General features: G+C 68.7%; 52 protein-coding genes and 2 pseudogenes (1 of these 54 running past the window's edge). 21 read left to right on the forward strand and 33 right to left on the reverse strand.

Annotation, left to right across the window (positions count from 1 at the left end; translation table 11 throughout):
• The 6 genes from JF781_RS18785 to JF781_RS18810 form a co-directional block, all read right to left on the reverse strand.
• On the reverse strand, positions 1-229 hold a 229-nt coding region (locus JF781_RS18785), incomplete at its 3' end, for a PPE domain-containing protein (RefSeq protein ID WP_225341291.1).
• A 601-nt stretch (positions 230-830) separates the two neighbouring features.
• Positions 831-1,835: an ABC transporter substrate-binding protein gene (locus JF781_RS18790; protein WP_225329806.1), complete on the reverse strand. Its 1,005-nt coding sequence runs from the start codon at positions 1,833-1,835 to the stop codon at positions 831-833.
• 200 nt (positions 1,836-2,035) lie between these two features.
• A complete protein-coding gene (locus tag JF781_RS18795) occupies positions 2,036-3,487 on the reverse strand; it encodes a lipase maturation factor family protein (protein ID WP_225329805.1) in 1,452 nt (483 codons plus the stop codon).
• A gap of 98 nt (positions 3,488-3,585) precedes the next feature.
• The gene (locus JF781_RS18800; protein ID WP_225341294.1) at positions 3,586-7,794 is read right to left on the reverse strand and encodes an alpha-(1->3)-arabinofuranosyltransferase; all 4,209 of its coding nucleotides are present in this window, start codon (positions 7,792-7,794) and stop codon (positions 3,586-3,588) included.
• Between the two features lie 52 nt (positions 7,795-7,846).
• Entirely contained in the window at positions 7,847-8,020 is a 174-nt protein-coding gene (locus tag JF781_RS18805) for a DUF2613 domain-containing protein (protein WP_007769006.1), read from the reverse strand.
• Positions 8,021-8,109: 89 nt separating this feature from the next.
• The gene (locus JF781_RS18810) at positions 8,110-8,304 is read right to left on the reverse strand and encodes a DUF2613 domain-containing protein (protein WP_225329345.1); all 195 of its coding nucleotides are present in this window, start codon (positions 8,302-8,304) and stop codon (positions 8,110-8,112) included.
• Positions 8,305-8,417: 113 nt separating this feature from the next.
• Here JF781_RS18810 and JF781_RS18815 point away from each other — a divergent pair, with 113 nt between their 5' ends.
• From JF781_RS18815 to JF781_RS18825, 3 genes and pseudogenes are all read left to right on the forward strand, one after another.
• On the forward strand, positions 8,418-9,572 hold the full coding sequence (locus tag JF781_RS18815; protein WP_225329346.1) for a glycoside hydrolase family 3 N-terminal domain-containing protein: 1,155 nt from the start codon (positions 8,418-8,420) through the stop codon (positions 9,570-9,572).
• A gap of 86 nt (positions 9,573-9,658) precedes the next feature.
• Complete coding sequence (locus tag JF781_RS18820; protein ID WP_225329347.1) at positions 9,659-10,294, forward strand: TetR/AcrR family transcriptional regulator; 636 nt, start codon at positions 9,659-9,661, stop codon at positions 10,292-10,294.
• A gap of 26 nt (positions 10,295-10,320) precedes the next feature.
• Positions 10,321-11,574 (forward strand): annotated as a pseudogene (locus tag JF781_RS18825) (chloride channel protein).
• An 11-nt stretch (positions 11,575-11,585) separates the two neighbouring features.
• Here the strand turns inward: JF781_RS18825 and JF781_RS18830 are convergent.
• Entirely contained in the window at positions 11,586-12,428 is an 843-nt protein-coding gene (locus JF781_RS18830) for a MaoC/PaaZ C-terminal domain-containing protein (RefSeq protein WP_225329348.1), read from the reverse strand.
• Between the two features lie 16 nt (positions 12,429-12,444).
• Positions 12,445-13,809 (reverse strand): 3-oxoacyl-ACP reductase, encoded by a 1,365-nt coding sequence (locus JF781_RS18835; RefSeq protein ID WP_225329349.1) that lies wholly within the window; start codon positions 13,807-13,809, stop codon positions 12,445-12,447.
• Positions 13,810-13,960: 151 nt separating this feature from the next.
• Between JF781_RS18835 and JF781_RS18840 the strand changes: the two genes are divergently transcribed.
• Complete coding sequence (locus JF781_RS18840) at positions 13,961-15,307, forward strand: acetyl-CoA C-acetyltransferase (RefSeq protein WP_225329350.1); 1,347 nt, start codon at positions 13,961-13,963, stop codon at positions 15,305-15,307.
• 286 nt (positions 15,308-15,593) lie between these two features.
• Here JF781_RS18840 and JF781_RS18845 read toward each other — a convergent pair whose 3' ends face one another.
• Positions 15,594-15,962 carry a VOC family protein gene (locus JF781_RS18845; protein ID WP_225329351.1) on the reverse strand — a complete coding sequence of 123 codons (369 nt, stop codon included), beginning with the start codon at positions 15,960-15,962 and terminating at the stop codon, positions 15,594-15,596.
• A gap of 61 nt (positions 15,963-16,023) precedes the next feature.
• Between JF781_RS18845 and JF781_RS18850 the strand changes: the two genes are divergently transcribed.
• Positions 16,024-16,494, forward strand: a complete 471-nt coding sequence (locus JF781_RS18850; protein WP_225329352.1) for a MarR family winged helix-turn-helix transcriptional regulator — start codon at positions 16,024-16,026, stop codon at positions 16,492-16,494.
• A 71-nt stretch (positions 16,495-16,565) separates the two neighbouring features.
• On the opposite strand, the gene JF781_RS18855 is transcribed toward JF781_RS18850, so the two are convergent.
• The gene (locus JF781_RS18855; RefSeq protein WP_225329353.1) at positions 16,566-18,401 is read right to left on the reverse strand and encodes an acyl-CoA dehydrogenase; all 1,836 of its coding nucleotides are present in this window, start codon (positions 18,399-18,401) and stop codon (positions 16,566-16,568) included.
• A gap of 160 nt (positions 18,402-18,561) precedes the next feature.
• On the opposite strand from JF781_RS18855, the gene JF781_RS18860 reads away from it, so the two are divergent.
• Positions 18,562-19,623: an isopenicillin N synthase family oxygenase gene (locus JF781_RS18860; protein WP_225329354.1), complete on the forward strand. Its 1,062-nt coding sequence runs from the start codon at positions 18,562-18,564 to the stop codon at positions 19,621-19,623.
• Positions 19,624-19,704: 81 nt separating this feature from the next.
• Complete coding sequence (locus tag JF781_RS18865) at positions 19,705-20,193, forward strand: flavin reductase family protein (protein ID WP_225329355.1); 489 nt, start codon at positions 19,705-19,707, stop codon at positions 20,191-20,193.
• Between the two features lie 19 nt (positions 20,194-20,212).
• Here the strand turns inward: JF781_RS18865 and JF781_RS18870 are convergent, their stop codons facing one another.
• The 5 genes from JF781_RS18870 to JF781_RS18890 form a co-directional block, all read right to left on the reverse strand.
• Positions 20,213-20,377, reverse strand: coding sequence for a hypothetical protein (locus JF781_RS18870; protein WP_008261761.1), 165 nt, complete (start codon positions 20,375-20,377; stop codon positions 20,213-20,215).
• 123 nt (positions 20,378-20,500) lie between these two features.
• Entirely contained in the window at positions 20,501-21,247 is a 747-nt protein-coding gene (locus JF781_RS18875) for a succinate dehydrogenase/fumarate reductase iron-sulfur subunit (protein ID WP_225329356.1), read from the reverse strand.
• Complete coding sequence (locus tag JF781_RS18880) at positions 21,248-23,191, reverse strand: fumarate reductase/succinate dehydrogenase flavoprotein subunit (RefSeq protein WP_225329357.1); 1,944 nt, start codon at positions 23,189-23,191, stop codon at positions 21,248-21,250.
• Between the two features lie 47 nt (positions 23,192-23,238).
• Positions 23,239-24,066: a hypothetical protein gene (locus tag JF781_RS18885; RefSeq protein WP_225329358.1), complete on the reverse strand. Its 828-nt coding sequence runs from the start codon at positions 24,064-24,066 to the stop codon at positions 23,239-23,241.
• Positions 24,067-24,160: 94 nt separating this feature from the next.
• Positions 24,161-24,475, reverse strand: a complete 315-nt coding sequence (locus JF781_RS18890) for a hypothetical protein (RefSeq protein WP_225329359.1) — start codon at positions 24,473-24,475, stop codon at positions 24,161-24,163.
• Between the two features lie 105 nt (positions 24,476-24,580).
• Here JF781_RS18890 and JF781_RS18895 point away from each other — a divergent pair, with 105 nt between their 5' ends.
• Positions 24,581-25,342, forward strand: a complete 762-nt coding sequence (locus JF781_RS18895; RefSeq protein ID WP_225329360.1) for an isocitrate lyase/phosphoenolpyruvate mutase family protein — start codon at positions 24,581-24,583, stop codon at positions 25,340-25,342.
• A gap of 66 nt (positions 25,343-25,408) precedes the next feature.
• Here the strand turns inward: JF781_RS18895 and JF781_RS18900 are convergent, their stop codons facing one another.
• Positions 25,409-25,849 (reverse strand): Hsp20/alpha crystallin family protein, encoded by a 441-nt coding sequence (locus JF781_RS18900; RefSeq protein WP_225329361.1) that lies wholly within the window; start codon positions 25,847-25,849, stop codon positions 25,409-25,411.
• 227 nt (positions 25,850-26,076) lie between these two features.
• Between JF781_RS18900 and nirB the strand changes: the two genes are divergently transcribed.
• Together nirB and nirD are read left to right on the forward strand one after the other, a co-directional pair.
• The gene (gene nirB / locus JF781_RS18905) at positions 26,077-28,671 is read left to right on the forward strand and encodes a nitrite reductase large subunit NirB (RefSeq protein WP_225329362.1); all 2,595 of its coding nucleotides are present in this window, start codon (positions 26,077-26,079) and stop codon (positions 28,669-28,671) included.
• A complete protein-coding gene (gene nirD, locus JF781_RS18910; RefSeq protein ID WP_201407423.1) occupies positions 28,668-29,036 on the forward strand; it encodes a nitrite reductase small subunit NirD in 369 nt (122 codons plus the stop codon). Before nirB ends, nirD begins: the two co-directional genes overlap by 4 nt.
• A 12-nt stretch (positions 29,037-29,048) precedes the next feature.
• Here the strand turns inward: nirD and JF781_RS18915 are convergent, their stop codons facing one another.
• From JF781_RS18915 to JF781_RS18945, 7 genes are all read right to left on the reverse strand, one after another.
• The gene (locus JF781_RS18915; RefSeq protein ID WP_225329363.1) at positions 29,049-29,501 is read right to left on the reverse strand and encodes a hypothetical protein; all 453 of its coding nucleotides are present in this window, start codon (positions 29,499-29,501) and stop codon (positions 29,049-29,051) included.
• 31 nt (positions 29,502-29,532) lie between these two features.
• Entirely contained in the window at positions 29,533-30,306 is a 774-nt protein-coding gene (locus JF781_RS18920; RefSeq protein WP_225329364.1) for a sirohydrochlorin chelatase, read from the reverse strand.
• Positions 30,297-31,448, reverse strand: a complete 1,152-nt coding sequence (locus tag JF781_RS18925) for a uroporphyrinogen-III synthase (protein ID WP_225329384.1) — start codon at positions 31,446-31,448, stop codon at positions 30,297-30,299. The genes JF781_RS18920 and JF781_RS18925 overlap by 10 nt, the downstream gene beginning before the upstream one ends.
• Before the next feature lie 89 nt (positions 31,449-31,537).
• Positions 31,538-32,983: a NarK/NasA family nitrate transporter gene (locus JF781_RS18930; RefSeq protein ID WP_225329365.1), complete on the reverse strand. Its 1,446-nt coding sequence runs from the start codon at positions 32,981-32,983 to the stop codon at positions 31,538-31,540.
• Positions 32,984-33,293: 310 nt separating this feature from the next.
• The gene (locus JF781_RS18935; RefSeq protein ID WP_225329366.1) at positions 33,294-34,211 is read right to left on the reverse strand and encodes a 5-oxoprolinase/urea amidolyase family protein; all 918 of its coding nucleotides are present in this window, start codon (positions 34,209-34,211) and stop codon (positions 33,294-33,296) included.
• Positions 34,212-34,251: 40 nt separating this feature from the next.
• Positions 34,252-34,926 carry an allophanate hydrolase subunit 1 gene (locus JF781_RS18940; protein WP_225329367.1) on the reverse strand — a complete coding sequence of 225 codons (675 nt, stop codon included), beginning with the start codon at positions 34,924-34,926 and terminating at the stop codon, positions 34,252-34,254.
• 105 nt (positions 34,927-35,031) lie between these two features.
• On the reverse strand, positions 35,032-36,039 hold the full coding sequence (locus JF781_RS18945) for an ABC transporter substrate-binding protein (protein ID WP_225329368.1): 1,008 nt from the start codon (positions 36,037-36,039) through the stop codon (positions 35,032-35,034).
• A gap of 227 nt (positions 36,040-36,266) precedes the next feature.
• On the opposite strand from JF781_RS18945, the gene JF781_RS18950 reads away from it, so the two are divergent.
• Positions 36,267-37,658: an MFS transporter gene (locus JF781_RS18950; RefSeq protein WP_225329369.1), complete on the forward strand. Its 1,392-nt coding sequence runs from the start codon at positions 36,267-36,269 to the stop codon at positions 37,656-37,658.
• A 2-nt stretch (positions 37,659-37,660) separates the two neighbouring features.
• Here the strand turns inward: JF781_RS18950 and JF781_RS18955 are convergent, their stop codons facing one another.
• Positions 37,661-38,929 (reverse strand): DNA polymerase domain-containing protein, encoded by a 1,269-nt coding sequence (locus tag JF781_RS18955; protein WP_225329370.1) that lies wholly within the window; start codon positions 38,927-38,929, stop codon positions 37,661-37,663.
• Between the two features lie 58 nt (positions 38,930-38,987).
• On the opposite strand from JF781_RS18955, the gene fadD2 reads away from it, so the two are divergent.
• Positions 38,988-40,676, forward strand: a complete 1,689-nt coding sequence (gene fadD2 / locus JF781_RS18960) for a long-chain-fatty-acid--CoA ligase FadD2 (protein ID WP_225329371.1) — start codon at positions 38,988-38,990, stop codon at positions 40,674-40,676.
• A gap of 3 nt (positions 40,677-40,679) precedes the next feature.
• Here the strand turns inward: fadD2 and JF781_RS18965 are convergent, their stop codons facing one another.
• Entirely contained in the window at positions 40,680-41,042 is a 363-nt protein-coding gene (locus tag JF781_RS18965; protein WP_225329372.1) for an ATPase, read from the reverse strand.
• Between the two features lie 557 nt (positions 41,043-41,599).
• Between JF781_RS18965 and JF781_RS18970 the strand changes: the two genes are divergently transcribed.
• Positions 41,600-41,908, forward strand: coding sequence for a hypothetical protein (locus tag JF781_RS18970; protein ID WP_225329373.1), 309 nt, complete (start codon positions 41,600-41,602; stop codon positions 41,906-41,908).
• 125 nt (positions 41,909-42,033) lie between these two features.
• Here the strand turns inward: JF781_RS18970 and JF781_RS18975 are convergent, their stop codons facing one another.
• The 3 genes from JF781_RS18975 to JF781_RS18985 all read right to left on the reverse strand — a co-directional run bounded on the left by JF781_RS18975 (position 42,034) and on the right by JF781_RS18985 (position 46,119).
• Positions 42,034-44,244 carry an acyl-CoA dehydrogenase gene (locus JF781_RS18975; RefSeq protein ID WP_225329374.1) on the reverse strand — a complete coding sequence of 737 codons (2,211 nt, stop codon included), beginning with the start codon at positions 44,242-44,244 and terminating at the stop codon, positions 42,034-42,036.
• 92 nt (positions 44,245-44,336) lie between these two features.
• Positions 44,337-45,467 (reverse strand): alpha/beta hydrolase, encoded by a 1,131-nt coding sequence (locus JF781_RS18980; RefSeq protein WP_225329375.1) that lies wholly within the window; start codon positions 45,465-45,467, stop codon positions 44,337-44,339.
• Position 45,468: 1 nt separating this feature from the next.
• Positions 45,469-46,119 (reverse strand): TetR/AcrR family transcriptional regulator, encoded by a 651-nt coding sequence (locus JF781_RS18985; RefSeq protein WP_225329376.1) that lies wholly within the window; start codon positions 46,117-46,119, stop codon positions 45,469-45,471.
• A 96-nt stretch (positions 46,120-46,215) separates the two neighbouring features.
• Between JF781_RS18985 and JF781_RS18990 the strand changes: the two genes are divergently transcribed.
• The 4 genes from JF781_RS18990 to JF781_RS19005 all read left to right on the forward strand — a co-directional run bounded on the left by JF781_RS18990 (position 46,216) and on the right by JF781_RS19005 (position 50,606).
• Positions 46,216-46,797: a VOC family protein gene (locus JF781_RS18990; RefSeq protein WP_225329385.1), complete on the forward strand. Its 582-nt coding sequence runs from the start codon at positions 46,216-46,218 to the stop codon at positions 46,795-46,797.
• Positions 46,798-46,832: 35 nt separating this feature from the next.
• Complete coding sequence (locus tag JF781_RS18995; protein ID WP_225329377.1) at positions 46,833-47,381, forward strand: hypothetical protein; 549 nt, start codon at positions 46,833-46,835, stop codon at positions 47,379-47,381.
• Between the two features lie 391 nt (positions 47,382-47,772).
• Positions 47,773-49,248 (forward strand): condensation domain-containing protein, encoded by a 1,476-nt coding sequence (locus JF781_RS19000; protein WP_225329378.1) that lies wholly within the window; start codon positions 47,773-47,775, stop codon positions 49,246-49,248.
• 2 nt (positions 49,249-49,250) lie between these two features.
• On the forward strand, positions 49,251-50,606 hold the full coding sequence (locus JF781_RS19005) for a hypothetical protein (protein WP_225329379.1): 1,356 nt from the start codon (positions 49,251-49,253) through the stop codon (positions 50,604-50,606).
• 4 nt (positions 50,607-50,610) lie between these two features.
• Here the strand turns inward: JF781_RS19005 and JF781_RS19010 are convergent, their stop codons facing one another.
• A complete protein-coding gene (locus JF781_RS19010; protein WP_225329380.1) occupies positions 50,611-51,273 on the reverse strand; it encodes a TetR/AcrR family transcriptional regulator in 663 nt (220 codons plus the stop codon).
• An 83-nt stretch (positions 51,274-51,356) separates the two neighbouring features.
• On the opposite strand from JF781_RS19010, the gene JF781_RS19015 reads away from it, so the two are divergent.
• Positions 51,357-52,265 (forward strand): oxygenase MpaB family protein, encoded by a 909-nt coding sequence (locus JF781_RS19015; protein ID WP_225329381.1) that lies wholly within the window; start codon positions 51,357-51,359, stop codon positions 52,263-52,265.
• 95 nt (positions 52,266-52,360) lie between these two features.
• On the forward strand, positions 52,361-53,953 hold the full coding sequence (locus JF781_RS19020) for a PPE family protein (protein ID WP_225341292.1): 1,593 nt from the start codon (positions 52,361-52,363) through the stop codon (positions 53,951-53,953).
• A 23-nt stretch (positions 53,954-53,976) separates the two neighbouring features.
• On the opposite strand, the gene JF781_RS19025 is transcribed toward JF781_RS19020, so the two are convergent.
• The 4 genes from JF781_RS19025 to rpmB form a co-directional block, all read right to left on the reverse strand.
• On the reverse strand, positions 53,977-54,171 hold the full coding sequence (locus JF781_RS19025) for a hypothetical protein (RefSeq protein WP_225330445.1): 195 nt from the start codon (positions 54,169-54,171) through the stop codon (positions 53,977-53,979).
• Positions 54,172-54,362: 191 nt separating this feature from the next.
• Positions 54,363-54,620, reverse strand: a complete 258-nt coding sequence (rpsR, locus tag JF781_RS19030) for a 30S ribosomal protein S18 (protein WP_225330446.1) — start codon at positions 54,618-54,620, stop codon at positions 54,363-54,365.
• Positions 54,621-54,622: 2 nt separating this feature from the next.
• Positions 54,623-54,787 carry a 50S ribosomal protein L33 gene (gene rpmG / locus JF781_RS19035; RefSeq protein ID WP_225330447.1) on the reverse strand — a complete coding sequence of 55 codons (165 nt, stop codon included), beginning with the start codon at positions 54,785-54,787 and terminating at the stop codon, positions 54,623-54,625.
• Positions 54,787-55,023: a 50S ribosomal protein L28 gene (rpmB, locus tag JF781_RS19040; RefSeq protein ID WP_225330448.1), complete on the reverse strand. Its 237-nt coding sequence runs from the start codon at positions 55,021-55,023 to the stop codon at positions 54,787-54,789. Before rpmB ends, rpmG begins: the two co-directional genes overlap by 1 nt.
• A 105-nt stretch (positions 55,024-55,128) precedes the next feature.
• On the opposite strand from rpmB, the pseudogene mrf reads away from it, so the two are divergent.
• Together mrf and JF781_RS19050 are read left to right on the forward strand one after the other, a co-directional pair.
• Positions 55,129-56,329, forward strand: a pseudogene (mrf, locus tag JF781_RS19045) (ribosome hibernation factor-recruiting GTPase MRF).
• Positions 56,330-56,538: 209 nt separating this feature from the next.
• Positions 56,539-56,891, forward strand: the 5' end (the start) of a protein-coding gene (locus JF781_RS19050) for a class I SAM-dependent methyltransferase (protein WP_225330449.1). It continues 553 nt past the right edge of the window; the window shows 353 of its 906 coding nt (coding positions 1-353); it begins with the start codon at positions 56,539-56,541; its stop codon lies beyond the right edge, outside the window.

The raw sequence follows: 56,891 nt of genomic DNA on the forward strand, positions 1-56,891 counted from the left end.
TGCTCAGCCACGCAATGTACGGTGCGGCCGCGGCCGCCATCGACGCCGACGAGGGCCCATTCCATGCGGTTCTCAGCTCCGCGACGACAGATCCGTAAGACGCTGCCGTGGCGCGCAATTCGGCCGCTAATCCGTCCCAGCCGGCCGCAGCGGCCAACAACGGTGCCGGCCCGGGACCTGAGTAGATCCTGCCGGAGTTGATCTCCGGAGGTAACGCTCCGAATTCCATCTGGTTCCTCCGCCTTCGGCTGCGATCACCGCAGGCTCCGCGTTTGTCCTTGCCGATAAGGTTGATCTTCAACAACATTGAGCAACTTCGGCCAACATCCACCAGGGGATGCCAGATGCTTGAGTGCTCGGGTGTTCAGAAGACTAGCCAGCAAAATCCGACGAGACTTGTGGCAACGTCGGCTGACGCCGCGCCATTACCGCGTTCGAATGGGCAAGGCCGGCAACGCCGCAGTTCGGCGAGCAAGACCTCGATAGCCCCGTCTACCTCGGACGAATTCGTACACGTCCCGGAGTGAAAACGCAATCAACACGAAGCAAACATGCGCCGGCAACGCGGTTTCCCCAATAAAAATCTCGCCACCCAAAATTCGCGGCCCCGCGCCGAGCCCAGTCATCCGTGCACGCTTGACCAAGACCATTGGCAACACGGCGTCGCGCGCTCACGCATCGGCGCGGCGATGACCGCGAACGTTGTTTCGCCCCAAGTCCTCCGGTGCCGAAGCCGTCCGCGTCGGCGTCCAACCGTCCGACCACCAATGCGTCGGCCCTACCGCGCGGAGCGGTCTGACTTCGTGGTCAGAGGTCCTATCTCACGGGAGTCAGTGAGTTTCTGCGGCGGTGGCGGTGAAGCGATGATCCACCCAGTTGCCGAATCGCGGTGCGGACTGAATCTGGCCCGCCGCCGCCAACAGATCGGTGAGGCGCTGCTCGGCGTCAATCACGGTGTCGTCGAGCGGGATCGGCTGTCGTAGGGTGCGTCCCTGCGCGACGGCGGCGACGGCGGGGTCGATGCCGGCCGACTCGGCATACTGAGCGGCCCACTCCGGCGGGTGCTCGCGCGCCCAGACCGCGGCTCTGGCGTATCGCGCCAGCAGATCGGCCAGCGCGGTGTTCCGTTTGGCGTCGGCCAGCGTTTGGTCGGAGGCGATCCCGAACGAGTACTTGTGCTTGCGTGCGACCAGGCCCCGCACCGGGAGTTGCTGTTCGGCCTGCGCGGTGTAGGGATCCCACACGGCCCAGGCGTCGACCTGGCCGTTGCGAAATCCCGACAGGGCGTCGGCTGGTTGCAGGAACACCAGGTGGACATCGGTGGGTTTGAGGCCGGTCTTGTCCAGCTGATCAAGCACATTGGCGTGCGCCGAACTGCCCTTGGCCAGGGCGATGGTTTTGCCGCGCAGGTCGGTGACGGAGCTAATAGGCGAATCGGCGTGAACCAGAATCTGATCGCCGGGCCCCCCGCCGTCGAATGCGGACACCACCTTGATGCGGGCGTTGGCGACGGCGCCGAAAATTGGCGGGGTGTCACCGGTGATTGCGAAATCGATCTTGCCGGCGGTGGCGGCCTCGATCATCGGCGGTCCGGATGAGAAGGTGGAGAAGTCAATCCGATAAGGAAGGTCCCGGAGCTCGCCGGCGGCCCGCAGCATGGCTTCGGTGCCGACGCTCTTTTGGTCGCCGACCTTGAGCGTCAGGTCGGCCAGCTGTGACAGCGGAACCCGGTCCGGCTCCGCGCTGGGGCCGGCGGCCTGTTGGCGGGTAACGCACGCCGGCAGCAGCAGAGCGATGGCAGCCAGCAGTAGCGCGGTACGGCGTCGTGTCGACATTGAGCTCCTCAGATTCGGACACCGAGCTGGCTTCGCAGTTCGGTGCGGCACCGGGGGTCGGCCCGGCGGCGCCGCAGCGCTGTGGAAGGCGAGGCTATGGCAGATCGGTTGGGCTAACAAGGGTTTGAATTGCGGTGAACGGAACCACGCCTAGACGACGGTTTTACGTAGTGATGCGTTGCGTCCTGGCCGACTGGCCCTCAATTGGTGGTGGTCGGTGTCGACAGCGCCATGGGCGGCACATAGCCACCCACCAGCGCGCGATGCCACCACGCCCGGTCGCGGCGCAGCTCGGCTCCGGTGGTGAAGCGGTACTGGTAGAGCTGGGCGCGCACGTACCGGGGCGGCGCATCGGGGAAGGGGTTGTGGCGCAACAGACGTAGGGTCGGCCGGTCGTTGCGCAGCAGCCGCTGCAGGAACGGCCGCAGCCAGGGCTGCGCGTAGCCCGGCGAGATCGCGGCGAACCACATCAGCCAGTCCAGCCGCAGGTGATAGGGGGCCCACTGGCGCGGCAGCCGGCGCAGCCCGCCCGGCTTGCCCTTGAATTCGTATTCGCGCCAGACGGTCTGGTCGGTCAGGTGGGCGTCCTCGGTGCCCTCGATCACCACCTCCCGGCGGATGCGCCCGATGCTGCCGAACGCCCCGTAGGTGTTCACCAAGTGAAATGAATTGAAGGACATGTTCATTCGCTGACGCGACGACAACATGTTCGCCACCGGCCAGTAGCTCATGAACAACACCGCGGCCGAGACGGCCACGACCAGCCCGATGAACCACGGTGGCGTCGGCGCCCAACCCGGGTGTGCCGGGACCAGCTCCCCGGGCAGCAGCCGCACGACCGACGCGTCGTCGATCGCGCTGCACGCCAACAGTATCGTCACCCAGTTGAGCCAGGCGAAATTGCCCGACGCCACCAACCACAACTGGGTGATGACGATGATCGTCGCGGCCACGCCGGCCACCGGCTGCGGCGCGAATAATCCGAACGGCACGATCAGCTGGGCGAAATGGTTGCCCGCCACCTCGATCCGGTGCAGCGGCTTGGGCAGATGGTGGAAAAACCAGCTGAGCGGCCCGGGCATGGGCTGCGTCTCATGGTGGTAGTACAGACACGTCAGATCGCGCCAGCACGGATCGCCGCGCATCTTGATCAGGCCCGCACCGAATTCGACTCGGAACAACAGCAATCGGACCATCCACAGCGTCAGCACCGGGGGCGCCACGTCGTGGTTGCCGAGAAAGATCATCAGGAACCCGGTCTCGAGAAGCAGCGACTCCCAACCGAACGAGTACCACGTCTGCCCGACATTGACGATCGAGAGGTAGAGCACCCACAGCGTCAGCCACATCGCCATCGCGGCCCACAGCGGCACCGCATCGGCCGCCCCGACTACGACGGCAGCCGACAGCGCCGCGCCGAACCAGGCGACCGTCGCGAACAGCCGATCGGAATAACGCAGGTGAAAGATGCTCGGCGTGCGCCAAAACGACTGCGCCGCCACAAACCGCGGAATGGGCAGCATCCCGTGTTCGCCGATGAGCGCACGGAATTGCGCGGCGGCGGCGACGAACGCCAACAGATAGATCGCCGCGGCGCCGCGCTCGAGCACCAGTCTGCCCACCCAATATTCGGGTGCGGAAAACCAGCTCATGGCGCTCGCTCCTCGATCGGTGGCCGCTACACCGACCCGCATATCCAGTCAATCAGCCGATAAACGGGATAGCCACTACCCGCCAAAACTATTCGGCACTATTCGTCGGCCGGTCCACGCGCCCTGTCGGGCAACGCGATCACCGAGGCGGTGAGCACCGCAAGCGAAACCAAGGCCAGCAGTTGGATATTCGCCGAATGGCCCGCATAACCGTCCACCGAGCGCCAGGGCTGCCGCGACAATGCCGCCCCGGCTCCGATCAACCCGCCGGCGCTGCCCACCAGCGCGAGACGCTCCCAGCGCCGGCCGCGCACCGCGTACCGCAGACCCAGGGCGGCGGCCATCACCGCGCCACCGCCGGCGCCGGCGATCACCGCCGCGGCCGCCACCGCCGCGACCGCCGCCCAGGCCCCGGGCCGCCACGGTTGCGCGGCCGCGTCGGCGTCGGTTCTTCTGGTGCGCCAGAACGCCAGCAGCGCCAGCAGCGGCAACAAGGCCAGCCCCACGGCGAGGCCCGCGCGGTAGAGCGGGTTGGCGGCGAACGTCAGCGTGATGGTGCCCGGGTCGCCCGCGGGAACCACCCAGCCCTGCTGCCAACCGTTGACGGCGATCGGCGTCAGCCGGGCCCCGGTGCCGGTGCGCGCCACCCAGCCGGGGTTGATGCTTTCCGGGATGACCAGGACCCGGGCGGTGGCCGACGGGGGCGCCTGGACCTCGCGCCGGTCCGGTCCCCACGCCCGCCAGGACGAAAGACGTTCGGTCCGTGCGCTTTCGGTGGCCGCCGGGGTCGACAGTTCGGCCCCATCGACGACGAACTGGGCACCCGGGCTGATCAACAGCTCCTGCTGGCCGGCGGGCAGCGCGATCGGGTCGCGGTCGCAAGGCACCGCCGCCAGGGGCTGATCATCGAGGATCGCCCCGACGGTGGTGTGGATCGCGGTGTGCACGAACCGGCCCGCGACCGCGATGACCGGGCCGCGATCGCATCCGACGGTGACCTCCCGGCCGCGGTTGCGGGCGGGATCGGCCGGCGCGATCGGGGTGCCGTCGGCCCCGAGCGCGGCCACCTCGGCCAGCCCGGGCGGCTTGAGCTGGTCGAAGCCCAACGCGTTGCGGTCGATGACGTCGTCCCAGTCCAGCAGGCTGATGGTCACGGTGTCGGTCACCCGGGGCTTCAGCGCGAGCGTCTGCGCCGCGTCCGAATCAGCCTTGACCACCGCGACTTGTGGGCCGTCACCCAGGTTGACGGCCACCATCGTCGGGTGCACGGGCAGGGCCGCCCGACTGGGAACCAGCCGCAACCCGGTGACCTCGGTGGGCCGAGGCAGGGTCAGCGTCAAGGTCGGTGGCGTCTTGTGCTGCACCACCCGCTGCGGCGCCGTCCAGGCGGTGGCCGGGTCGCCGTCGGTGGCCGCGTAGGCCGAGCCCAGCACGTCCACCGCATCCGAATCACCGTGGGCGACAGTGGTATTGGGTTCGGCGATCAGCGCGGCCAGCTTTGGGCCCTGCCGGGGCCGCACCCACACCGTCGGGGTCACCGTCAGCGGCGCCGGCACGGTCAGCGTCCGGCTGAAGTTGACCGGCTCCTCCGGGGTCAGCGCCATCGACGGCGCGCAACGCACGCTGTCGGGCGCCGGGGCGCAGCCCGGCCTGCCGAGCAGTTCCGATCCCAGGTCCCACCCCGTGATCGGCGCGCCGGGCGGCGGTCCCGGCACCCGCACCGTGTGCCGCAGGTCGACCTGGTGGGCGAACCCGGACGCGTCGTACTGGGTGATCGTCAGGTCGGTGATGCCGAATTGCACTCCGGCGGACCCGTCGTCGGTGCCCGCGGCGGTGATCCGCACCCACGGCGTTTCGCCGTAGGGGAGCGCCGCGGCGAGCGGCTTGCCCGGCTCGTCGAACCGCAGCGTGGTGCTGCCGGTGGCGGTTTCGATCAGGATGCGGCGGACCTGGGCGCCGACGGCGGTTGCGCTGGGCGTCAACGTGATTGCCGCGTTGGTCACCGGGTGGTCGAAATCGATCTGCATCCACTGGCCGACGGCGGCCTGCAGCGAGTTGGACACCCAGGCGGTCGCGGAGTCCCCGTCGATCGCGGCGGCCGGGGAGGTCGCCGGCGCGACGTCGGGCATCGCGGTGGAATCCGACGACGAGCTCGACACCGTGATCCGCCCGCCCGCCCAGGCGCCGGCCACCGGCTCGGCGCCGGGCACGGGATAGTCCGGCACCCGGTTGTAGGTGTGCCGCGCGTCCCCGGGGGCGCGGATCGCCGACGAATGTTGGTCTACCCGACCGTAATCCGTCTCCCGGGCTACCGGGGTGTCGGTGACGGTCACGCCGGCTGCCGGCGGCAACGGCAGCCCGGCGGCGCGCGCGTCGGCGGTCATCAGCGCCGGGCCCAGCGGCGGCTGACCCAGCAGCCGCCGCCGTTCGTCAAGGCGCAGCAGCACTTCCGGTCCGCCGTCGACCCGGGCCAGCCGGTCGGCGTCGACGAGATAGGGCGTGGCGGGGTCGTTGAAATCGCCGTCGCCGCCAACGCGGTAGATCTCGACCGCCGGATAGCGCGGCCGCAACCCGCTGTCCGCGACGAAGCCGGCCAGCGTGCCGGGCCCCACCGGGGCGCCGAACTGCGCCACCTTCCGCAGCCCCGGCGATCCGTCCACGGCGCGGTGCACCAGGATGGGGCGCGCCGAGCGCGACGTGTCGGGATCCAGGTCATTGCGCACCACCAGATAGGAAATGCCTTGGCGCGCAAGGGTATCGGCCAGACCCGCCGAGGGCCGGCCGGCGGCGAACAGGCGCTGCACCGAATCCAGCGCCCGGATGGTCTGCGGCGGGGTCAGCGGGATCGAATCCCGCACCCCCCACGGGCTGCTGCCCAGCACCTGCAGCGGCTCGTCGTGGCTGGTGCCCCACACCTGAGTGGCGAACGGCGCACCCGGGACGACGAGCACCCGCCCGGGTGTGGGCGCGCCCGTGTTGTGCTCGGTGAGCCAGTCGGCGGCGTCGTGCCAATACGGCGGGATGGCGGTGAACGTGCCCGGTGGCGCCAGCCGACCGGTCCACGCCAGCGAAGTGCTGACCATCAACGCCGTCAGGACCACCATCGCGGTCGCCACGCGTTTGTCCCGCTCCGGGTGGGCGAACGCGCGCAGCCACACCGGCGCCGGGGCGCTGCCCGGTAGCGGTATCCGGCCCAGCAGCGCGGCGATGCCCAGCGCCACCGGGATCCCGACCACCGACCCCAGCTTGTGCACGTTGCGCAGCGGGGCGCCGCCGGCGTCCAGGAAGGCCTGCACCGCGTGCGCCACCGGCGAGCCCAGCCCGCCGCTGTAGCCGACGGCCATCAAGACCACCCCGACCAACAGCATCGTGACCAGGCGGCCGCGCGCCGGCATGGCGGCGGAGGCCAGCCCCGCCAGCCCGGCTGCCGCGACCAGGCAGGTGCCCAGGATGGCCGCCGACCCGGTCACCAGCGGAGCGCCCGCGGTGGCGTTCGGCGCCACGTACGGCGTCCAGCTGTCGGTCCCGCGCAGCATCTCGGTCAGCGACGACCATTGCGTTGTCACGCCGGAGGATTCGATGAAGTCCAGGAACGGCGGGCTGATGGCGCGCAGCATCACCAGCGCCACCACCCACCACAGCGTGGCCAGCAGCAGCGACAGCAGCCACCACCCGGTGTACCGCCACCACCGCCGGTTCGGTCGGTGGCATGCCCACCAGATCACCGCGGGCAGACAGCCGGCCAGGGTCGCGATGGCGTTGACCGCGCCCATCAGCGCGACGGCCAGGCCCGCCCGCGCCGCCAGTGCTCGCACGGACCGATCCGTCGACGCCCGCAACGCGAGGATCGTGGGCAGCAACACCCAGGGCGCCAGCATCATCGGCAACGTTTCCGACGAGATCGATCCGAGGGTGGTCAGCACCCGCGGCGACAGCGCGAACGCCGTCGCGGCGATCACCCGTGACCCCGGGCTGCCAATTCCCAGCGCCTCGGCGACGCGCATCAGCCCCCAGAAGCCGACCGTGAGCAGCAGCGCCCACCACAGCCGCTGGGTGATCCAGCCGGGCACGCTCAGCGCGTGACCGATCAGGAAAAAGGTGCCGTGCGGAAACAGGTAGCCGTAGGCCTGATTCTGCGCCTGCCCGAACGGCAGCTCGCTGTTCCACAGGTTGGTCGCGCGCGCCAAAAAGCGCAGGGGGTTGGCGGTCAGGTCGAGTTTCGTGTCGGGGGAGATCCGCCCCGGCGATTGCGCGAACGACAGCGCCAGCGCGATCGCGGCGACCAGCCACAGCCAGCGGCGCGACAGGGGTCCGGCCGTCGAGCACGAGACCGGCGCTGCGGTCCCCGTCGTCGACCGGTTAGCTACGGTTGCCGTACTCGACCCGGTTGAGCACTGACGACTGCGGATCGCCCCCGGGGAGTGGCGGCTTCGTGTCTTGCTGGACCATCAACGTGATCCCGAAGATCGCGGCCGCGCCGAGCAACAGGCCCACCACAACGCTCGCTGCGGCGGGCGCAACGATCCGGTTCATCGACGGCTCCTGGGTTCTTGCGGGGCTTGCGGTCGTGACTTCAACCTAGCGCCAACCTAGCAGAAGCGGTCGGTCACTCGGACCGCTCGTCACCAGTGCAGGCAGTGTCCGTGGATACAGCGGTCGCCGTATTGCACCTGATAGGGCAGGGCCGGGCGCGGCGGCGCCTGCACTCCGACGGCGGTGTCGTCGGCCACCGCCAGCGTGATGCCGACCGTCGTGGCGACCCCGATGGACAAACCCACCGCGATGCTGGCCGCGGCCGCCACCGTGAAACCGCTCATCGCCGCTCCTCCCTGCCCGGCAACATGCGCCTGGTGACCTCCCCCTTGATCAGCAACGTACCGCTGCTGCCCCCTGGGGCCGGGGACGCAACGCCCCGTGAAAACATGGCCCGATGGCATTTTCGCGCACCTTCGCTGTGCTCGCGGCCGCGTCGGCGCTGGTGGCCGGCTGCGCCCACCACCCCGCGCACCCATCCGCTCACCCGTCGACGTCGAGCAAGCCGGCGGCCGCGCCGGCCCCGCCGGTGTGCGCCGACCCGTCGGCGGTGCCGGCCACGCTGGGCCTCCGCGACAAGCTGGCCCAACTGCTGATGGTCGGGGTGAAGAACGCCGACGACGCCCGGGCCGTCGTCAACGGCTACCACGTCGGCGGGATCTTCATCGGCAGCTGGACGGACTTGGCGATCTTCCAGGGGCCGTTGGCGGACATCAGCGCCAAGGCGGGACCGCTGCCGCTGGCCGTCAGCGTCGACGAAGAGGGTGGCCGGGTGTCGCGGCTGAAGACCCTGATCGGGACCTCCCCGTCGGCGCGGGAGCTGGCGCAGACGCAGACCGTCCAGCAGGTCCACGACCTGGCGGCCGACCGCGGCCGCAAGATGCACGACCTGGGCATCACCGTCGACTTCGCTCCGGTGGTCGACGTGAGCGACGAGGACGACGACGCCGTCATCGGCAACCGTTCGTTCAGCGCGGACCCGCAGAAGGTGACGGACTACGCCGGGGCCTACGCGCAGGGTCTTCGCGACGCCGGGCTGCTGCCGGTGCTCAAGCATTTCCCCGGCCACGGGCACGGCTCGGGTGATTCGCACACCGGCGGTGTGGTCACGCCGCCGCTGAGCGCCCTGCAAACCAGCGACCTGGTGCCCTACCGGTCGCTGGTGGCGGCGTCGCCGGTCGCGGTGATGGTGGGCCACCTGCAGGTTCCGGAACTCACCGGCGACGTCCCGGCCAGCCTGAGCCCCGAGGCGGTGCAGTTGCTGCGCAACGGCGTCGGCTACAAGGGCCCGCCGTTCACCGGCCCGGTGTTCAGCGACGACCTGTCCAGCATGGCCGCCATCTCCGAACGGTACGGGGTCTCGGAGGCGGTGCTGCGCACCCTGTTGGCCGGCGTCGACATCGCGCTGTGGGTCACCACCGACGAGGTGCCGGCGGTCCTGGACCGGCTGCAAAAGGCCGTCGCCTCAGGCGAATTGCCGGCACAACGGGTGGACGAGGCGCTGGTGCGGGTGGCGACGATGAAGGGCCCGAGCCCGACCTGCGGGCACTAGCGGGCGCCGCCGTTGGCATTAACGGCTGTGCGGCCCGCCCGCATTGCTTACTCTTGAGTCAGATAGACGGGCTAGAGAGGCGAGCGATGGCGGGTGGTACCAAGCGGTTACCGCGCGCCGTCCGTGAGCAGCAGATGCTCGACGCCGCGGTGCAGATGTTCTCGGTCAACGGCTACCACGAGACCTCGATGGACGCCATCGCCGCCCAGGCGCAGATCTCCAAGCCCATGCTGTACCTGTATTACGGCTCCAAGGAGGACCTGTTCGGCGCCTGCCTGAACCGGGAGATGAGCCGGTTCATCGACGTGGTGCGCGCCGACATGGACTTCGGGCAGAGCCCGAATGACATGCTGCGCAACACCATCGTGTCGTTCATGCGCTACATCGACGCCAACCGGGCGTCCTGGATCGTGATGTACACCCAGGCCACCAGCTCGCAGGCATTCGCCCACATGGTGCGTGAAGGGCGCGAGCAGATCATCGACCTGGTGGCGGGGCTGGTGCAGGCCGGCAGCCGCACCCCGCGGCCGGACCGCGAGCACGAGATGATGGCCGTGGCGCTGGTGGGCGCGGGCGAGGCGGTGGCCAATCGGCTGTCCACCGGCGACATCGACGTCGACGAGGCGGCCGAGCTGATGATCGACCTGTTCTGGTACGGCCTCAAGGGCTCCCCCGAGGAGCGGGACGCGGCCCGGTCCCAGCCGGACTCCGCCGGCGACTAGACCTCCTTCGTCGTCAGGTGGCCCGAATGCCCGTCCCCCGCACGGAGCGCGGCAACCTCGACTTCTTTTGCGCGGTGATCATCGTCGGCTTGCTGGCCGGCGTTGCCGGATTGGCGACGACGTTCGTGCTGCGGGCCGCTCAGCACGCCACCTATCACTACAGCTTCGGCGCGCTGCTGGCCGGGGTCGCCGCCAGCAGCCCGGTACGCCGCGTGGTCGGCCCGATGATCGGCGCCGGGTTGGCCGGGCTCGGGTGGTGGCTGCTGCGGCGCCGGACGGACGTGCCGCCGCTGGCGGAAACCATCGCCCGCCACGAACGCGTGCCGCGGCTGTCCTGGAGCGTCGACGCCCTGCTGCAGGTGCTGCTCGTCGGATCGGGCGCATCGCTCGGGCGGGAAGGGGCGCCACGCCAATTCGCCGCGGCCCTAGGCGATTTGGGAACCGGATGGCTCAAGCGCCTCTCCCCGCGCGACCACGAGGTCCTGCTGGCCTGCGCGGCGGGGGCGGGGCTGGGCGCGGTGTATGCGGTTCCGTTGGCCGGGGCGCTGTTCTCGGTCCGGATCTTGCTCGGCACCTGGGAGCCGCGCGCGGTGGGCGCGGCGTTCCTGTCCTCCGGCTTGGCGGTCGCCGTCGGCTCGGCCGTCACGCGTGATCAACCCAACCTGCAGTGGCCGATGGAAGAGTCGACCTACCTGTTGACCGCGCACGGATTGTTGTTGGCGCCGGTGACTTTCGCGGTGGGTTGGGGCTTCAACCGGTTGATGGCCGCGGCGCGGCCGGCGCGCCCGTTGCGGAGTTGGGTGCTGATCCCGGCGCTGGCGGGGGCCGGCCTGGTGATGGGAGTCTGCTCGCATTGGTGGCCGGAGCTACCCGGCAACGGCCGCAGCATCCTGACGGTCAGCCTGGCCAGCGGCATGACCTTGGCGTCGGCGCTGGCGATCCTGGCGCTGAAACCCCTTCTGACAGCGCTGTTCCTGCGCGCCGGGGGTGCGGGCGGACTGCTGACGCCGTCGCTGGCGACCGGCGCGGCCGCAGGGGCGGCGCTGGTGCTGGCGATCAACTGGGCGAGCGGGACGCACTTGCACGTGCCCGCGGTGTCGCTGGCCGGGGCCGCAGGCGTGCTCGCGGTGACCCAGGGCTCACCGATCTGGGCGGCGATCTTCGTCTGGTAACTCGCCCGGCCGCCGCTGTGGCTGTTCGCGCTGTTCCTGCTGACCGCGACCGCCGCCCATGCGCTGAAAGTGCTTGCCTGCGGGCGCGGTTCAACGCACGCGGGCTAGTGGCGATCGCGCTACAGCGGCCGGACCGTGCCGGTCAGGTGGGGGTAACCCTTGGCGACGTTGCGCAGCGAAAGGTCCCAGCCGCCGTCGTGTTCGTCGATGTAGAGACCGGCCGTCGCGGGCAGCACCATTGGCTTGCCGAAGCGCACCGAGTACCGCACCGCGTCGGGAATCGCGGCTTCGACGTTGGCCAATACGGCCGCGGCGCTGAACATTCCGTGCGCGATCACGGTGGGAAATCCGAACAGCTTGGCCGCGATCGGGTTGGTGTGGATCGGGTTGTGATCGCCCCCGACGACGGCGTAGCGACGGATGAGGCCCGGGCTGATGCGCAGCACGGTGGGCGGTGGCGCCAGCTTGGGCTGCTTCTGTGGGGGCGGTTTGGGTTCGTCGGACAGGCTGGTGCGTTGCTGGTGCAGGAACGTCGTCACCTGATGCCACGCGGTGTCGTTGCCGACGCTGACATCGGTCACCAAGTCGACCAGCAGGCCCTTGCGGTGCTCGCGCAGGTTCTCGGCGTGCACGTGCACGCCGACGGTGTCGGTGACCGCGATCGGGCGGTACTGGGTGATGTGGTTTTCGGTGTGCACCGATCCCATTGCGGCAAACGGAAAGTCGAACCCGGTCACCAGCGACATCAGCGCCGGAAAGGCCAACGCGAAGGGGTAGGTCAGCGGCACGCAGTTGCCGTAGCGCAGGCCGGTGACCGCCGCGTACTCGGCCACGTTCGTGCGGTCGATGGGCAGTTCCTCGATGGTGACGGTGCGGGTGGGCACCCCGCTGCCGCGGGACACCACCGGCAGGGCCCCGGCGGCCGCGCGCAGCATGTTCTTCAGGCCGCTTGGCTGGTTCATCACTTTCTCCTGACGTTCAGGCGCCCAGCATGGCCTGGCCGCAGACGCGAATGACGTTGCCGGTCACCGCGTTCGAGGCCGGGCTGGCGAAGTAGGCGATGGCCTCCGCGACATCCACCGGCTGGCCGCCCTGCAGCAGCGAGTTCATCCGGCGGCCGACCTCGCGGGTGGCCAGCGGGATGGCGGCCGTCATCTGGGTTTCGATGAATCCCGGTGCGACGGCGTTGATGGTGATGCCCTTGTCGTAGAGCTCCGGCGCCAACGCCTGGGTCAGTCCGATCATCCCCGCCTTGGTGGTGGCGTAGTTGGTCTGGCCGCGGTTGCCCGCGATGCCCGCCATCGACGACAGGCCGACCACCCGGCCGCCCTCGCCGATGCTGCCGTTGCCCACCAGCCCCTCGGTAAGGCGCAGCGGGGCAAGCAGATTGACGGCCAGGACGGCATCCCAGCGCGCGTCGTCCATGTTGGCCAGCAGCTTGTCGCGGGTGATCCCGGCGTTGTTGACCAAGACGTCCGCGCGGCCGCCGTGATGCTCGCGCAGGTGCTCGGTGATCTTGTCGACGGCATCGGGGGCGGTGACGTCGAGCCACAGCGCGGTGCCCCCGACCCGGCTGGCCGTTTCGGCCAGCGCCTCGGCGGCCGATTCGACGTCGATCGCGACGACGCGCGCGCCGTCGCGGGCGAACACCTCGGCGATCGTCGCACCGATGCCGCGGGCCGCGCCCGTCACGATCGCGACCTTGCCGTCCAGCGGCCGCTCCCAGTCGCCCGGCGGGGTGGAGTCCGCCTCCCCGACGTAGAAGACCTGGCCGTCGACGTACGCCGACTTGGCCGACAGGATGAACCGCATCGTCGACTCCAGGCCCGTCGCAGCGGGTTTGGCGTCCGGCGACAGATACACCAGCGCCACCGTGGTGCCGTTGCGCAGCTCCTTGCCCAGCGAGCGGGTGAAGCCCTCCAGCGCGCGCTGCGCGATCCGCTCGTGCGGGCTGGCGGCGCCGTCGGGCGTGGTGCCGACCACCGCCACGCGCGCGGAATGGCCCAGGTTGCGCAGCAGCGGGGTGAAGAACTCGTACAACCCCTTGAGCCCTTCGGGCGTGGTGATGCCGGTGGCGTCGAAGACCAGCCCGCCGAACTTGTCGGCCCAGCGCCCGCCCAGGTTGTTGCCCACCAGGTCGTAATCGGCGTCCAGTGCCGCGCGCAACGGCTCGACGACTCTGCCCTCCCCGCCGATCAGCAGCGCCCCGGACAGCGGCGGATCACCGACGCGGTAGCGGCGCAGCGTCTCGGGTTGGGGAACACCGAGCTGCTTGGCGAGAAACGAACCAGGACCGGAGTTGACGATCTGAGAGAACAGATCGGACGAGACCTTGGGAGCCACCGGAGCTACCTTCCATGTTCTTGCGAAGTCGGGGTATGCCTACAGCACAACCGTATCGAGGACGAACTTACTGCAGAGTAAGAACAGTGGGTAGTATGGCCCCAGACGGGCGAATCCCAAACCGATAGACCGCACGAGCACGGAGAAGACAGTGGCCCCTGCAAGTTCTGAGGTAAGTACACCGGCTGCTCAGCGCAGCTCCGAGCGGCGACGCGTCGCCATCCTGGGCGGCAACCGCATTCCGTTCGCCCGATCCGACGGCGCCTACGCCGAGGCTTCCAACCAGGACATGTTCACCGCCGCGCTGGGCGGGCTCGTCGATCGCTTCGGGTTGGCCGGCGAGCGGCTCGGGGTGGTGGTCGGTGGCGCCGTGCTCAAGCACAGCCGGGACTTCAACCTGACGCGCGAGTGCGTGCTCGGCTCGCAGCTGGCGTCGTACACGCCGGCGTTCGACTTGCAGCAGGCCTGCGGCACCGGGCTGCAGGCGGCGATCGCCGCCGCCGACGGCATCGCGGCCGGCCGCTACGAGGTGGCCGCCGCCGGCGGGGTGGACACCACCTCCGACGCGCCGATCGGCCTCGGCGACAACCTGCGCCGCACCCTGCTCAAGTTGCGCCGCGCCAAGTCCAACGTGCAACGGCTGAAGCTGGTGGGCACGCTGCCCGCGACCCTGGGCGTCGAGATCCCGGTCAACAGCGAACCGCGCACCGGGCTGTCCATGGGGGAGCACCAGGCGATCACCGCCAAGCAGATGGGCATCGCGCGCGTCGCCCAGGACGAGCTGGCCGCGGCCAGCCACCGCAACATGGCGGCCGCCTACGACCGCGGCTTCTTCGACGACCTCGTCACGCCGTTTTTGGGGCTGTACCGCGACGACAACCTGCGGCCGGACTCGTCGGCGGAGAAGCTGGCCAAGCTGCGGCCGGTGTTCGGCGTGAAGGCCGGCGACGCGACGATGACGGCCGGGAACTCGACCCCGCTGACCGACGGCGCGTCGGTCGCGCTGCTGGGCACCGACGAGTGGGCGGAGGCCCACTCGCTGACGCCGCTGGCCTACCTGGTGGACTCGGAGACGGCGGCGGTCGACTACGTCAACGGGCGCGACGGCCTGCTCATGGCCCCGACGTACGCGGTGCCGCGGCTGCTCGCCCGCAACGGCCTGGCCCTGCAGGACTTCGACTTCTACGAGATCCACGAGGCGTTCGCGTCGGTGGTGCTGTGCCACCTGCAGGCCTGGGAATCCGAGGAGTACTGCAAGGGGCGGCTGGGGCTGGACGCCGCGCTGGGCTCGATCGACCGGACCAAGCTCAACGTCAACGGTTCCTCGCTGGCCGCCGGCCACCCGTTCGCCGCCACCGGCGGGCGGATCCTGGCCCAGGCCGCCAAGCAGCTCGCGCAACGCAAGGCCGAGCAGAAGGGCGCGGGCAAGCCCGTGCGCGCGCTGGTCTCGATCTGCGCGGCGGGCGGCCAGGGCGTGGCCGCGATCCTGGAAGCCTGACCTTCGGGCCCATGAGATGGGTCACATCGGGTTAGCGATCAGAGGCGACGGGTATCCGTGACCCCGGATAGCCCCGTGTTGTGGTCTGACCCCCCGACCCCGACGGCAATACGGGGCATCCCCCGGAACGACCGCCTGTCAGTCATTACCGACGGGCGTCCGAAAAGGGCCGCCGCTGGAGTGAGGGGATCCAGCGGCGGCCTTTTTGGTTGCTTCGACGGACCGACTCCTCCGATGTAACCGCGGTATTGGGCATTGCGGTGATCGCCCGGTCGCGTTCGGCCGATCAGGTGCGGTCGTGGAGGGTGACGTGGTAGCCGTCGGGGTCGGCGAAGGTGAATGTCCGGCCGAAGGGGCCGTCGATCGGTGCGGAGACGATGGTGTGGCCGTCGGCGACGAGAGCATCGTGGATGTTCTGGACGTCGGTGGCGTGCACCCAGATCGCGGCACCGATGCCGGGCTGAGCCATGGATGCGAGGTCGGTGCCCGGAGCGACCTCGCGGAGTGCGAACGCGATTGGCTTCGTTTCGAATACAACGGCGTGCGGAGGTCCGGCCGGCGAGCGGACGAGGCCGAGGTACTGCTCGTAGAACGCCTGCGATGCGTCGAGGTCGCGCGCTTGCAGGGAGATGAAGTCGGGGCCGGTGGCGGGCATGACGCTGCTCCTTCGATTCGTGTCAGTATTCTGACATAGCAACGTATGTCAGAATACTGACATGAGTCAAGAGGGTGTCGGCGTAGACCTGGATACGTCCCTGGGCTACGCGCTGAAAGAGGCGTCGAGTGCGCTGCGCGCGGCCATGGAGGAGGTGCTGCGCCCGCTCGGGATGAGCGTGACGCACTACTCCTGCCTCGAGTTGCTCGCGCAACGGCCGGGTTTGTCGAACTCCGAGCTGGCGCGGGGCGCGTTCGTGACACGGCAGTCGATGAACGTGCTCCTTCAGGCCCTGGAGCGAGACGGCCACGTGGCCCGGCCCGCGGAGGCACCCGTCGGGAAGGTTCTTCCCACGCGCCTCACGCCGCGTGGCCGACAGAGCCTGGAGAAAGCCAGCAAGGCGGTCCGGTCCGTCGAGGTCAGAATGCTGGCCGGCCTGACCGAGGCCGAGCGGTCAGACGCTTTCCGGATCCTGCACAGCATGACCCGTTCCCTGCGCGATGGCCCGGGTAGGAGTGCACCCGAACGATAAAACCCCTCGCCGGCGCACAAAAATCCCCCGCTTCGCACGCGAAGCGGGGGATTTGTGCGTCCTTCGAAGGCCTAGAAGGCGGCCTCGTCGAGCTCCATGATGTCGTTGTCCAGCGTCTCGATGACCTCGCGGGTGCTGGTCAGCATCGGCAGGAAGTTCTTCGCGAAGAACGATGCCACCGCGACCTTGCCCTCGTAGAAGGCCTTGTCGTCACCGGTGGCGCCGGCGTCGAGCGCCGCCACGGCCACCGCCGCCTGACGCTGCAACAACCAGCCGATGACCAGGTCACCGACGCTCATCAGGAAGCGCACCGAACCCAGACCCACCTTGTACAGGCTGGTCACGTCCTCCTGCGCGGCCATCAGGTAGCCGGTCAGCGAGGCCGCCATCGCCTGCACGTCGGTCAGGGCCTTGGCCAGATGCTCGCGTTCGGTCTTCAGCCGCCCGTTGCCGGACTCGCTGTCGACGAACGTCTGGATCTGCTCGGACACGTGGGCCAGCGCCACACCCTTGTCGCGGACGATCTTGCGGAAGAAGAAGTCCTGCGCCTGGATGGCGGTGGTGCCCTCGTAGAGCGAGTCGATCTTGGCGTCCCGGATGTACTGCTCGATCGGGTAGTCCTGCAGGAAGCCGGACCCACCGAACGTCTGCAGGCTCTCGGTCAGCTTGGCGTAGGCCTGCTCCGAGCCGACACCCTTGACCACCGGCAGCATCAGGTCGTTGACCTTGACGGCCAGCTCCGCGTCCACCCCGTGCAGGGCCTCGGCCACCGCCGAGTCCTGATAGGTCGACGTGAACAGGTACAGCGCGCGCAGACCCTCGGCGTAGGCCTTCTGGGTCATCAGCGACCGGCGCACGTCCGGGTGGTGCGTGATGGTCACCCGCGGTGCGGTCTTGTCGGTCATCTGGGTCATGTCCGCGCCCTGGACGCGAGACTTGGCGTACTCCAACGCGTTCAGGTAGCCCGTCGACAGGGTCGCGATGGCCTTGGTGCCCACCATCATGCGAGCCTGCTCGATCACGTCGAACATCTGCGCGATGCCGTTGTGCACCTCGCCGACCAGCCAGCCCTTGGCGGGAACGTCGTGCTGGCCGAAGCTCAGCTCACACGTCGCCGACACCTTCAGGCCCATCTTGTGCTCGACGTTGGTGACGAACACGCCGTTACGCTCGCCCAGCTCACCGGTCTCGAAGTCGAACAGGAACTTGGGCACGAAGAACAGCGACAGCCCCTTGGTGCCGGGTCCGGCGCCCTCGGGGCGCGCCAGCACCAGGTGGAAGATGTTCTCGAACAGGTCATCGGAGTCGGCGGAGGTGATGAATCGCTTCACACCGTCGATGTGCCAGGATCCGTCGTCCTGCTTGACGGCCTTGGTCCGCCCGGCGCCGACGTCGGAGCCGGCGTCCGGCTCGGTGAGCACCATGGTCGAACCCCAGCCGCGCTCGGCGGCCAGGACGGCCCACTTCTTCTGCTCCTCGGTGCCGAGGTGGTACAGGATGTTGGCGAAACCCGCGCCACCGGCGTACATCCAGACGGCGGGGTTGGCGCCGAGGATGTGCTCGTGCAGCGCCCACAGCAGCGACTTGGGCATGGCCACGCCGCCGAGGGCCTCGTCGATGCCGACCTTGTCCCACCCGGCCTCGATGACGGCGTGGACGGACTTCTTGAAGGATTCCGGCAGCGTCACCGAGTGCGTCTTCGGGTCGAAAACCGGCGGGTTGCGGTCGCCCTCGACGAACGAGTCGGCGATCGGCCCCTCGGCCAGCCGGCTCATTTCGTTCAACATTTCGCGGGCCGTGTCGACGTCCAGGTCGCTGTATTCGCCCTGGCCCAAGGCCTTGTCAACGCCCAATACCTCGAACAGGTTGAACGCCTGGTCGCGGACGTTGCTCTTGTAGTGGCTCACTACGGTCCTCCTCGTTGAGAATGCCACTTGTGGTTGGGTACTAGGTCTAAGTTACCCACCAGTAACAACACCTAAAATATCGTTAGCGTCAGTGGGATGCAAGCGGATGTGAGCTAGATTTCATTACCTAATTAACCAACCGGTTGGGGAGGGCGCGCTGATGCCGTCGCAAACCCGTTCTACCTGCGGCGACGGGGTCGGCGCGGTCGGTGTGCGGGCCGTCACTGCGGTGCCCGTCGTGGACCTGCGGGCCGACCCGAGGCGGTTGCGGGACGGCCTGCGCGAGGCCGGCCACCGGGTCGGGTTCTTCTATCTGACCGGTCATGGGGTCCCACCGGAATTGGTGACGCGGGTGCTCGGGGCCGCGCGCCGGCTCTTCGCGCTGCCGCAGGAGGACAAGGACGCCGTCGCCATGGTGCGCAGCCCGCACTTCCGCGGCTACACCCGCCTGGGCGGCGAGGTGACCCGCGGTCAGGTGGATTGGCGCGAGCAGATCGACATCGGGCCGCAGCGCCCGCCGATCGGCGGGCTGGGAAAGTCCGACTACCGGTGGCTGCAGGGGCCCAACCAGTGGCCGGCCGCGCTGCCGGAGCTGCCCGGAATCGTCGAGGAGTGGGACGCCGCGCTGTCCGCGGTGGCCCGCACCCTGCTGCGGCACTGGGCGGCCGCGCTGGGCAGCCCGGCCGGCGTCTTCGACCCGGCCTTCGCCGAAACCCCGGCCACGCTGATCAAGCTCATCCGCTACCCGGGGCGCGCGGCCGGCCCCCAGGGCGTGGGCGCGCATCGGGACGCCGGGGTGCTCACGCTGCTGCTGGCCGAGCCGGGCAGCCGGGGCCTGCAGGTGCGGCGGACCTGCGATGGCAACTGGATCGATGTGCCCCCGCGCGACGGGGCGTTCATCGTCAACATCGGTGAGCTGCTGGAGGCGGCGACGCGCGGCTACCTGCGGGCCACCGAGCACCGGGTCAACCTGCAGGGCCCGGCGGCCGACCGGATCTCGGTGCCCTACTTCTTCAACCCGCGCCTCGACGCCCGGATACCCGTGCTCTCGCTGCCCCGAGAACTCGAGGCGAGCGCCGGAACGGATTGGACGCCGTCCCGCGATCCCGGCGACCCCATCTTCTCGGTCTACGGTCGCAATGCCTGGAAGAGCCGGCTGCGCTCGCACCCCGATGTCGCTTCCGCGCACGGGTATTCGGCAGAACGCTTAGAAAACGGGTAAGGGTGGCCGCGCCGGGGCGACGCGCGCCGGGTAGGGTCGAGCCCGAAAATACGTCTGGCGCTCTAGGGGCGAAAAAGTCCGGTGAACTCGAACAACAAGCTGACAGCGTCGTCACTTCGTGAAGCCTTCGGTCATTTCCCGTCTGGCGTGGTGGCCATCGCCGCCGAGGTGAACGGAACCCGGGAAGGCCTGGCCGCCAGCACCTTTGTGCCCGTCTCGCTGGACCCGCCGTTGGTGTCGTTCTGCGTGCAGAACACCTCCACGACGTGGCCCAAACTCAAGGACCTGCCCATGCTGGGCATCAGCGTGCTCGGCGAGGCCCACGACGAGGCCGCCCGCACGCTGGCCGCCAAGACCGGCGACAGGTTCGCCGGCCTCGAGACCGTGTCCCGGCCCACCGGTGCGGTCTTCATCAAGGGCACCGCCCTGTGGCTGGAAAGCGCGATCGAACAACTCATTCCCGCCGGCGATCACACCATCGTCGTGTTGCGGGTCAGCGAGGTGACCGTGGACGCCGAGGTGGCGCCCATCGTGTTCCACCGGAGCAGTTTCCGCCGCCTGGGCGCCTGAACCGGCGTCCGGCCGCGCGCTAGGGGCGGTGGCTCAGCTCTTCCCGGAAACCTTGGATGCGGCTTTCGAGTTCGGCGGCGTCGTTGTGCCGCCCTTCCTTCTGCGCGAGCTGGGCACGCACCGACAATTGCCGAATCGCGGTCCGAATGTTGTTGATGCTGGCGGTTTCTCGCCTGGGTTCCATGAGCTGCCTTTCCGGTCGTGGTACACGGCCGCCCGTCCCCGGACGGCCCGACAGGATGCAGGTTGGTTACCCGGGTACCGCGGCGGCCTAACCCCGCAAACCGGGCGGGCGCGGCGCGCGCGCTCAGCGACGGAACAGCTTGTTACCGAGCCACACCACCGGGTCGTATTTGCGGTCGGCGACGCGCTCTTTCATCGGGATCAGCGCGTTGTCGGTGATCTTGATGTTCTCCGGGCAGACCTCGGTGCAGCACTTGGTGATGTTGCAGTAGCCCAGGCCGTGCTCTTCCTGGGCTTCCTTGCGCCGGTCGCGGGTGTCCAGCGGGTGCATCTCCAGCTCGGCGATCCGCATCAGGAAGCGGGGGCCGGCGAACGCCTTCTTGTTCTCCTCGTGGTCGCGGACCACGTGGCACACGTTCTGGCACAGGAAGCACTCGATGCACTTGCGGAACTCCTGCGAGCGCTGGACGTCCGCCTGCGCCATCCGGTACTCGCCGGGTTGCAGGTCCTTGGGCGGCGCGAAAGACGGGATCTCGCGGGCCTTCTCGTAGTTGAACGAGACGTCGGTGACCAGGTCCCGGATCACGGGGAACGTCCGCAGCGGCGTGACGGTGACGACCTCGTCCTCGGCGAAGGTCGACATCCGGGTCATGCAGAGCAGCCGCGGGTAGCCGTTGATCTCCGCGGAGCACGAGCCGCACTTGCCCGCCTTGCAGTTCCACCGGACCGCCAGGTCGGGCGTCTGGGTCTGCTGCAGGCGGTGGATGATGTCGAGGACGACCTCACCCTCGTTGACCTCGACGGTGAAGTCCTGCAACGCACCGTTGGCGTCGTCGCCGCGCCACACCCGCATCGTCGCGTTGTAGGTCATTTACTTCTCCGTCCTGGGTGTCCGCCCTGGATGCCCGGCGAGTTCCTCGTCGGTGTAGTACTTCTCCAGCTCGGCGATGTCGAACAGTTCCAGCAGATCGGGCCGCATCGGCGTCTGCTCTTTCTTCGTGATGGTGATGTCGGGGATCACCGCGCCTTCAACGTCGCCTGGCTCGGCGACTGCCTCGCAGACCAGCAACAGCTTGCGCCACGACGAGTCCATCGACGGGTGGTCGTCGCGGGTGTGCCCGCCGCGGCTCTCGGTGCGCTGCAGCGCGGCCTTGGCGACGCATTCGCTGACCAGCAGCATGTTGCGCAGGTCGATGGCCAGGTTCCAGCCCGGGTTGTAGCGGCGCTGCCCCTCCACATGCAGGTTCTTGAAGCGCTCCCGCAGCTTGTCGAGCCGGGCCAGGGCCTCGGAGACCTCGTCGGCGTTGCGGATGATGCCGACCAGGTCGTTCATCGACTGCTGCAGCTCCAGCTGCAGGGTGTAGGGGTTCTCGCCGGGGCCGCCGCCGGCCGGCGCCTCGAAGGGGGACAGCGCCCGCTTCGCCGCCGCGTCGACGGCGCCCTCCCCGATCGTCGGGCGGCTGCTCAGCGCCCGCACGTAGTCGGCGGCGCCCAGGCCGGCGCGCCGGCCGAACACCAGCAGGTCCGACAGCGAGTTGCCGCCCAGCCGGTTCGAGCCGTGCATGCCGCCGGAGCATTCGCCGGCGGCGAAGAGCCCGGGCACGGTGGCCGCGCCGGTGTCGGCGTCGACCTCGACGCCGCCCATCACGTAGTGGCAGGTCGGCCCGACTTCCATCGGCTCCTTGGTGATGTCGACCCCGGCCAGCTCCTTGAACTGGTGGTACATCGAGGGCAGGCGGCGGTTGATCTCCGCAGGCGTCAGCCGCGACGCGATGTCGAGGAAGACGCCGCCGTGCGGGCTGCCCCGGCCGGCCTTGACCTCGGAGTTGATCGCGCGCGCGACCTCGTCGCGGGGCAGCAGGTCAGGCGTGCGGCGGGCCGAGTCGTTGTCCTTGAGCCACTGGTCGGCCTCTTGCTCGGACTCGGCGTACTGCCCCTTGAACACCGACGGGATGTAGTCGAACATGAACCGCTTGCCGTCGGAGTTCTTGAGCACCCCGCCGTCACCGCGGACGCCCTCGGTGACCAGGATCCCCTTCACACTCGGCGGCCACACCATGCCGGTCGGGTGGAACTGGACGAACTCCATGTTGATCAGCGACGCGCCCGCCCGCAGGGCCAGAGCGTGACCGTCACCGGTGTACTCCCAGGAGTTCGAGGTGACCTTGAACGACTTGCCGATGCCGCCGGTGGCCAACACCACCGCGGGCGCCTCGAACAGGATGAAGTTGCCGCTTTCGCGGATGTAGCCGAACGCTCCGGCGATCGCGTCGCCGTCCTTGATCAGCTCGGTGATCGTGGTCTCGGCGAACACCCGGATCCGGGCCTCGTAGTCGCCGAGTTCGGCGTAATCCTCCTGCTGCAGCGAGACGATCTTCTGCTGCATGGTGCGGATCAGCTCCAGGCCGGTGCGGTCACCGACGTGCGCCAGCCGCGGGTAGGTGTGACCGCCGAAGTTGCGCTGGCTGATCTTGCCGTCCTTGAGGCGATCGAACAGCGCGCCATAGGTTTCCAGCTCCCAGACGCGGTCCGGGGCCTCCTTGGCGTGCAGTTCGGCCATGCGCCAGTTGTTGAGGAACTTCCCACCGCGCATCGTGTCGCCGAAGTGGGTCTTCCAGTTGTCCTTCGGGTTGGTGTTGCCCATCGAGGCCGCGCACCCACCCTCGGCCATCACCGTGTGGGCCTTGCCGAACAGGGACTTGCACACCACCGCGACCCGCAGGCCGCGTTCACGCGCTTCGATGACCGCACGCAATCCCGCGCCGCCGGCGCCGATGACGACTACGTCGTAGGCATGCCGCTCGACATCAACCATGAAAACCCTCGCTAGCTAAGTTCTGATTTTGTGAGTCAAATGGCTTTTCAGCCAACAAATCTCAGGTCGCTGATGGCGCCGCTGGCGACCAGTGCGATGTAGAAATCGGTGAGCATCAGGGTGCCCAGCGTGATCCAGGCGAATTGCTTGTGCCGGGTGTTGATGGCGCTGACCTGCGTCCAGATCCAGTACCGCACAGGGTTTTTGGAGAAGTGCTTGAGCCGACCGCCGGTGACGTGCCGGCACGAGTGGCAGGACAGCGTGTAGACCCACAGCATGATGACGTTGCCCAGCAGGATCAGGTTGCCCAGGCCGAAGCCGAATCCGCCCGGCCCGCTGTCGGAATGGAACGCGACGATCGCGTCGTAGCTGTTGACGATCGAGATGAGGCAGGCGATATAGAAGAAGTACCGGTGGGTGTTCTGGATGATCAGCGGGAACTTGGTCTCGCCGCTGTAGTGCACGCGCGGCTCGGCCACCGCGCACGCGGTGGGCGACTGCCACACCGTGCGGTAGTAGGCGCCACGGTAGTAGTAGCAGGTCAACCGGAACAGCAGCAGGAACGGCAGCGACAACGCCGCGTACGGCAGCCACCACACGTCCGGCAGGAACTGCGGCCAGATGTCGCCGGCCTCACCGCAACCCTTGCTGACGCACGGCGAGTAGAACGGCGTCAGGTAGTGGTACTTGGGGACGAAGAAGTAATTCTGCTGGAACGCCCGGGCCGTCGCGTAGATGACGAATGCGGCGAAGCCGAGGTCGATCCTCAGCGGCGACATCCACCACCGGTCGGTGCGTAGGGTCCGTTGCTGGATACGGGCGCGCGTGGGTGAAAAGACACCGGACGCAGGACGGTTCGCCGTAGGTGCGCTCATCTAGTTGTTCCTCTTCGAACGGGCTGTCTGTCGAAGGGTACACAGATGCAAGCCCCCCTCCCGCGGGGGGCATGGGTCGGGGTGTTCGGGTTGTTCAGGACCTGTTGTGACCCCCGACGCCCTCGTCGTCGACGTCACGCCAGAATTCGCTGTCGTACTGGGTGTCGGGAATGACGATCTTCTCGCCGGACTGCTGCACGGTGGCGCCCGCGAGGTCCAACTCGGACACGTCGGTATCGAGCAAGTCGACGTCGGACAGGATGCGGTCCGCGTCGATGATGATGCGGCGCATCGCGGGGCTGTCGCCGTATCGCGACCGCAGGGAGCTCACGCACCGCCGAAGGCCGCCGATCAGGTCGTGCAGTTCGGCGAATTCGGTCGTGTCAGTCGCGCTCGGTGTGCTCCTCAAGGGATCTCCTCGGCAGTGTTTCGGATCACAGTTCGCCCTCAATACTATCCACGGCACAGCCGAACGTCAGACCATTGAGCCCCGACGCCAAGGGAGCAAACACTGATGACGGGCCCCACCACGCCGGCCGAACGCGCCGCCACCCTGTTGACGCTGCACCGGCCGGGCAACCCGGTGATCCTGCCAACCGTGTGGGACGCCTGGTCGGCGCGGCTGTCCGCCGGCGCCGGGTTCGCCGCACTCACCGTGGGCAGCCACCCGGTGGCGGACTCCATCGGCAAACCCGACAACGAGGGCATGTCGTTCGACGACGTCCTGGCCCGCGTCGCGCAGATCACCGCGGCGGTGGACGTCCCGGTGTCGGTGGACATCGAATCCGGCTACGGGCTCCCGGCGGACCGGCTGATCGAGGGGCTGCTGAGCGTCGGGGCCGTCGGGCTGAACATCGAGGACACCGTGCACTCGGAGGGCAAGCGGCTGCGGTCCGCCGACGAGCACGCCGAACTGGTCGGCGCGCTGCGATCGGCCGCCGACGCGGCCGGAGTGCATGTGGTCATCAACGCCCGGACCGATCTGTTCCTGCGCCAAGACGGCGAGGAGTCCGACCGCGTCGACCGCGCCGTGGCGCGGCTGAGTCAGGCGGCTGCCGCCGGCGCCGACGTTCTCTACCCGGTCGGTCGCCACCACCCCGACACGTTGCGGCGCCTGACGGCGGAATTGGCGTTGCCGGTCAACGCGATCGCGCTGCCCGACCAGGACGACCCGGCGTCCTTCGGTCCGCTGGGCGTGGCGCGGATCAGCTTCGGTCCCTTCCTGCAGGCCGCGCTGACGGGCCGGGCCAACGAGCTGCTCGCCCGCTGGGGCTGACGCCCAGCAGACACAAAGGCCCCCGATACGCGGTGCGTGCGGGGGCCTTTGCGTCGTGTCGGCGCCTTACTTGGTGATCGAGATGCGCTGCGCCTGGTTCCCGGCATAAGCACCGGTGACCCGCACGGTGAGCACCCCGGCGTCATAGGACGCCGTGATGGCGTCGCCGGTGACGTGGGCCGGCAGCTGGAACGACCGGCGGAACGAGCCGTACCGGATCTCCCGCCGCGTGCGACCCTCCTTCTCCTCCGAATGTTCGTCGCGGTGCTCGCCGTGGATGACCAGGCGACCGCGGTCGACCTCGACGTTCACGTCCCGGTCGACGTCCACGCCCGGAAGCTCGACCCGTACGATCGCGTCGTCACCGTCCTTGACGATCTCGGCGGCGGGCTTGAAACCGCTGCTCACCGGGTTGTTCCAGTCCGCTGCGGCGGCGGGGCCGAAAAAGTCGCGCAACCACCGGTCGGTGTCCCAGGCCGGTCGCGACCACAGTGCGAGGTTGCTCATGGTGCTTCCCTTCCAATTCCTTGATTTTCGTTGTGAGATTCCTGTGACCGGCGCTCCGACGACCGGCTACTAGTAGAAACATGAGTCGACCACGCTTAAGTTCCAGCTGGCCGTTCGCCGGCAGCGAACGATCAATCACAGTCGTCCCTGTGAGTTGTGAGATCCTCGTCATAGGACTGTCACATTGCGCGAAAAAGACGTAATTTCTGGCCGTTACTCTCAAAGCCATGTCTGCAGACGGGATTTCGCGCGCAAGCTGTGCGCCGCGTCACATCATCGTAGTCGGACATGGCATGGTGGGCCACCGGTTCGTCGAGGCGCTCCGCGCCCGCGACACCGAGGGCCGTTGGCGCATCACGGTTTTCGCCGAGGAGACCGACGCGGCCTATGACCGCGTGGGGCTGACCTCCTACACCGACAGCTGGGACCGCAAGCTGCTCGCACTGCCCGGCAACGAGTACGACGGTGACGACCTGGTCCGGCTGGTGTTGAACCAGCGGGTCACCGAAATCGACCGCGCGGCAAAGTCAGTGCTCACCGCCGACGGCCAGCGCCACGACTACGACGCCCTGGTCCTCGCGACCGGCTCCTACGCGTTCGTGCCGCCGGTGCCCGGCCACGATCTGCCCGCCTGCCACGTGTACCGCACGCTCGACGACCTCGACGCCATCCGCGCCGATGCCCAGCGCGCGGCGGACACCTCGCACGCGACCGCGGGCGTGGTCATCGGCGGCGGCCTGCTCGGCCTGGAGGCCGCAAATGCGCTGCGCCAGTTCGGGTTGCGGACCCACGTCATCGAGATGATGCCGCGGCTGATGGCCCAGCAGATCGACGAGGCCGGCGGCGCGCTGCTGGCCCGGATGATCGGCGACCTGGGCATCTCCGTCCACGTCGGCACGGGCACCGAGTCCATCGAATCCGTCGACCACCCGGACGGTTCCACGTCGGTGCGGGTGCGCCTGACCGACGGCCAGGAAGTCGACGCCGGCCTGGTGATCTTCGCCGCGGGCATCCGCCCGCGCGACGAGCTGGCGGTCGCCGCCGGTCTGGCGCGCGCCGAGCGTGGCGGGGTGCTCACCGACGTGTCCTGCCGCACAAGCGATCCCGACATCTTCGCGATCGGGGAGGTCGCCGCGATCGACGGCCGGTGCTATGGACTGGTGGGTCCTGGCTACACCTCCGCCGAGGTGGTGGCCGATCGCCTGCTGGACGGGGTCGCGGAATTCGGCGAGGCGGACCTGTCCACCAAGCTCAAACTGCTGGGCGTCGACGTCGCCAGTTTTGGTGACGCGATGGGTGTCACCGAGAACTGCCTCGAGGTCGCCATCAACGACGCGGTCAACCGGACGTACGCGAAGCTGGTGCTCTCCGACGACGCCAAGACCTTGCTCGGGGGCGTACTGGTCGGCGACGCCTCGTCCTATGGAGTGCTGCGGCCGATGGTCGGCAGCGAGCTCCCCGGGGACCCGCTCGCGCTGATCGCGCCGGCGCAATCCGGTGGCGGTGAGGCGTTGGGCATTGGGGCGCTGCCGGATTCGGCGCAGATCTGCTCGTGCAACAACGTCACCAAGGGCGATCTGAAATGCGCGATCGCCGACGGCTGCGCCGACGTTCCCTCGCTGAAGTCGTGCACCTCGGCCGGCACGTCGTGCGGGTCGTGCGTGCCGCTGCTCAAGCAGCTGCTGGAAGCCGAGGGCGTCGAGCAGTCCAAGGCGCTGTGCGAGCACTTCAGCCAGTCGCGCGCCGAGCTTTTCGAGATCATCTCCGCCACCGAGCTGCGCACCTTCTCCGGGCTGCTCGAGCGCTTCGGCCGCGGAAAGGGTTGCGACATCTGCAAACCCGTGGTCGCCTCGATCCTGGCGTCCACGGGCTCGGACCACATCCTGGAGGGCGAACAGGCCTCGCTGCAGGATTCCAACGACCACTTTTTGGCCAACATCCAGAAGAACGGCAGCTATTCGGTGGTGCCCCGGGTCCCCGGCGGCGACATCAAGCCCGAGCACCTGATCCTGATCGGCCAGATCGCCCAGGACTTCGGCCTTTACACCAAGATCACCGGCGGCCAGCGCATCGACCTGTTCGGCGCGCGGGTGGACCAACTGCCGGAGATCTGGAAGCGCCTGGTCGACGGCGGCATGGAATCCGGCCACGCGTACGGCAAGGCGCTGCGCACGGTGAAGAGCTGTGTGGGCACCGACTGGTGCCGTTACGGGCAGCAGGATTCGGTGCAGTTGGCCATCGACCTCGAACTGCGGTACCGGGGGCTGCGCGCGCCGCACAAGATCAAAATGGGTGTCTCGGGTTGCGCGCGGGAGTGCGCCGAGGCCCGCTCCAAGGACGTGGGTGTCATCGCCACCGAAAAGGGCTGGAACCTCTACGTCGGCGGCAACGGCGGGATGACCCCCAAGCACGCGCAGCTGCTGGCCAGCGATCTCGACACCGAGACGCTGGTCCGGTACGTCGATCGGTTCGTCATGTATTACATCCGGACGGCCGACCGGCTGCAGCGCACCGCGCCGTGGGTCGAGTCGCTCGACGGCGGCCTGGATCACGTGCGCGAGGTCGTCTGCGAGGACTCGCTGGGCCTGGCAGAAGAATTCGAGGCCGCAATGGAGCGGCATGTGCAGAACTACAAGTGCGAATGGAAGGGGGTGCTCGACGATCCGGACAAGCTGTCACGCTTCGTGTCGTTCGTCAACGCCCCCGACGCCGTCGATTCGACGGTGACATTCACCGAGCACGCCGGGCGCAAAATCCCTGTGTCCATTGGTATGCCGACGGTCCGCGAGGACAACTCCGAAGGAACGAGGAAGGTATCATGACGCTTCTCAACGACATTGCCGTGTGGACCAGCGCCTGCTCCTACGACCACCTCATTCCGGGTCGCGGCGTCGGTGTGCTGCTCGACGACGGTTCCCAGGCCGCCCTGTTCCGGCTCGACGACGGGTCGGTGCATGCGGTGGGTAACGTCGACCCGTTCTCCGGGGCGGCCGTGCTGTCGCGCGGCATCGTCGGCGACCGCGGGGGCTGCGTCACGGTTCAGTCGCCGATATTGAAGCAGGCGTTTTCGCTCGAAGACGGTTCCTGCCTGGACGATCCGACCGTGTCGGTGCCGGTGTACCCGGTGCGGATCACCGCCGACGGCCTCGTCCAGATCGGCCGCGACGACCAGGCGCGGGCGGCCTGAGCGCACGGCCGCTCACCGCGTGATGTCGCCGACCAAGTAGCGCTGCATCGTCGGGCCGATCGCGTCGACGAGCGCGTCCACCGACATCGAGTGCAGCGGCTCGGAGCGGATGCCGTAGCGCATGATGCCCAGGCCCACGAGCTGGGAGGCGCACAGCGAGGCCCGCGTGGCGGCCTTGTCGGCGCCCAGGATTTTCAGCAGCGGGCCGAACACCGGGCCGACGAAATTGCTTTGGACGATTTCGGCGGTCTTGGCCATCCCCGTGGACGCGACCGCGCTGGCCGCGAACGGCCCGCCCCCGGCGGCATCCCAGGTGGTGATCAGCATCGCCAGGGTCCGGCGGCCAACCTGGTTGACCCCTCCGGTGACGATCCGGTCGATGAATTCCGGTGTGCCGAACGGCAACCGCAGCACCTTGGCGACCGGGTCAAGGAGCCCACGCGACGGCTCTTCGCGACGGGGCATGGTGCCAGGATCGCCGGTTCGCGCCCAAAGATCAAGGAATTGGCCGCAACGCGCGCGCGTGGCTGATTTGGTGGGGGCCCGATCGGCGCGGCGCATGCCGGGCGGTGGCGGCGAGGGCGGGCGGCAGTGCGCGGCGGAATCGGTTCGCGATCAGGCGCGCCAGGCCGGGATGGGTGCCCAGCGGTTGACTGACCAAATCGGCGCCGCAGCCGTGCAGCCGTTGTTGGAACAGGCCGTCGGCCAACAGGTAGGAGGCGACCACGACGCGTCCACCGTGGCGGCGAGCCCGGACCATGGCCCGTTCCACCGCCTCGTGCAGTTGCGGATCGCCGGTGGCCGCGAACGCCAGACTCACCCGTGATCCGGTGAGCGCCGACACCAGCGTCGCCGTGGTGTGCAGGTCCGACCGGGCCTTGTCATCCGAGGTGCCCGCCGCCGCCAGAATCACCGAATCACCGGGCCGCCAACCGCATTTCAGCAGCTGGTCGCCCACGATCCGCGCGATCTGGCCGCTCGGGCCCAGCGCGGGGGTGACGGTCACGCTCGGATGGCCGCTGATCGCGACGTGGGCGGGCAGGTCCGCCCGGACGTGATAGCCGCGCGACAGGAATGCCGGCACCACGATCGCCGGCCGGCCGGCGGTCTTCGCTGCGGACAGCACCTCGCTGGGGGTGGGCCCCACCACGTCCACGAACGCGACGTCGACCGTGTCTCCGACGAGCGTACCCACTTGCGCCGCAAGGGTTTCGATCATCGCCACGCCGCCGGGCCTGCGGGTGCCGTGTGCCGCCAGGATCAGTGCCATGGGGATTCGTCCGGATGGTCGATCGCGAGCCGGTAGCCACGCTTGACCACCGTCGCGACGATGTTCTTGTCGCCCAGCGCCGTTCGCAGCCGCAGCACGGCCGTATCGACGGCGTGGGGGTCGTTGCTGTTGCCGGGAAGTACCCGCAGCAGGTCGTTGCGCGCGACGACGTCGCCGGGACGGTCCGCCAGCGCCCGCAGCGTCGCCATCCCCGATCCCGACAGGGACCGCGGCGAACCGTCGACCAGCACGCAGGTCCCGCGGATCTCCAGCTCGTGACCGGCCGCGCGGATGGTGCACGACCGCAGGGACGGGAGCTCCTGGGCGATGTGACGGGCCAACGCCCCCAAGCGCATTCGTTCGGGCGACGACGTGGGGATCCCCGCGCGGATCAACGGTTGCGCGGTGACCGGGCCCACGCACATCGCATGCACGTCGCTGCGAAGTGCTTGCAGCAGTTGGTCTTCGACGCCCAACTCGCGGCTGCGCTCGAGCAGCGCCGCGCCGGCTGGTGCCGAGGTGAAGGTCACCGCGTCGAACTGTCGCCGGGCGATCGCGGCGACGAGTTGGTCGAAGCCGCCGCCGGCCGGCGTTGGCTTCCAGCGGTATACGTGGATGGGGACCACCTGGGCTCCCGCGGACCGCAATCCGTTGAGGAATTCCGGGAACGGGTCCCAAGCGTCGGCCGCGCCGTGCAGCTGGACGGCGACCCGCTTGCCGGCGACATTCGATTCGAGCAGGTATCGCAGGACCTCGCGGGACGATTCGGACTTGGGGGACCACTCCTCGTGCAGGCCTGCGGCGCGCAACGCGCCCGTCGCCTTCGGCCCGCGGGCCACGATCCGCGCTCGCGACAGCGCCGCCAGCAGCTGGGTGGCCAGGCCCCAGCCGTCGGCCGCGGCGACCCAGCCGCGAAAGCCGATGCCGGTGTGCGCCACCAAGATATCGGGCGGCTGGGCGATCACCGCTTCGGTGTGGCGGTGCAGTTCTTCGTCTTCGGGCAGCGCGATGAGATTGATGGCCGCGGCGCTGGAGACCTCCGCGCCGTTGCGGCGCAGCAACGCGCACAGCTCTTCGGCCCGGTTCGCCGACGTCACGGCGATCCGGTAGCCGGTCAGCGGCGCGGAGTCTGGTGGGGCCAGTTGGGGGGCCATATGAAGTGTGTATGCCTGCGACGTTTCGGTTGCGTTACCGAGCAATTGCTGGGTCATTGCCCGTGTTGCGAGTCCGCTCACACATGCGCGACCTCGGCTTCCTGTCGCGCATCCCAGCGGCCCGGGGCCGTGACGGGACGCCGGACGTAGACCATCCAGGTCATGATCGCCGCGCCGACGTAGGACGCCAAAAACACCCAGTACGCCGCCGTCTCGGTGCCGGTGCTCAGGTAGGACTGCCGCAGCGCCAGGTTGATTCCCACGCCGCCGAGCGCGCCCACCGCGGAGCAGATGCCGATCAGCGATCCCGACTGCGCGCGCGCCCAATGACGTCGGTCGTCTTCGCTCATGTCCAGCCCGCGACTGCGCGCCTCATAGACCGTCGGAATCAACTTGAACACCGACCCGTTTCCCATGCCGGACAGGATGAACAGCACCATGAAGCCGGCGACGCAGCCGACCAGGCCGACGGAGCGCGCCACGGCGTGGTGGTCCTCGAGGGCGCTGAAGGTGACCAACAGAGCGGCCGCCAGCGTCATCCCGGCGAGGACGCCCAGCGTGACGCGGCTGCCGCCGACGCGGTCGGCCAGCCGGCCACCATAGATGCGCGCCAAGGAGCCCAGCAGGGGGCCGACGAATGCCACCTGCGCGGCGTGCAGTGCGGCGTGCTTGGCGCTTTCCCCGCTCTCCAGGAAGTGGACCTGCATCACCTGGCCGAAGGCGAAGGAGAAGCCGATCCAGGAGCCGAAGGTGGCGATGTAGAGCAGCGAGATCACGTGGGTGTCGCGCTCGAACAGGATCGAGCGCATGGTGCTCAGCTGGGTGCCGTGGTGGATGTTGTCCATGAACAACGCCGCCGCGATCCCCGCGACGACCAGGAACACCAGATAGATCGCGCACACCCAGTACGGGGCCTGGTGCCCGGCGGTGGCCAGCGCCACCAGGCCGGCCAGCTGGATCACGGCGACGCCGAGGTTGGCGACGCCGGCGTTGATCGCCAGCGCGGCGCCCTTGAGCCGCTGGGGGTAGAAGGCGTTGACGTTGGCCAGCGACGCCGCGTAGTTGCCGCCGCCGAGGCCGGTCAGCGCGGCGCACAGCACGAAAAGCCCCAGCGGCAGACCGGGATTGGCCAGCAACGCGATCGTGCCCGCCGTCGGGATCACCAGCACGAAGGCCGAAAACGTCGTCCAATTGCGACCGCCGAAGGCGGCGATGCCCAGGGTGTAGGGGATCCGGGCGCAACCACCGACCAGGGTGGCCACCGCGCCCAGCAGCAGCTTGTCGCCGGCGGAGAAGCCGTAGACGGCCCCGGGCATGAACAGCGCCATGACGGGCCACAGCGTCCAGATCGAGAAGGCCACGTGGTCACCGACGATGGTGCCGAGCAGATTGCGCCGGGCGATCCTGTCGTTGCCGGCCTCCCAGGCCGCCGCGTCTTCCGGATTCCAGTCCGCGACGCGGTGGTTGCGGCCCGCCGAAAACGCTTGGGCGCGTTGGCATATGGACGCGACGCGTGCGTGCATACCGATCCCTCTCCTCGCAAGCAGTTCGGGGTTGGCCGGCGACGCGTGTGGGCGCCCCGCATGAAGGGGCATGCCCCGCCGTAGAATCCGATGCTCACATCTAGGACGCGAGCGGGTCAACCGGAACCGGCCGATATCGGCTGTTAGTTGATTACCAGTTATCTGGTAAGTCCCTGTAGGGCGAGCCGGCCACACGACAGCGGGCCGCCCGTGGGCGAATACCGATCGCCGCCAAGTGATCTCACACCGGTACGCGGGTCCATGTGAGCTGTCCTACAGTCGATCGCCCCGCGAGGCCGCCGGAATTGCGTTAGCCGAAGGGCCAACTCGCGACGGCGGCGCCGGCCATGGCGCCGACGGGAGTCCGCGGCCGCGCCCAGTGCAGTCGCACCGACTGGCCGGGCCGCACCTGGGCGATCTTGTCGACGTCCTCGTCGATCACCACGCCCACCACTGGATAGCCACCGGTGACGGGGTGGTCCGGGCCAAGGATCACCGGTAAACCGTTGGGCGGCACCTGGATTGCGCCGCGGGTGGCACCCTCGCTGGGCAGCTGCCGGTCCGGGTGGCGGCATTGCAGGGGGCGGCCGACCAATCGCATGCCCACCCGGTCGCTGCGATCGGATGCCACCCAAGCGGTGCGCACCAGCGCGTCGGGGTCGAGGAACCAGTCGTCGCGGGGTCCGGGCACCACGGAGAGTTCGACGACGGTGTCGGTGATGGCCGCCACCGGCGCCTGGTCCAACTCGGGGTAGTCCGCGGTGTGCTCGCCGATCGGGAGCCGGTCCCCGGCCCGCAGTGGCGACGGCCCGATGGCCGACATGACGTCGTAGCTGCGCGAGCCCAGCACCGGCTCCACGCAGATCCCGCCGCGGACCGCAAGGTAGCTTCGCAGCCCCGCCCGCGGGGCGCCCAGGGAGATCACCTGGCCGTCGCGCACGTGCTGAATGCTGTTGGTGCCGAACTTGATTCCGTCGACGGTCGGATCGGTGTCGGCGCCCGTCACCGCGATGTCGACGTCGCTGCCCCGGACCCTGGCCGCGAATCCGCCGAACGTCACCTCCACGGTGGCGCGGTCGTCGGGGTTGGCCACCAGCCGGTTGGCCAGTGTGTGCGCGCGCCGGTCGGCGGCCCCGGAACGGCTGACGCCGAGGTGCGCCAGTCCCGGCCGGCCGAGGTCTTCGACGACGGCGAGCGGTCCGGTGCGGAGGATCTCCAGGACTGCCACGGTTGCCTCCTTTGCGGTAATGGTGTCGACCCGCTTCGCCTCAGACGGCCCGGAACTGAACCCACATGCCCTGCATCAGCAGCGCCGGGTCGGGGCGTTGCAGATCCCACAGGACCGCGTCGGTGTGGCCGATGAGTTGCCAACCGCCCGGTGACCGGCGCGGGTAGACCGCGCTGAATTCGCCGGCGAGGGCGACGGAACCGGCCGGCACGGCGGTCCGCGGCTCGGGGCGCCGGGGCACCCGCAGTCGTGGGTCGCCGTCGACCAGATACGCGAAACCGGGTGCGAATCCGCTGAATCCGACCCGCCACAGGGTGGCGGTGTGGGCGTCGATCACCTGGGGGATGGTCAGCCCGGTGTGGCCGGCCACCTCGGCGAGGTCGGGGCCGTCGTAGACCACGTCGATCACCACGTCGGCGCGGCGCTCGGACGGGGCCGGCTGCGCGCCGGTGACGCGCATCGTGCGCAGCCGCCGGCGGATGACACCCTGGCGGCGGGGGCCGTCCAGCTTGACCAGCACGGTGCGGGCCGCCGGCACGACGTCGATCACGCCCGGCATCGGCTCGGAGCGCAGCGCGGCCGCCCACGCCAAAACCTCTGCGTTACTTCCACATTGCACCATCAGCGCGCGATCACCGTAGTCCAGGACGGTGTTGCCGGCCAGCTCGGTCGGCAGGTCGTGGGCCAGGTCGCCGCTAAGGTCCGTCACGCTCATTACTCGACGGTAACCCCGGGGTCGGCGCTCGTGCGAGGGGCGGCGACGGGATTTTCGAGCACTGCCAGAACTGCCTTAGCAAACGCTCAAACAGCCGGGATGCGGCTAGCCCAGGATTTTGGTGAGCAGCGGGGGCAATTGGTCGGCGACCAGGGGGTAGCTCAGCGGTGACGCGAAGGCGATCGCGCCGGCGAGTTCCGCGGTGGTGAAGATGTGGCGGTTCTGCGCGGTGGTCAGCGACCCGGCCACCTCGGGGTCGGCCAGCAGGGCCTTCTGATCGTCGGGGTTCCGGGTCGTCCAGATCACCACGTCGGCCGAATCGAGCACCGACTTGATGTGATCGCGCGGGATGACGGCGCGCTGGTCGGCGCCGAACGGTTTGATGCTGTCGGCGATGACCAGCCCCATCTGATTCAGGAAGTCCGTGCGCCAGCCCGCCATGGTCGCGACGACGGTCCCCTGCGACAGCGCGCCGCGCATCAGCAGCGCCTTCTTGCCGGTCCACTGCGGGTTCTTTTTGCCGACGTCGGTGAACTTCTGGTCGACGCCGTCGACCAACGTCTTCATCTGGTCCGCCTGGAACACCGCCTGTCCGACGGCCGCGGCCTGCTCTTTCCACGGCTCGAAGAAGGCGTCCCCGTCGGATTGGGCCACGGTCGGGGCGATCGCGGACAGCTTCTGATAGGTGTCGGCGTCCAGGCCGGCGTTGACGGCCACGATCAGGTCCGGTTTCAGGCCCGCGATCTGGTCGACCGGGATGCCGTTGTCCAGGTTCAATACCACCGGCCGCGCGCCGCCGAGCTTGGGCGCGGCCCACGGCCAGACCGCGAACGGCTGGTCACCGAACCAGTTGGTCACCGCGATCGGCACCACACCGACGGCAAGCAGGTCGTCCTGCTCGGTGTAGCCGGCGCTGACCACGCGCTTGGGGGGTTCTTTGACGACGGTCTCGCCGAACAGGTGGGTCAGGGTCACCGATCCCGGCCCGCCGCCCCCCGGCGGGGGCCGGCCTGACGAGCATGCCGCCGACAGCGCCGAGGAGCCGGCGATCGCGGCGACGCCGGAAGCCCCTGCGAGCTGCAAGAATCCCCGTCGATTCCATCCCTGTCGCATCGCGTGAGAGTATCGCGTTCCGCCCGCGCGAAGGCACCGCCGCGCTGCTGAGGCCCGGCATCGGCGCCGCGCGCGGGCCTCGCGTTGCGGAGTTCTGACAAACCGTCCCCGGCCGTTGCGATTTCTGCGTATCGCCCACGTAACTGTGCACACCCGGACCGGTAACAGTGCGTCTTTAGCGTCAGGTGGTCACCGCCCGCGCCTAACCCACAAGGGAGTCCCACCAGATGACCACGACCCTCGACCCGGCATCGCAGCCCGCGCCGACGCGCGAGCGTCACACCGGACGGCACTGGATCGACGACTGGCGACCCGAAGATCCGGAGTTCTGGGAGGCGACCGGCAAGCCGATCGCCCGCCGCAACCTGATCTTCTCGATCTTCGCCGAGCACGTCGGGTTCAGCGTGTGGATGTTGTGGAGCATCGTCGTGGTGCAGATGACCGCGGGCGCGCACGGTTTGCCCGCCCCGTCCGGCTGGGCCCTGACCCCCAGCCAGGCGCTGTGCCTGGTCGCCATCCCCAGCGGCGTCGGGGCCGTCCTGCGGCTCCCGTACACCTTCGCGGTCCCGGTCTTCGGTGGCCGAAACTGGACGACCATCTCGGCGGCGCTGCTGCTGATCCCGTGCCTGCTGCTGGCCTGGGCGGTGAGCCATCCCGGCATCCCGTTCGCGGCCTTGGTGGCGATCGCGGCGACCGCCGGCTTCGGCGGCGGCAACTTCGCCTCGTCGATGGCCAACATCTCCTTCTTCTATCCGGAAAAGGACAAGGGCTGGGCGCTGGGCCTGAACGCGGCCGGCGGCAACGTCGGCGTCGCCGTGGTGCAGAAGATCATCCCGCCGATCGTCATCGCCGGCGGCGGGGTGGCCCTGTCACGCGCGGGACTCTTCTACGTGCCGTTGGCCGTCGTGGCGGCCGTCTGCGCGTTCCTGTTCATGAACAACCTCACCGAGGCGAAGGCCGACGTGAAGCCGGTGTGGCAGTCGCTGCGCCATCCCGACACCTGGGTCATGTCGCTGCTCTACGTCGGCACGTTCGGGTCCTTCATCGGCTACTCGGCCGCCTTCCCGACCCTGCTCAAGACGGTGTTCGGCCGCGGTGACATCGCGCTGACCTGGGCCTTCCTCGGGGCCGGCATCGGATCGGTGATCCGGCCCTTGGGCGGCAAGCTGGCCGACCGGATCGGCGGGGCGCGCATCACCGCCGTCAGCTTCGCGCTGCTCGCCCTCGGGGCGGCGGCCGCGCTGTGGTCGGTGCGGGCGGTCAACCTGCCGATGTTCTTCGCCAGCTTCATGTTCTTGTTCGTCGCCACCGGCATCGGCAACGGTTCGACCTACCGGATGATTTCGCGGATCTTCAAGATCAAGGGCGAGCTGGCCGGCGGCGATCCCGACACCATGGTGCAGATGCGCCGCCAAGCCGCCGGCGCGTTGGGCGTCATCTCGGCGGTGGGCGCCTTCGGCGGCTTCATCGTGCCGCTGGCCTACGCCTGGTCGAAGTCGGAGTTCGGCAGCATCGAGCCGGCGCTGCGCTTCTACATCGCGTTCTTCCTCGCCCTGCTGGGCGTCACCTGGTACTGCTACCTGCGCAAGCACAACCCGGTCACGCGGGTGGGGGTGTAGTTCTACGGCCGCTGCTTGCCGCCATAACCCTCCCAAGGGCTGTAGTCGGCGATCAGTTCTTCCTGCGGGGGCCGCTGGTCCTGCGGAACGTGCTGGAGGTTGATCCGGATCCGGTACCAGATCGAGCTGGGCCCGCGCATGCCGTCGACGAGGACGTCGGCGGGCTGCAGCCGTGCGGCCACCGCCGGATAGCGGTCGCGCCAGGTGTCCAGCGCCGCCATCGCCTCGTCCTTGGTCTTGGTGCGGGCGATCTCGATCAGCGGCATCGAGGATTGGCGCCGGCCGCCGGTGCCCTTGTGGCGCGTGCCCGACCCCCTGGGCGCCCGCTCGGGGGGCCCCATCTCCTCGGCCAGCACCAGCAGCCGATCGAGCTCGCCGACGGCATCATCCATTCCCTCCCACGGGTCACCGATTTCGGCGAACCGGCCGGGCACGGTATCGATGGTGAACGCCTCGGGCCGGCAGCCGGCGACCTCGTCCCAGTGCAGCGGCGTCGAGACCCGGGCGTCGGGGGTCGCCCGCACCGAATAGGCCGACGCGACCGTGCGGTCCTTCGCGTTCTGGTTGAAGTCGACGAACACGCCCTCGCGTTCTTCCTTCCACCAGCGGCTGGTCGCCGCCTCGGGCACGCGCCGCTCCACCTCCCGGGCGACGGTCTGCGCGGCCAGCCGCACCTGGCGGAACTCCCACCGGCGGGCGATGCGGGCGTAGATGTGGAAGCCGCGCGACCCCGACGTCTTCGGCCACGCGGTCAGGCCGTAATCCTCGAGCACCTCGCGGGCCACCAGCGCGACATCCACGATGCGCCGCCAGGAGACCCCGGGCATCGGATCCAGGTCGACGCGCAGTTCGTCGGGGTGATCGAGGTCGTCGGCGAGCACCGGGTGCGGATTCAGGTCGACGCAGCCCAGGTTTACCGCCCAGGCCAGCCCGGCGGGGTCGTGGATGACCGCCTCCGCCGCGGAAGTGCCTCGCGCGTAACGGAGTTCGGCGACGTCGACCCAGTCCGGCCGTTTCGCCGGGGCGCGTTTCTGGAACACCGCCTCTTCCGAGATGCCCTTGACGAAGCGTTTCAGGATCATGGGGCGCCCGGCCACGCCACGCAGCGCGCCGTCGGCCACGGACAGGTAATAGCGGACCAGGTCGAGCTTGGTGTACGGGCCTGAGGTTTTGTCGCCGTCCGCGCGGGGGAACACGACCTTGTCCGGATGGGTGACGGTGACCTCGCGCCCGGCCACCTCCAGCAAAACCGGACGGGTCATGCGGTTCATGTTAATTCGCCAGAATTTTCTGGCCGTGCTGAGACGGACGTCACATATGGTGGATTCCATGCCTAACCTCCTCGGCCTCCCCGGTCAGGCCTCTAAAGCCGTAGCAAAACTCCACCAGTACGTCGAGCGGGGCTCCGCCGAACTGCACTACGTGCGCAAGATCTTCGAATCGGGCGCGTTCCGCATCGAGCCGCCGCAGAACTACGCCGCGATGGCCGCCGACATCTACAAGTGGGGCGAGTTCGGCATGCTGCCCTCCCTCAACGCGAGGCGCCATCCCGACCGCCCGGCGTGCATCGACGAAGAGGGCGAATTCTCCTACCGCGCACTCGACGAGGCGGCGCACGCGGTGGCCAACGGACTGATCGACATGGGCGTCAAGGGCGGCGACGGCATCGCCATCCTGGCCCGCAACACTCGCTGGTTCCTGATCGCCAACTACGGCGCCGCGCGGGTCGGCGCCCGCATCATCCTGCTCAACAGCGAATTCTCCGGCCCCCAGATCAAAGAGGTGTCCGAGCGCGAGGGCGCCAAGCTGATCATCTACGACGACGAATACACCAAGGCCGTCAGCAAAGCCTCGCCGGAGCTGGGCAAACTGCGGGCGCTGGGGACCAACCCGGATAGCGACGAGCCGTCCGGCAGCACCGACGAGACGCTGGCCGACCTGATCGAGCGCAGCAGCAAGGATCCCGCCCCCAAATCGGCCAGGCACGCCTCGATCATCATCCTGACCAGCGGGACCACGGGCACCCCCAAGGGCGCGAACCGCAGCACCCCGCCGACCCTGGCGCCGGTCGGCGGAATCCTGTCGCACGTCCCGTTCAAGGCCGGCGAGGTGACGTCGCTGCCGGCGCCGATGTTCCACGCGCTGGGTTATCTGCACGGCACGATCGCGATGTTCCTGGGCTCGACGCTGGTGTTGCGCCGCAAGTTCAAGCCGCCGCTGGTGCTGCAGGACATCGAGAAGTACAAGGTGACCGCGATGGTCGTCGTCCCGGTCATGTTGTCGCGCATCCTCGAAGCGGTCGAGAAGATGGACTCCAAGCCCGACCTGTCCAGCCTGAAGATCGTGTTCGTGTCGGGATCGGCACTAGGGGCCGACCTGGCGGAACGCTCACTCAAGGACCTCGGCCCGGTGATCTACAACATGTACGGCTCGACCGAGATCGCCTTCGCGACCATCGCCGAGCCCAAGCACCTGCAGTACAACTCGTCGACCGTCGGGCCGGTCGTCAAGGGCGTGCGCGTCAAGATCTACGACGACAACGGCAAGGAGCTGCCGCAGGGCGAGGTCGGCCGCATCTTCGTCGGCAACGCCTTCCCGTTCGAGGGCTACACCGGCGGGGGAAAGAAGCAGATCATCGACGGCCTGCTGTCCTCGGGCGACGTCGGCTATTTCGACGAGAACGGCCTGCTCTACATCAGCGGGCGCGACGACGAGATGATCGTCTCCGGCGGTGAGAACGTCTTCCCGGCCGAGGTCGAGGACCTCATCACCGGGCACCCGGACGTCGTGGAGGCCACAGCGATCGGCGTCGATGACAAGGAGTGGGGCCACCGCCTGCGCGCGTTCGTGGTGAAGAAGGACGGCGCCGACCTCGACGAGGACACCGTCAAGCACTACGTGCGCGATCACCTGGCCCGCTACAAGGTGCCGCGTGAGGTCGTCTTCCTCGACGAACTGCCGCGCAACCCCACGGGCAAGATCCTCAAGCGCGAGCTGCGCGAAATGGAGATCGACTAAGCCTCAGCGGCGCTCTTTGATGGCCCGGGTGATCTGGGCCGTCAGCTTCGGGTCGACCAGGAGCTGGTCGATCAGCGCGGTGAGCACCTCTTGTCCGGTCACGCGGGCGACGCCCAGCCGATCGGCCGCTTCGCGCTGCCAAATGTCGAGGGCCCGGTGGGTGGCCGCCGCCAGGTCGACGGTCCGGCGGGTCCGCTGGGTGCGGCCCGGTTGGTTGGCCGATGGCTGGCCGGCGACGCGCTGGCCGCGCTGCTGCCCGAGACTCAGGCGCTCGGTCGGCGCGGCGTCTCCGGTGGGGCCGGCGGCCGAGTTGGGGGCGCGAAAGGAGCCGGCGCTGGGTCCGTTGGGACTGGGCTTGAAGTTCACTTCGGTGTCTTCCTCCGTGAGTGCGAAATCAGTAAATCAGCGCTCGTCGCCTCTATGTCAATACTGATTCTCTCACCGACGCCACCCTAAGTCGCGTCGCCGGGCCGCGGACGGCCCGGTGGGACGCCGGCGGATTTGCGAGCGGTCGCCGGCCTCCGAATGCAGGCGCAAGGGCAAATTCCCTAAGATAGCTGCACAGGCAAAAGGCGTCGGGTGGCGTTGCATTAGCCCCCATTCGTGGTGACGGCATTCCGAGACAAATCAGTGCATCTGCGAATGTGCAAATTCAGACTTCAGTAAATACGTTGATCGCTGTCAGTAGATCAGTAAACCGGCTATTAGCTGCAGAGATACCGCTGATTCCCGGCCGCGTCTCAGTATCCGCGGATAAATGAATCGCGGAGACGCGCATTGATAAACCGTGCCTTAGATTGCGCCAATTCCGAATGAATGTTGCGCAATTCACACCGAAAATATGCCGAATTCGCTTGTTTGCTTGGAAATGTCCGGTTAGCGTTTTAAGCATCGATATCAAGTCTTTGGAAGGAGCGCCCTCGATGATCTCGTCACCATCGTTACGCGGCGCGGCCGTAGGTGTTGTCAGCGCCGGGGCCGTGGCGGGCGCGCTGCTGTTCGGCGGCGCCCCCGTGGCTCAGGCCGCCCCCGGCCCGAGTCCCTCCACAAGCTTCCCCAGTGCCGGGCCGCAGAGCGGACCGGGCTTCATTCCCGACCGCCCCGGCGGTCGCGGATGGGGCGGCCATGATGGTCGGGGACATGGCAATTGGGGGCACGGTGGCTGGAACCACGGCTGGGGTCACGGGCCCGGCTACTGGAAGCCCCAGCACTGGTGGAACTGGTGGTGGTGACCACCATCTCCGCGCGGTAGCCGGCCATCGCCGACACGCCAACCCTCGGGATGGGCGGCCCGCGTATGGGGGGATCCATGCCGGCCTGACTCAGTCAGGTCGGCATGGCCCTTTCTGCGTCCGGTTTACGGATCGCGCGGGAGTCCCAACAAACGTTCGGCGATGATGTTCAGCTGCACCTCGGACGTGCCGCCGTAGATGGTGGTCGCGCGGCTGGCCAGCAGGTACTCGCCCCATTTGCCGGGCAGTTGGTCGGTGTCGCCGACCGCGGCGTCGGTGCCGAACGAGGAGACCGCGAATTCGGCGTAACCCTGCCCGGTGCGCATCGACAGCAGCTTGGAGATCGCCGCCGACGGCATCGCGTCCCCGCCGGCCAGGGTCAGCAGCGTGGAGCGCAGGTTCAGGACCTTGGCCGCATGACCCTCGGCGATCAACTGACCGGCGCGGTGCCGCGCGACCTGATCGAACTGCCCGTCACGAACGAACTCGACAAACTGCGACAGCGTGGCCAGGAAGTTCGCCTCGCTGCTGCCGATCGACACCCGCTCCGCGGTGAGGGTGTTGCGGCTGACCTCCCAGCCCCGGTTCACCTCGCCGAGCACGCATTCGTCGGGCACGAAGACGTCGTCGATGTAGACGGTATTGAACATCGCGTTGCCGGTGAGCTCGCGCAGCGGCTTGACGTCGACGGCCTCGCTCTTCATGTCCAACAGGAAGTACGTGATGCCACTGTGTTTCGGCGCGCTGGGGTCCGTCCGCGCGAGCAGCGCGCCCCACTGTGAGAACTGCGCCGCGGTGGTCCAGATCTTCTGCCCGGTGATGCGCCACCCCCCGTCGGTCCGGGTGGCCTTGGTGGTCAGGCTGGCCAGATCCGAACCGGCGCCCGGCTCGGAAAACAGCTGACACCAGAGCATTTCGCCGCGGAAGGTCGGCGGCAGGAACCGCTGCTTTTGCTCGTCGGTGCCGAACGCCACGATCGACGGGACGATCCAGGTGGCGATGCCGGTCTGGGGCCGCTTGACGCGCCCGGAGGCGAATTCCTGGGCGATGATGATCTGCTCCACCGGCCCGGCGGCCCGGCCCCACGGCCTGGGCAGATACGGCAACACCCAGCCGCCCTCGGCGATGGCGACCTTGCGCTGGTCGCGCTCGATCTCCTTGAGGGCCGCCACTTCGGCCCGGATCTCCGCCCGCAGCTTCTCGGTCTCGGGATCGAGGTCGATGTCCACCGCGCGCATGCCGGTGGTGGTCGCGGTGTCGACGACCTTCTGCGGGTAGTCCGAGCTGCTGCCGAAGGAGGCCGCCAGCATCAGCGCCCGGCGGTAGTACACGCCTGCGTCGTGCTCCCAGGTGAAGCCGATCCCGCCGTGCACCTGGATGCAGTCCTGCGCGCACCGTTGAGCGGCCGCCGGCGCCAGTGTCGCCGCCACGGCGGCGGCGAACTCGACATGGGAACCGGCGGTGTCCCACCGGTTTTCGCGGGCCTCGTCGATCGCGCGGGCGGCATCCCACACCGCCGCGGTGGCCCGCTCGGTGTCGGCGATCATCTCGGCGCACTTGTGCTTGATGGCCTGGAACTGGCCGATCGGCCTGCCGAACTGCTCCCGGATCTTGGCGTAGTCCGACGCGGTGTCGGTGGCCCAGCGCGCCACGCCGATGGCTTCGGCGGACAGCAGCGTCGTCATCAGCGCGTGCGCGGTGCCCATGCTCAGGTTCGTCAAGACGACGTCGTCGCCGACCTCGACCGCGTTGGCGCGCACGTCGGCGATGGGTCGCAGCGGGTCCAGGCTTTTCACCGGTGCGATCTCGAGTTGGTCGGCGCGCAGCACCACCCACGCCTCGCCGCTGTCGATCGCGACGGGGAGCACCAGCAGCGAGGCCTGCGCCGCGGCGGGGACCGCGCGCAGTTCGCCGCGGATCACCAGCGAATCACCCTGCCGGGTGGCGGTCAGCGCGCAGCAATTCAGGCCGTAGGCGGCGATCTCGGCGCCGGATGCCAGCTCCGCGAGCACCTTCGCGTCCGGGTCGTGGGCGGAGATCAACGCGCTGGCGATCGCCGACGGCACGAAGGGGCCCGGCACCGCCCCGTAACCGAATTCCGCGAGCACGATGGCCAACTCGAGGATGCCGAAGCCCTGCCCGCCGACGGATTCGGCCAGGTGCACCCCCTGCAGGCCCTGCTCGGCCGCGGCCTGCCAGTACGGCGGCGGGTTGACCAGCTTGTCCAGCGGCGTCTCCATCGCCTCGTGCAGCGTCTCGGACGGCGCGATGCGCGCCACCAGCGAACGCACTGAATCGGCCAGTTCTTGGTGCTCGGGATTTATCGCGATCGGCATTGGTCGCCTTCCGTTGCTGCAGGACGCCGTGTCGGCCAAGTACCTTCCAAGCTAACAACCAGTCGGTTGGTTGACGAGACGGGCCAGAATTCTCAGCGCCACCGCTTGCCGATCCATCCGGCGATGGTGTCGGCCTGCTCGCTGCGGGCCCCCGGGGTGGTGAAGTAGTGATCGGTGTCCACCGACGCCTGGGTTTTGTCGGTGGCGGCGAGGGCGTCGAAGATGCGTTGCGCGTCAGAGGGAAACACGCCGGTGTCGGCCTCGGCGTTGATCACCAGGGCCGGACAGCTGATCCGGGCCAGGTGCGGTTCGGCCCGGGTTTGGGCCACCCGCAGGCTCCACATGCCCAGCCAGTTGCGCAGCGTGCAGGCCGCCGCGATGCCGTGCGCCGAGCGGTTCGCCTTGACCGGGACGCCCGCGTAGCACATGTTGGGCTGCCGTTTGGTCGGCTCGATGCCGGCATCGACCATGCGGGGGTCGGCCCAGGTGCGCATCACCGAAAACGGGCGATCGGAAAACCCTGCCGCGCGAACGCGTTTGAGCTCCCGTTCGGCCCAGTCGGTGATGGCGTGGTTGCGCGCGACCTGCGCGCTGCGGTACCGGGCGAGGAATTCCGGGGCGTAGGGCGGGCCGTTGCGCTCGTTGAACAGGTCGAGGTCGGCGTCGGTGGCGACGGGATCGTTCTCGTCGACGACGGCGGCGTCCATCCAGGCGGTGAGCACGTCCGGCCGCCCGGGATGGGCGGCGGTGGCCACATAGCCGTCGGCGGGCGGCAGCTCGGTCACCCCGGCCGCCGGGCGCATGCCGTCCAGCGGCGTCACGTTGGGCTCGATGGCCTGCGACTGGTAGGCGGCCATCAACGAACCGCCGCCCGAATTTCCCAGTAGCACAACGGTTTCCACTCCCTGAACCTCGCGCAGCCAGCGCACCCCGACGCCGATGTCCACCAGCGCGTGGTCGAGCAGAAAGCTGCTCTCGAAGCCGCGGAACCTGGTGTTCCAGCCGAGAAATCCGATGCCGCGAGTGGCCATGTAGTCGGCGAGATAGTGTTCGGAGAAGTCGATTTGGTAGTGCGTGGCGATCATCGCCACCTTGGGTTTGCGTCCCACCCCCCGGTGATACAGCCCCTGGCACGGGTGCCCGCCGGCGCCGGCGCGCCCGGCCGTGCGCGACGGCAGTCCCACGAACTCACGGATAACTCCGGCACCGGTACGACGAGTCAATTCAGCGGTCCCCCTGATCGGCGTAGATGGCCCGGTAATAGATGTTGGCCAAGGTTTGGATGCAGGCCTGGTCGTCGGGTTCGCCGGAACGTGCCGAACCGAGCTGGATGTAGCAGAACTGGTTGAACATCGCCACGATCGCCTCGGCGATCAGCTGCGGGTCGTCGTCGCGGCAACGGCCCTCGGCCTGCGCGCGGCGGACCGATTCGGCGATGAAAGATATTGGTATCGAGCAGATTTCGGCCCAGTACTGGGCGAAGTCGTCGTTGATCATCGCCAGCTGTGACACGCTGATCACCTCGGCGAGCCGGTTGCGGTAGGTGTTCCAGTGCGCCGCGGCCGCCCCGTAGGCACGCTCACGATCGGTCAACCCGTGTTGGGTCACCGACACCGCGCGCTGGTTGGCCTCGTCGCGGAAGCGCAGCGCCCACTGGCGCACCATCGCCTCTTTGGATTCGTAGTAGTTGTAAAAGGACGCCGCCGAGCGGCCGGCCTCCGCCGCGATGTCGGCGATGGTCGTGGCCAGGACACCTTTGCGTGCGATCACCGTCCGGGCGGCCAGATCGATCGCGGCCTGCGTCCGCCTGCCGCGATGCGTGGGCAGCTCCGCGGGCGGCCCGCGCCGGTCAGCAGGGGATGGCGCGGTAGACACCTGCGCACCTCCCTGGGCCAAAACTAAATCTGATGTTAGATTCAGATTCGGATCTTGGCCAGGCTCGTCGAGCCGGGAACCGAGGGGAGCCGCACGATGATCAAGCCGCACAACACCAACACGGAATTCGAACTCGGCGGGATCAACCACGTCGCCCTGGTGTGTTCGGACATGGCCGAAACCGTGGACTTCTACAGCAACATCCTCGGCATGCCGCTGATCAAATCGCTCGATCTGCCCGGCGGGGCGGGCCAGCACTTCTTCTTCGACGCCGGCAACGGCGACTGCGTCGCCTTCTTCTGGTTCGCCGACGCCCCCGACCGGGTGCCGGGCATTTCGTCGCCCGGCGCCATCCCGGGCATCGGCGACATCACCAGCGCGGTCAGCACGATGAACCACCTGGCCTTCCACGTGCCGGCCGAGAAGTTCGACGCCTACCGCCAGCGACTCAAGGACAAAGGGGTGCGGGTCGGCCCGGTGCTCAACCACGACGAAAGCCCCATGCAGGTCTCGGCGACCGTGCATCCCGGCGTCTACGTGCGTTCGTTCTACTTCCAGGACCCCGACGGCATTACCCTTGAGTTCGCCTGTTGGGTGAAGGAATTCGAAAGCGGCGACGCGAAGGCCGTGCCCAGGACCGCGGCGGACCGCCGCCCCCCGGTGGGCGCCGGCCGCTGAGCGCGCCGCTGCGAGCGAGCCGGAGGATGCGAGGTATGACCGACGGCATTTTGACCGACGAACAGATCGCGGCCCTGACACCCGGGCAGCGGCGCGACCTCATCTCCCGGTTGGAGCGGCCCCTGGGCGACGTCATCGACCCTGACTTCCTGGCCCGGGTGCGGCGCGTCCGGCTGAGTTTGATGATCGGCGGCGCCATCGCGATGGTTCCGTGGCTGGGGTATTTGGCCGTGACGCTGCCCGAGAAGTACGTCGCCCACAACTGGCCGGTCACCTGGATCGGATTCGACGTGCTGCTGGTCGCCTTCATGCTGACCACCGCCGCGCTCGGGTATCTGCGTCGTCAGCTGCTGGTGCTCGCCGCGTTCACCACCGGGGTGCTGCTGATCTGTGACGCGTGGTTCGACCTCATGACCGCCGGGCCCAAGGACGTGTGGCTGTCGGTGATCACCGCGCTGCTCATCGAGGTGCCGTTGGCGGTCTTCATGATCTTCAGCGCTATGCGCATCATGCGGCTCACGATGATGCGCTTGTGGCTGCTGCGTCCCGGCATGAGGCTATGGGATCTGCCGCTGTTCCCCTGAGGCCGTAAGGGTTTGGCCCGAGCGAGGCTCGAGGGCCGAACAACTGTATCCCGAGTTGCGGACGTAGAGAGTCGAATCGGCGACAAATCGTCGCGAATTGACCCTGCCGGGCGTCGCCGCGGCCGTCGGAGGAGAAAAGATTACTGCACCGCCGGCGATCTCGCGGCGGAATTCGAGTCTTGACAAAACCGCGAAATCTTCGCCCGCGTCAGCTAGCGTCCACACCAGCCACACAGGGGGTATGAGCGGCGGGGTAGTAAAGCCAACCGTCGGAAAATGCCAAGCGCGACACACGTCGACGATCCTCGAAAAGCCAAGCGCCAACCGTACTTCCAGCACCCCCAGACCGCCCCGCACACGTCGTCGTCTCACAGCACAAGGACTCGAGGAAATGGTCGCACTCGGAAATATCAATGAATGGCACCCGCCGCACGGCCCGGTCACCATGTGGATGGCCGCGCCCGCCGCACGGGAAGCGGCCCGCGCCGCGCGGCGAAGCGACCTGGCGCCGAGTTATCAACAGAATCAACACCTCTGGGCCTCCCACCAAGGCAGGGCCATGAACCGGCAGCTGCCCCGGCTGATGATCGTCGCGTGGGACATCCCCGGCACCTGCGACATTCTCGCAATGACGGCGACGGTCAACGCCCACGTGCGCCGCCAGGACACCTATCACAACTGGTTCGAATACGACAACGGCACCTTCGTGCGCCGGGTGATCGACAATCCCGCAGCGATCGAGTTCGTACCCGTGGCGCTCGGGCACAAGACCGCGGAGCAGGTCCGCGCCCACGCCTTGACCACGACCCCGGACACCCTCGAATGGGGCTGCTTCACGTACGGAATCGTCCAGCACGCCGACTATTTCACGTTCTATGCCAGCGTCGACCATTTGCACATCGACGGGTTGTCCGCCGCCCTCATCTTCCTCGACGTCCACCTGATGTATCAGGAACTCGCGCGGACCGGCCACCAGCCCGCCGGGATACCGGAGATCCGGAGTTACCGCGACTACGTTGCGCGCCAACGCGAGAAGGCGGCGGCATTGACGCTGTCGTCGCCCGAGATCAAGGACTGGATCGAGTTCTCCCGCAACACCGACGGCGACTGGCCGAGTTTCCCGCTGCCCCTTGGTGACACGTGGGCCAGCACGAAAGGCGACCTGCTGACGGTCGAGCTGATGGGTGCGGCCGACACCGAGTCGTTCGACGCCGCCTGCGTGGCGGCCGGTGCCCGTTTCATCGGGGGAGTGCTGGCCTGCACGGGCCTGGCCGAGCACGAATTGACCGGCAAGAAGACCTATCACGGATTCACGGCCAAAGACACCCGGACACCGGGCGTCGACTCGATGACCGTGGGGTGGTTCGCCAGCCTGATTCCGATCACCGTGCCCACCGCCGGCGAAACGTTCGCCCAGGCGGCCCGGACGGCGCAGAAGTCGTTCGACGACGCTCAGCGCCTCGCCGATGTGCCGGTCGAGCGGGTGCTGGAGCTGGCCACACCGGACGAACTGGGTATCAAGCTGCCCACCCAGCTGCCGATGATGTTGTCGTTCCTCGACTTCCGCAAGATACCCCTCAACGGGTTGTGGGCGGAGACGAAGTTCGGCACCTACGGTGACAGCCTGTCCCACGGCGGGGTGAACATGTGGATCAACCGCCAGGCCGCGAACACCACGGTGACGATGTCCTTCCCGGACAACGCGATTGCCCGGGAGTCGGTGCTCCACTACATCGCCACGCTGATCCGGGTGTTCGCACGCGTCGCCAGGCCCACCGCCGAGGAGCCGGTTGTGGTTGCGCCCCAGGTGAAACCGGACGAGTCCTTCGCGCCGGCGCCGGACACGGACGATCACGAAGCGGCGTAGCGATGAGCAACGTGTTGGACCTGGCCGACCAAACCCTCTTCCTCGGTGAGCGGGCGACGGGAGCGACCAGCCTGCTGCAGTGCGTCTGGCTGTACGACCGCTCCGTCGACGTCGGCGGGCTGCGTGAGTTCCACCACCACCTCGGCAGGGGGCGGCTGTCGCGGCGGGTCGAGCGGTCCGCCTTGCCGTTTGGCCGTCATCGCTGGGTGGCGACCGGTGAGTGCTCCGCCCTGGAGATCGTCGCGCCGGCGCGGGCGCGCGGGGAGATCGACGCGTGGCTGGACGAGCAAGCCGACAAGCGGCCGGACGCCGAACGCGGCCCCGGCTGGCACCTGGCGATGCTGCCGCTGACCGACGGCGGCGCGGTGGTGAGCCTGGTCACCACGCACTGCCTCACCGACGGCGTCGGGCTGTGCGAGGCCTTGGCCGACGCGGCTCACGGACGCGGCGACGAGACCCGCTGGCCCGCCGCGCGATCCCGGTGGCGGTGGCAAGCCCTGCGCGAGGACGCACGCCAAACCGCGCACGACACGCTCGATGTCGGCCGCGCCCTCGGCGCCGCGGCCCGAATGCTCCGGCAGGGCCGCGACGGTACGGCGGCCGTCGCCCCGCCACGCGGGAAGCGGCCCGCGCGGCCCGCCGCGCCGCAGGACCGCATCACCCTCCCGATGGAGACGATCTTCGTCAGCGCCGTCGACTGGGATGCGCGCGCAAACGCCTTGGGCGGCACCAGCAACGCGCTGCTCGCCGGGTTGGCTGCCCACCTCGCCCGGCGGGTGGGGCGGGTGGCTCCCGACGGCTCGGTCAACGTGGGCATGCCCGTCAACGAACGCACCCCCGGCGACACGCGCGCCAACGCCGTCACGAACGTCGACGTCACGCTGGCCCCCGCGGCGATCACCACGGACCTGCGCGAGATTCGCGCCGCGATCAAGCAGGCGCTGGTTCGCCACCACGACGTGCCCGACGAGCGGTGGGCGCTGCTGCCCCTCGTCCCCCTGATCCCGAAGCCGGTGTTCCGCCGGTTGCTCAGCGTGGTCACCGGCGGCGCGGCCACCGTGGTGTCGTCCAATCTCGGCCCGCTCGACCCGGCCGCCAACCGGCCGGACGCCACGGACGCCGACTATTTCGCCATGAAGTCGGTGTATCCGGGCGTGACCACCGCGACGATGCACCGCACCAACGGGGCGCTGGCGTTGCTGTCCGGGCGGATCCACGACCGGGTCTTCATCTCGGTCCTCGCCTACGAATTGGGCCGCCGCAATTCGAACGAGGCTCTGCGGCAAGCGCTTTCAGAGACACTGAGCGACTTTTCGCTGACCGCCACGACGGGCTGGCAGGCGGCCTGCCCCGTGTGAGCCGCTAGGCCTCGGCGCGTGTTTCGGTGAGCCGGTACAGGTTTGGCTCGGCGAGCTCGTCGAGCAGCGCGGCGAGGTGATCGACGAGTTCGCCGGGTTCGAGCCGGACATCACCGGCCAGCCAGGCGCTGATGGTCTGCCCGACCCCGCCGACCACGAAGTGCGCGGCGGCCTTGATGCGAGCGTTTGCCGGTACCCGCAGCGCGTTGCCGACGTGCTGGCCGGACAACATCGCGAACAGGGCGCTGGACTCGGCGCGTTTGCGCACCACCACGGGATCGGCCAGTTGCATGCTGAACAGCAGGCGGCCCACGCGGGCGTCGTCGGTGATGGTCCGCACGATGTTGGCGATGCCCGCGCGGGTCTGCTCGTCGGCCGGCACCGTGGCGACCGCGGCCTGCGTGGTGGCGGCCAGCTCGGCGACCACCCAGTCGAAAACGCAGGAGACGAATTCGTCCTTGTCGGTGAAGCTCTCGTAGAAGTACCGGGCCGCCAGCCCGGCGCGGCGGCACACGCCGCGGACGGTGACCGCCGAGATGTCCGGCCGCTGATCGCCGAGCAGGTCAAGGCCCGCGGCCAGTAGCCGGTTGCGGCGGCCGGCCAGGCGCTCGGCGGCCTCGACCCCGCGATACGGCCGCGTGCTGGACGTCTCGCTCATGCGGACCATCTTGACACTAACGTCGCCGCGCGACAATATCAGGAAACAAGCGTTCGCACATTAGCGGCCGCGTTGCGGGAGGATTCTGACGAATGGCGATTCAGCAGCCGGTGCAGGCACCGATCGGGCACGTCGAGCGCGGGGCCACCGATCCGCCGCGTCCCCAGCGGCGCAGGCGCGGGCGGGCGCTGGGCATCGACGAGGGTCTGATGGGCGTCGCCCTGCTGGCCGGCCCGGCGAACGTGATCATGCAACTGGCGCAGCCCGGCGTCGGCTATGGCGTCATGGAGAGCCGCGTCGAAAGCGGCCGGGTCGACCTGCACCCGTTCAAGCGGGCCCGCACCACGTTCACCTACCTGGCGGTGGCGACCAACGGCAGCGACGCCCAGAAGGCCGCCTTCCGCCGGGCGGTGAACAAGGCGCATGCGCAGGTTTACTCGACACCGGAAAGCCCGGTGTCCTACAACGCCTTCGATCCCGCGCTGCAGCTCTGGGTGGGGGCGTGTCTGTACAAGGGCGGGCTGGACATCTACCGGATGTTCATCGGTGAGCTCGACGGCGAGGACGCCGAGCGCCACTACCGCGAGGGGATGACGCTGGCCACGACGTTGCAGGTGCCACCGAAGATGTGGCCGGCCGACAGGGCGGCGTTCGACCGTTACTGGGAAGAGTCGCTGGCCAAGGTGCACATCGACGACGCCGTGCGGGAGTACCTGTACCCGATCGCCGCCAACCGCATTCGGGGCGTGAAGCTGCCCGGCCCCGTCCAGCGCCTCTCCGAGGGCTTCGCGCTGATGATCACGACGGGCTTCCTGCCGCAACGGTTCCGCGACGAGATGCGCCTGCCGTGGGACGCGACCAAGCAGCGGCGCTTCGACCGGCTGATCGCCGTGTTGGCCACGGTGAACCGGTATCTGCCGCGGTTCATCCGGCAGTTCCCGTTCAACGTCTTGCTGCACGACCTGGATCGCAGGATCAAGAAGGGGCGACCGCTGGTGTAGCGGCCCGCGGCGGGGCCACCCGCCAAGTTGATAACGACAATCATATTCATTAAGCTCTCCCCGGTCTGGTAAACCCTCCAGCCCGAGGAGTACCTATGACGGCGCCGATCTTCATGGCCTCGCCGCCCGAAGTGCATTCCGCGCTGCTCAGCAGCGGCCCCGGACCCGCGCCGCTGCTGGCGGCCGCCGGCGCGTGGTCCGAGCTGAGCACCGAATACGCTTCCGCGGCAGAACAATTGAGCACCGTGCTGGCGGGGGCTCAGGCGGGGGCGTGGGAGGGGCCCAGCGCGGAGTCCTATGTGGCCGCGCACGCCCCCTATCTGGCCTGGCTGACGAAATCCAGCGCCGACAGCGCCGCCGCCGCGACGCAGCACGAGGCGGCCGCGACCGCCTACACCGCGGCCCTGGCGGCCATGCCGACGCTGCCGGAACTCGCCACCAACCACGTTGTCCACGGGGCGCTGGTGGCGACGAATTTCTTTGGCATCAACACGGTTCCGATCGCGGTCAACGAGGCCGACTACGCGCGGATGTGGACCCAGGCGGCCACCACGATGTCCACCTACCAGGCCGTGTCCACCGCGGCCGTCGCCGCCACACCGCAGGCCGATCCTGCGCCGCCGATCGTGAAATCCGATGCCTCCGGCGGTGATTCGGGCGACGTCGACCATGACCCCAAGATCGACAATCCGTTCAATGACTTCATCGCGAACATCCTGAAGAACTTGGGCATCAACTGGGACCCGTCCGAGGGCACGGTCAACGGCCTGCCCTACGACGCCTACACGAACGCCGGGCAACCCATCTTCTGGGTGGTGCGCGCCCTGGAACTGCTCGAGGATTTCGAGCAGTTCGGCTACTACCTGGTGCACAACCCGGCGTTGGCCTTCCAGTACCTGGTGCAACTCATCCTGTTCGACTGGCCGACGCACATCCTCGAGATTTTCATCAGCCAGCCCGAGTTGTTGGCCCCCGCACTGCTGCTCGCGGCCGCCCCCCTCGGCGCCGTCGGTGGCTTCGCCGGGCTGGCCGGTCTGGCCGCCATACCGCAGCCCGCGGTCGTCCCGGCGGCGGTCGCGGCACCGCCGCCGGCGCCGACGCCCAGCATCCCGCCCGCCATTGCCATGGCCCCCACCCCCGTCGCGCCGGCCGCGGCTCCCGCCTCGGCCCCGGCGCCGGCGCCCGCCCCCACGGCGACCACGGTGGCCACCGCCCCTGCGGCGCCGGCACCGGCGCCGGCGGCAGCGGGGCTCTTCCCTCCCTACGTCATCGGCCCTCCGGGCATGGGGACGGGCTCGGGGATGAGCTCGAGCGCCAGCTCGAGCGCCAAAAGGAAAGCGCCGGAACCGGATAGCGCCGCCGCCGCGGCCGCCGCGGCCGCACGCACGCGCAAAACGGCGCGGGCCCGCCGGCGCCGGCGCGCGGCGGATCGCGGCTATGGCGACGAGTTCATGGACATGAACGTCGACGTCGATCCCGATTGGGCCGGGCCGCCCCCGGGGCACGAGGCGTCGGCGTCCGATCGGGGTGCCGGCGCACTGGGATTCGCGGGAACCGCGGAGCGTGAGGCGGTCGCCGCGGCAGCCCGGCTGACCAGGCTGGCCGGGGACGAATTCGGCGGCGGCCCAACGGCACCGATGATGCCGGGCACGTGGGGCACCGACGAGGCGCCCGGCCAGGACGGCTAGCCGAGGGGAGCGGTACGTTCGGGTCAGTTGCGTCCACGCGAGTCACGCGACCAACGCTGATGCCGATCGAGTTGCCTTGGGACGGGGATGTTTTCCCACTCCCCGCGCACCAGCCAGTCGCGCAGCGCCGCGGCCGCATCGCTGTCGGCGATGGGGCCTATCCACTGGGCCGGGCCGCTGGCCACTCGATCGTTCGTGCAGGGCTGGACCAGGGCCATGACGCCCCCACCGCTCGGCCGAGAGGCACAGGTGAGCGGTCCGAGCATGCAGGCGGCCGAGATCAACATGGAATGCGGGCAGCGCCGGATGGCGGGACGCAATTCGTCGATGACCGACAGTCGATCGTCGACGGCGCATGTGGCACAGACGATTACGGTGAACGGGCGGTCGGTGCCGCGGTGTGGGGACGTCAACGCGCCGTGTGCCGTCCGGGGTAGGGCAGTAGCGCCATTTCGCGGGCGTTTTTGACGGCCGTCGCGACCTGTCGTTGTTGTTGGATGGACAGGCCGGTCACCTGGCGGGAACGGATCTTGCCGCGTTCGGAGATGAACACCCGCAGCGTCGCGGTGTCCTTGTAGTCCACGACGGGAACCCCGAGGCTCTCGAGCAGATTCCTCTTGGGCGAGCGGCCGCCCGTCGGGGTGGCCCGGCGCGCGACTTTGGCCATGGTCAGCGCTCCTCGCGAAAGTCGACGTGGCGGCGGATGACGGGGTCGTATTTGCGCAACACCACGCGGTCGGGATCGTTGCGCCGGTTCTTGCGGGTGATGTAGGTGTAGCCGGTTCCCGCCGTGGAGCGCAGTTTGACCAGGATGCGAATCCCGTTGCGCGCCATCAGATTCGCTGTCCTTGGCGGCGTAACCGCGCGACGACGGCCTCGATCCCGTCGCGGTCGATGACTTTGATGCCCTTGGCGCTGACCCGAAGACGAATTCGGCGGTTCTCCGACGGCAGGTAGTACGTCTTGCGCTGGATGTTGGGGTCGAAGCGCCGAGCGGTTCGGCGATGGGAATGCGACACCGCGTTACCGAAACCCGGCCGCCGGCCGGTCACCTGGCAATGGGCGGACACCGTGCACCTCCTGATTCGCTTATTGAAAATCATTTTCGACAAGGTTCAGCACGGACGGTACCGTAGGAACGGCCTAGATGAAAACGATTATCAATAAGGAGGACGATGCGGACGCCCGTCATCCTCGTCGCCGGCCAGCAGGGCACCGACTCGGTCACCGGGGCGCTGCTGCGCACCCCGGGAACGCTGGTCGTGGAGCACCGATTCGACGGTCACGTGGTGCGCCGCACGACGGCGACGCTGTCCGACGGCGTCCTGACCAGCACCGAGAACGGACTGGAACTCGCGCACGGCTGCGTCTCGTGCACCATCCCGCAACGACCTGTTGGTGCTGCTGCGCCAGCTGCACCGCCGCGCCGACGTCGACCGGATCGTGGTGCACCTGGCGCCCTGGCTGGAACCCGAACCAATCTGCTTGGCCATCAAGCACGTTCGGGTGCGCGTCGCGCCGGGGTACGTCGACGGGCCCGCGGCCCTGGACGTGGCGATCGCCGCGGTGGTGACCTGCGTCGATTCGGCGGCCTGGCTGGGCCAGGCACTGGGGGAGGACGAGCTCGAAGACGGGCGCACTCGGGCCCAGGCGGTGATCGGGCAGGCCGAGTTCGCCGATGTCGTCGTGCTCGACCACGCCAACCCGTTCGTGGCGGCCGTGCTGCGCCGCCTGTGTCCGCGCGCACACGTTCGCGTCGGGGCGGTCGGCATCGAGGACGCGCTGAACAATCTGTACCGCGACGCGCGCCGCGGCCGCAGCGACGACCCGCACGGTCCGCTGCTGGCCGGACAACCGCCGCTGGAGTCGCGCGGGCCGATCAGCCTGGTGGAGTTCAATGCCCGCCGCCCCTTCCATCCGCAGCGCCTGCACGCCTGCCTGGACCTGTTGCTCGACGGCGTGATCAGGACCCGGGGGCGGCTCTGGCTGGCCAGCAACCCCGACCGCGCGATGTGGCTGGAATCGGCGGGCGCGGGGCTGCGGGTCAGCTCGGCCGGCAAGTGGCTGGCGGCGATGAACGGACCGCAGCGCGACGGCGTCGACGCGGAGCGACGCGCGCTGGCCGCCCTCGGCTGGGACGACCGGCACGGCGACCGGCATACCGCGATGGTCATCCTCGCGTGCGGTGCCAGCACCGACGAGATTCTCGACGCGCTGCACGGCGCGCTGCTCACCGAGGAGGAGATGCGGCACCAGTGCGACTGGATCGCCTACGACGACCCGTTCGGCGACTGGCACGAGGATCCGTGCGCGGAATTGACCGAAGCCGCCGACAACGCGGCGCGGCACACCCAGCAAGGCACGGACCCGTCCTGAAGCCCGGCGTTCATCCCGCCGTCGTCGAGGTCACCGCGGACCCGCACCCGTTCCGGGCCGGGCGGCCGCCGCGGCGTCGACCGCGCCGGACAAGGGCAGATATTCCACCGCCGCTACGGCCGCCGGTAGCCGACGCCACGCCGACGCGCGCCACTACCGTTGCGCGCCAGCGGAAAAGGACCGCGTCGCGGCGGCGTACTGTGGGCTGAGTGCGAAGCGAAGGCGATACCTGGGACATCACCACGAGCGTGGGCTCGACCGCGTTGTTCGTGGCAACGGCGCGGGCGTTGGAGGCGCAAAAGCCCGACCCGCTGGCCGTGGATCCGTACGCGGAGATCTTCTGCCGCGCCGTCGGCGGCAACGCCGCCGACGTCCTCGACGGCAAGGATCCCGACCATCAGCTGAAGACCGCCGACTTCGGCGAAAACTTCGTCAACTTCCAGGGCGCCCGCACCCGGTACTTCGACAACTACTTCCGGCGCGCCGCCGACGCGGGCGTGCGACAGGTGGTCGTCCTGGCGGCCGGCCTGGACTCGCGCGCCTACCGCCTGGACTGGCCGGC

The organism is Mycobacterium sp. WUMAC-067 (genome assembly GCF_020217485.1).
Lineage (GTDB): Bacteria > Actinomycetota > Actinomycetes > Mycobacteriales > Mycobacteriaceae > Mycobacterium.

Bases quoted from the DNA above. Each gene is read 5' to 3' on its own strand.
- JF781_RS18790 (WP_225329806.1), bottom strand. From the start codon at position 1,835: ATGTCGACACGACGCCGTACCGCGCTACTGCTGGCTGCCATCGCTCTG.
- JF781_RS18795 (WP_225329805.1), bottom strand. From the start codon at position 3,487: ATGAGCTGGTTTTCCGCACCCGAATATTGGGTGGGCAGACTGGTGCTC.
- JF781_RS18805 (WP_007769006.1), bottom strand. From the start codon at position 8,020: ATGAACCGGATCGTTGCGCCCGCCGCAGCGAGCGTTGTGGTGGGCCTG.
- JF781_RS18810 (WP_225329345.1), bottom strand. From the start codon at position 8,304: ATGAGCGGTTTCACGGTGGCGGCCGCGGCCAGCATCGCGGTGGGTTTG.
- JF781_RS18815 (WP_225329346.1), top strand. From the start codon at position 8,418: ATGGCATTTTCGCGCACCTTCGCTGTGCTCGCGGCCGCGTCGGCGCTG.
- JF781_RS18820 (WP_225329347.1), top strand. From the start codon at position 9,659: ATGGCGGGTGGTACCAAGCGGTTACCGCGCGCCGTCCGTGAGCAGCAG.
- JF781_RS18830 (WP_225329348.1), bottom strand. From the start codon at position 12,428: ATGAACCAGCCAAGCGGCCTGAAGAACATGCTGCGCGCGGCCGCCGGG.
- JF781_RS18845 (WP_225329351.1), bottom strand. From the start codon at position 15,962: ATGCCCGCCACCGGCCCCGACTTCATCTCCCTGCAAGCGCGCGACCTC.
- JF781_RS18850 (WP_225329352.1), top strand. From the start codon at position 16,024: ATGAGTCAAGAGGGTGTCGGCGTAGACCTGGATACGTCCCTGGGCTAC.
- JF781_RS18860 (WP_225329354.1), top strand. From the start codon at position 18,562: ATGCCGTCGCAAACCCGTTCTACCTGCGGCGACGGGGTCGGCGCGGTC.
- JF781_RS18870 (WP_008261761.1), bottom strand. From the start codon at position 20,377: ATGGAACCCAGGCGAGAAACCGCCAGCATCAACAACATTCGGACCGCG.
- JF781_RS18875 (WP_225329356.1), bottom strand. From the start codon at position 21,247: ATGACCTACAACGCGACGATGCGGGTGTGGCGCGGCGACGACGCCAAC.
- JF781_RS18880 (WP_225329357.1), bottom strand. From the start codon at position 23,191: ATGGTTGATGTCGAGCGGCATGCCTACGACGTAGTCGTCATCGGCGCC.
- JF781_RS18885 (WP_225329358.1), bottom strand. From the start codon at position 24,066: ATGAGCGCACCTACGGCGAACCGTCCTGCGTCCGGTGTCTTTTCACCC.
- JF781_RS18895 (WP_225329360.1), top strand. From the start codon at position 24,581: ATGACGGGCCCCACCACGCCGGCCGAACGCGCCGCCACCCTGTTGACG.
- JF781_RS18900 (WP_225329361.1), bottom strand. From the start codon at position 25,849: ATGAGCAACCTCGCACTGTGGTCGCGACCGGCCTGGGACACCGACCGG.
- nirB (WP_225329362.1), top strand. From the start codon at position 26,077: ATGTCTGCAGACGGGATTTCGCGCGCAAGCTGTGCGCCGCGTCACATC.
- nirD (WP_201407423.1), top strand. From the start codon at position 28,668: ATGACGCTTCTCAACGACATTGCCGTGTGGACCAGCGCCTGCTCCTAC.
- JF781_RS18915 (WP_225329363.1), bottom strand. From the start codon at position 29,501: ATGCCCCGTCGCGAAGAGCCGTCGCGTGGGCTCCTTGACCCGGTCGCC.
- JF781_RS18920 (WP_225329364.1), bottom strand. From the start codon at position 30,306: ATGGCACTGATCCTGGCGGCACACGGCACCCGCAGGCCCGGCGGCGTG.
- JF781_RS18930 (WP_225329365.1), bottom strand. From the start codon at position 32,983: ATGCACGCACGCGTCGCGTCCATATGCCAACGCGCCCAAGCGTTTTCG.
- JF781_RS18940 (WP_225329367.1), bottom strand. From the start codon at position 34,926: ATGAGCGTGACGGACCTTAGCGGCGACCTGGCCCACGACCTGCCGACC.
- JF781_RS18945 (WP_225329368.1), bottom strand. From the start codon at position 36,039: ATGCGACAGGGATGGAATCGACGGGGATTCTTGCAGCTCGCAGGGGCT.
- JF781_RS18950 (WP_225329369.1), top strand. From the start codon at position 36,267: ATGACCACGACCCTCGACCCGGCATCGCAGCCCGCGCCGACGCGCGAG.
- JF781_RS18955 (WP_225329370.1), bottom strand. From the start codon at position 38,929: ATGAACCGCATGACCCGTCCGGTTTTGCTGGAGGTGGCCGGGCGCGAG.
- fadD2 (WP_225329371.1), top strand. From the start codon at position 38,988: ATGCCTAACCTCCTCGGCCTCCCCGGTCAGGCCTCTAAAGCCGTAGCA.
- JF781_RS18970 (WP_225329373.1), top strand. From the start codon at position 41,600: ATGATCTCGTCACCATCGTTACGCGGCGCGGCCGTAGGTGTTGTCAGC.
- JF781_RS18975 (WP_225329374.1), bottom strand. From the start codon at position 44,244: ATGCCGATCGCGATAAATCCCGAGCACCAAGAACTGGCCGATTCAGTG.
- JF781_RS18990 (WP_225329385.1), top strand. From the start codon at position 46,216: ATGATCAAGCCGCACAACACCAACACGGAATTCGAACTCGGCGGGATC.
- JF781_RS18995 (WP_225329377.1), top strand. From the start codon at position 46,833: ATGACCGACGGCATTTTGACCGACGAACAGATCGCGGCCCTGACACCC.
- JF781_RS19000 (WP_225329378.1), top strand. From the start codon at position 47,773: ATGGTCGCACTCGGAAATATCAATGAATGGCACCCGCCGCACGGCCCG.
- JF781_RS19005 (WP_225329379.1), top strand. From the start codon at position 49,251: ATGAGCAACGTGTTGGACCTGGCCGACCAAACCCTCTTCCTCGGTGAG.
- JF781_RS19010 (WP_225329380.1), bottom strand. From the start codon at position 51,273: ATGGTCCGCATGAGCGAGACGTCCAGCACGCGGCCGTATCGCGGGGTC.
- JF781_RS19015 (WP_225329381.1), top strand. From the start codon at position 51,357: ATGGCGATTCAGCAGCCGGTGCAGGCACCGATCGGGCACGTCGAGCGC.
- JF781_RS19020 (WP_225341292.1), top strand. From the start codon at position 52,361: ATGACGGCGCCGATCTTCATGGCCTCGCCGCCCGAAGTGCATTCCGCG.
- JF781_RS19025 (WP_225330445.1), bottom strand. From the start codon at position 54,171: ATGGCCCTGGTCCAGCCCTGCACGAACGATCGAGTGGCCAGCGGCCCG.
- rpsR (WP_225330446.1), bottom strand. From the start codon at position 54,620: ATGGCCAAAGTCGCGCGCCGGGCCACCCCGACGGGCGGCCGCTCGCCC.
- rpmG (WP_225330447.1), bottom strand. From the start codon at position 54,787: ATGGCGCGCAACGGGATTCGCATCCTGGTCAAACTGCGCTCCACGGCG.